Source organism: Pseudomonas sp. HY2-MNA-CIBAN-0224 (assembly GCF_040310285.1).
Taxonomy (GTDB): Bacteria; Pseudomonadota; Gammaproteobacteria; order Pseudomonadales; family Pseudomonadaceae; genus Aquipseudomonas; species Aquipseudomonas helleri.
Genome location: NZ_JBEOPQ010000047.1, coordinates 1 through 46,295, shown reverse-complemented (window position 1 = coordinate 46,295; position 46,295 = coordinate 1). Strand labels below are relative to the sequence as shown.

Annotated in this window: 40 protein-coding genes and 3 pseudogenes; 13 read left to right on the top strand and 30 right to left on the bottom strand. The window is 57.0% G+C overall.

Annotated features, from left to right (window positions below):
* Nucleotides 1-77 precede the first annotated feature (77 nt).
* The 5 genes from AAEZ03_RS18945 to AAEZ03_RS18925 all read left to right on the top strand — a co-directional run bounded on the left by AAEZ03_RS18945 (nucleotide 78) and on the right by AAEZ03_RS18925 (nucleotide 6,501).
* A complete protein-coding gene (locus AAEZ03_RS18945; RefSeq protein WP_350580709.1) occupies nucleotides 78-317 on the top strand; it encodes a DUF3077 domain-containing protein in 240 nt (79 codons plus the stop codon).
* Entirely contained in the window at nucleotides 314-3,106 is a 2,793-nt protein-coding gene (locus AAEZ03_RS18940) for a DUF927 domain-containing protein (RefSeq protein ID WP_350580706.1), read from the top strand. Before AAEZ03_RS18945 ends, AAEZ03_RS18940 begins: the two co-directional genes overlap by 4 nt.
* A gap of 142 nt (nucleotides 3,107-3,248) precedes the next feature.
* Complete coding sequence (locus tag AAEZ03_RS18935) at nucleotides 3,249-3,917, top strand: HK97 family phage prohead protease (RefSeq protein WP_350580703.1); 669 nt, start codon at nucleotides 3,249-3,251, stop codon at nucleotides 3,915-3,917.
* Between the two features lies 1 nt (nucleotide 3,918).
* Nucleotides 3,919-5,181 carry a phage major capsid protein gene (locus tag AAEZ03_RS18930; protein ID WP_350580700.1) on the top strand — a complete coding sequence of 421 codons (1,263 nt, stop codon included), beginning with the start codon at nucleotides 3,919-3,921 and terminating at the stop codon, nucleotides 5,179-5,181.
* Between the two features lie 969 nt (nucleotides 5,182-6,150).
* Nucleotides 6,151-6,501 carry a DUF6124 family protein gene (locus tag AAEZ03_RS18925; RefSeq protein WP_350580698.1) on the top strand — a complete coding sequence of 117 codons (351 nt, stop codon included), beginning with the start codon at nucleotides 6,151-6,153 and terminating at the stop codon, nucleotides 6,499-6,501.
* Nucleotides 6,502-6,548: 47 nt separating this feature from the next.
* Here the strand turns inward: AAEZ03_RS18925 and AAEZ03_RS18920 are convergent, their stop codons facing one another.
* The 10 genes from AAEZ03_RS18920 to AAEZ03_RS18875 form a co-directional block, all read right to left on the bottom strand.
* Nucleotides 6,549-7,115 carry a TetR/AcrR family transcriptional regulator gene (locus AAEZ03_RS18920; protein WP_350580695.1) on the bottom strand — a complete coding sequence of 189 codons (567 nt, stop codon included), beginning with the start codon at nucleotides 7,113-7,115 and terminating at the stop codon, nucleotides 6,549-6,551.
* 111 nt (nucleotides 7,116-7,226) lie between these two features.
* Nucleotides 7,227-8,243, bottom strand: coding sequence for an AraC family transcriptional regulator (locus tag AAEZ03_RS18915; RefSeq protein WP_350580692.1), 1,017 nt, complete (start codon nucleotides 8,241-8,243; stop codon nucleotides 7,227-7,229).
* Nucleotides 8,244-8,247: 4 nt separating this feature from the next.
* A complete protein-coding gene (locus AAEZ03_RS18910) occupies nucleotides 8,248-9,540 on the bottom strand; it encodes a methyl-accepting chemotaxis protein (RefSeq protein ID WP_350580690.1) in 1,293 nt (430 codons plus the stop codon).
* A 12-nt stretch (nucleotides 9,541-9,552) separates the two neighbouring features.
* Nucleotides 9,553-10,806, bottom strand: coding sequence for a GTP-binding protein (locus tag AAEZ03_RS18905; RefSeq protein WP_350580687.1), 1,254 nt, complete (start codon nucleotides 10,804-10,806; stop codon nucleotides 9,553-9,555).
* Entirely contained in the window at nucleotides 10,803-11,465 is a 663-nt protein-coding gene (gene nthB, locus AAEZ03_RS18900) for a nitrile hydratase subunit beta (protein WP_350580684.1), read from the bottom strand. Before nthB ends, AAEZ03_RS18905 begins: the two co-directional genes overlap by 4 nt.
* A gap of 41 nt (nucleotides 11,466-11,506) precedes the next feature.
* Entirely contained in the window at nucleotides 11,507-12,106 is a 600-nt protein-coding gene (gene nthA / locus AAEZ03_RS18895) for a nitrile hydratase subunit alpha (RefSeq protein ID WP_350580681.1), read from the bottom strand.
* A gap of 86 nt (nucleotides 12,107-12,192) precedes the next feature.
* On the bottom strand, nucleotides 12,193-13,707 hold the full coding sequence (locus AAEZ03_RS18890) for an amidase (RefSeq protein WP_350580678.1): 1,515 nt from the start codon (nucleotides 13,705-13,707) through the stop codon (nucleotides 12,193-12,195).
* 173 nt (nucleotides 13,708-13,880) lie between these two features.
* Entirely contained in the window at nucleotides 13,881-14,750 is an 870-nt protein-coding gene (locus tag AAEZ03_RS18885; protein ID WP_350580675.1) for a transporter, read from the bottom strand.
* A 129-nt stretch (nucleotides 14,751-14,879) separates the two neighbouring features.
* Nucleotides 14,880-15,938, bottom strand: a complete 1,059-nt coding sequence (oxdA, locus tag AAEZ03_RS18880) for an aliphatic aldoxime dehydratase (protein ID WP_350580672.1) — start codon at nucleotides 15,936-15,938, stop codon at nucleotides 14,880-14,882.
* 42 nt (nucleotides 15,939-15,980) lie between these two features.
* Nucleotides 15,981-16,124: a hypothetical protein gene (locus AAEZ03_RS18875; protein ID WP_350580669.1), complete on the bottom strand. Its 144-nt coding sequence runs from the start codon at nucleotides 16,122-16,124 to the stop codon at nucleotides 15,981-15,983.
* A gap of 359 nt (nucleotides 16,125-16,483) precedes the next feature.
* Between AAEZ03_RS18875 and AAEZ03_RS18870 the strand changes: the two genes are divergently transcribed.
* The gene (locus AAEZ03_RS18870; protein WP_350580667.1) at nucleotides 16,484-17,425 is read left to right on the top strand and encodes an AraC-like ligand-binding domain-containing protein; all 942 of its coding nucleotides are present in this window, start codon (nucleotides 16,484-16,486) and stop codon (nucleotides 17,423-17,425) included.
* Between the two features lie 118 nt (nucleotides 17,426-17,543).
* Here the strand turns inward: AAEZ03_RS18870 and AAEZ03_RS18865 are convergent, their stop codons facing one another.
* The 5 genes and pseudogenes from AAEZ03_RS18865 to AAEZ03_RS18850 form a co-directional block, all read right to left on the bottom strand.
* Nucleotides 17,544-18,428 carry a Dyp-type peroxidase gene (locus AAEZ03_RS18865; protein WP_350580664.1) on the bottom strand — a complete coding sequence of 295 codons (885 nt, stop codon included), beginning with the start codon at nucleotides 18,426-18,428 and terminating at the stop codon, nucleotides 17,544-17,546.
* Between the two features lie 100 nt (nucleotides 18,429-18,528).
* A pseudogene (locus tag AAEZ03_RS29295) lies at nucleotides 18,529-18,957 on the bottom strand (methyl-accepting chemotaxis protein); the annotation flags it as partial.
* A 111-nt stretch (nucleotides 18,958-19,068) separates the two neighbouring features.
* Nucleotides 19,069-19,746, bottom strand: a pseudogene (locus AAEZ03_RS29290) (PAS domain-containing protein); the annotation flags it as partial.
* A 337-nt stretch (nucleotides 19,747-20,083) separates the two neighbouring features.
* Nucleotides 20,084-20,290: pseudogene (locus AAEZ03_RS18855) on the bottom strand (carbonic anhydrase); the annotation flags it as partial.
* Nucleotides 20,291-20,386: 96 nt separating this feature from the next.
* Entirely contained in the window at nucleotides 20,387-20,554 is a 168-nt protein-coding gene (locus tag AAEZ03_RS18850; RefSeq protein WP_048368434.1) for a metallothionein, read from the bottom strand.
* A 213-nt stretch (nucleotides 20,555-20,767) separates the two neighbouring features.
* On the opposite strand from AAEZ03_RS18850, the gene AAEZ03_RS18845 reads away from it, so the two are divergent.
* On the top strand, nucleotides 20,768-22,186 hold the full coding sequence (locus tag AAEZ03_RS18845; RefSeq protein ID WP_350580659.1) for a short-chain fatty acid transporter: 1,419 nt from the start codon (nucleotides 20,768-20,770) through the stop codon (nucleotides 22,184-22,186).
* Nucleotides 22,187-22,265: 79 nt separating this feature from the next.
* Here the strand turns inward: AAEZ03_RS18845 and can are convergent, their stop codons facing one another.
* Nucleotides 22,266-22,910, bottom strand: a complete 645-nt coding sequence (gene can / locus AAEZ03_RS18840; protein WP_123749575.1) for a carbonate dehydratase — start codon at nucleotides 22,908-22,910, stop codon at nucleotides 22,266-22,268.
* 155 nt (nucleotides 22,911-23,065) lie between these two features.
* Here can and AAEZ03_RS18835 point away from each other — a divergent pair, with 155 nt between their 5' ends.
* Nucleotides 23,066-23,491, top strand: coding sequence for a serine kinase/phosphatase (locus tag AAEZ03_RS18835; protein WP_278938161.1), 426 nt, complete (start codon nucleotides 23,066-23,068; stop codon nucleotides 23,489-23,491).
* Nucleotides 23,492-23,577: 86 nt separating this feature from the next.
* On the opposite strand, the gene rimI is transcribed toward AAEZ03_RS18835, so the two are convergent.
* Complete coding sequence (rimI, locus tag AAEZ03_RS18830) at nucleotides 23,578-24,030, bottom strand: ribosomal protein S18-alanine N-acetyltransferase (RefSeq protein WP_350580655.1); 453 nt, start codon at nucleotides 24,028-24,030, stop codon at nucleotides 23,578-23,580.
* Nucleotides 24,023-24,799 (bottom strand): SPOR domain-containing protein, encoded by a 777-nt coding sequence (locus AAEZ03_RS18825; protein WP_350580652.1) that lies wholly within the window; start codon nucleotides 24,797-24,799, stop codon nucleotides 24,023-24,025. Before AAEZ03_RS18825 ends, rimI begins: the two co-directional genes overlap by 8 nt.
* Nucleotides 24,800-24,942: 143 nt before the next feature.
* Here AAEZ03_RS18825 and mksB point away from each other — a divergent pair, with 143 nt between their 5' ends.
* From mksB to AAEZ03_RS18800, 5 genes are all read left to right on the top strand, one after another.
* Nucleotides 24,943-26,220 (top strand): Mks condensin complex protein MksB, encoded by a 1,278-nt coding sequence (mksB, locus tag AAEZ03_RS18820; protein ID WP_048368440.1) that lies wholly within the window; start codon nucleotides 24,943-24,945, stop codon nucleotides 26,218-26,220.
* The gene (gene mksE, locus AAEZ03_RS18815) at nucleotides 26,210-26,878 is read left to right on the top strand and encodes an Mks condensin complex protein MksE (protein WP_123749572.1); all 669 of its coding nucleotides are present in this window, start codon (nucleotides 26,210-26,212) and stop codon (nucleotides 26,876-26,878) included. Before mksB ends, mksE begins: the two co-directional genes overlap by 11 nt.
* Nucleotides 26,875-29,715 (top strand): Mks condensin complex protein MksF, encoded by a 2,841-nt coding sequence (gene mksF, locus AAEZ03_RS18810; protein WP_350580650.1) that lies wholly within the window; start codon nucleotides 26,875-26,877, stop codon nucleotides 29,713-29,715. The genes mksE and mksF overlap by 4 nt, the downstream gene beginning before the upstream one ends.
* 572 nt (nucleotides 29,716-30,287) lie before the next feature.
* Entirely contained in the window at nucleotides 30,288-30,905 is a 618-nt protein-coding gene (locus AAEZ03_RS18805) for a response regulator (RefSeq protein ID WP_123749570.1), read from the top strand.
* Nucleotides 30,906-30,997: 92 nt separating this feature from the next.
* Nucleotides 30,998-34,513, top strand: coding sequence for a transporter substrate-binding domain-containing protein (locus tag AAEZ03_RS18800; protein WP_350580646.1), 3,516 nt, complete (start codon nucleotides 30,998-31,000; stop codon nucleotides 34,511-34,513).
* 60 nt (nucleotides 34,514-34,573) lie between these two features.
* Here AAEZ03_RS18800 and AAEZ03_RS18795 read toward each other — a convergent pair whose 3' ends face one another.
* The 12 genes from AAEZ03_RS18795 to AAEZ03_RS18740 all read right to left on the bottom strand — a co-directional run bounded on the left by AAEZ03_RS18795 (nucleotide 34,574) and on the right by AAEZ03_RS18740 (nucleotide 46,022).
* The gene (locus tag AAEZ03_RS18795; RefSeq protein WP_350580644.1) at nucleotides 34,574-35,449 is read right to left on the bottom strand and encodes an MrpH family fimbial adhesin; all 876 of its coding nucleotides are present in this window, start codon (nucleotides 35,447-35,449) and stop codon (nucleotides 34,574-34,576) included.
* Nucleotides 35,450-35,501: 52 nt separating this feature from the next.
* Nucleotides 35,502-36,035 (bottom strand): fimbrial protein, encoded by a 534-nt coding sequence (locus AAEZ03_RS18790; RefSeq protein WP_350580642.1) that lies wholly within the window; start codon nucleotides 36,033-36,035, stop codon nucleotides 35,502-35,504.
* Nucleotides 36,036-36,046: 11 nt separating this feature from the next.
* The gene (locus AAEZ03_RS18785; protein ID WP_350580640.1) at nucleotides 36,047-36,526 is read right to left on the bottom strand and encodes a fimbrial protein; all 480 of its coding nucleotides are present in this window, start codon (nucleotides 36,524-36,526) and stop codon (nucleotides 36,047-36,049) included.
* A 14-nt stretch (nucleotides 36,527-36,540) separates the two neighbouring features.
* Nucleotides 36,541-37,032 carry a fimbrial protein gene (locus AAEZ03_RS18780; protein ID WP_350580638.1) on the bottom strand — a complete coding sequence of 164 codons (492 nt, stop codon included), beginning with the start codon at nucleotides 37,030-37,032 and terminating at the stop codon, nucleotides 36,541-36,543.
* Nucleotides 37,033-37,042: 10 nt separating this feature from the next.
* Nucleotides 37,043-37,636, bottom strand: a complete 594-nt coding sequence (locus tag AAEZ03_RS18775; protein ID WP_350580636.1) for a fimbrial protein — start codon at nucleotides 37,634-37,636, stop codon at nucleotides 37,043-37,045.
* Nucleotides 37,629-38,390: a fimbria/pilus periplasmic chaperone gene (locus AAEZ03_RS18770; RefSeq protein ID WP_350580634.1), complete on the bottom strand. Its 762-nt coding sequence runs from the start codon at nucleotides 38,388-38,390 to the stop codon at nucleotides 37,629-37,631. The genes AAEZ03_RS18775 and AAEZ03_RS18770 overlap by 8 nt, the downstream gene beginning before the upstream one ends.
* On the bottom strand, nucleotides 38,387-40,939 hold the full coding sequence (locus tag AAEZ03_RS18765; protein ID WP_502947933.1) for an outer membrane usher protein: 2,553 nt from the start codon (nucleotides 40,937-40,939) through the stop codon (nucleotides 38,387-38,389). The genes AAEZ03_RS18770 and AAEZ03_RS18765 overlap by 4 nt, the downstream gene beginning before the upstream one ends.
* Nucleotide 40,940: 1 nt before the next feature.
* Entirely contained in the window at nucleotides 40,941-41,456 is a 516-nt protein-coding gene (locus AAEZ03_RS18760) for a fimbrial protein (RefSeq protein WP_350580631.1), read from the bottom strand.
* Nucleotides 41,457-41,558: 102 nt separating this feature from the next.
* Nucleotides 41,559-42,089 (bottom strand): fimbrial protein, encoded by a 531-nt coding sequence (locus AAEZ03_RS18755; RefSeq protein ID WP_350580629.1) that lies wholly within the window; start codon nucleotides 42,087-42,089, stop codon nucleotides 41,559-41,561.
* A gap of 367 nt (nucleotides 42,090-42,456) precedes the next feature.
* The gene (locus AAEZ03_RS18750) at nucleotides 42,457-44,760 is read right to left on the bottom strand and encodes a PqiB family protein (protein WP_350580626.1); all 2,304 of its coding nucleotides are present in this window, start codon (nucleotides 44,758-44,760) and stop codon (nucleotides 42,457-42,459) included.
* A complete protein-coding gene (locus tag AAEZ03_RS18745) occupies nucleotides 44,753-45,376 on the bottom strand; it encodes a paraquat-inducible protein A (RefSeq protein WP_123749558.1) in 624 nt (207 codons plus the stop codon). Before AAEZ03_RS18745 ends, AAEZ03_RS18750 begins: the two co-directional genes overlap by 8 nt.
* Nucleotides 45,363-46,022: a paraquat-inducible protein A gene (locus AAEZ03_RS18740; protein WP_153330760.1), complete on the bottom strand. Its 660-nt coding sequence runs from the start codon at nucleotides 46,020-46,022 to the stop codon at nucleotides 45,363-45,365. The genes AAEZ03_RS18745 and AAEZ03_RS18740 overlap by 14 nt, the downstream gene beginning before the upstream one ends.
* Nucleotides 46,023-46,295: the final 273 nt, after the last annotated feature.

The window sequence follows — 46,295 nt, the reverse complement described above, 5'->3', positions numbered from 1 at the left end:
GTTTTTTAGTCATGGAGAGTTCCTCGATAGATGTATTTTCCACCTATCGAGGTGTCCGGGGAAATTAGACCACCACAGTGAACTTCTCGCCTGTGGATGGTATTCACTTATTCAAAGTAAATCCTGACGTACCTGTAATTGATGCCTTGGAGCATGCTTCATGCTTGATGAGCTGCGTCAACTACCTCACCCTGCTTGGCGGCGCAGGAGATGACTCTGGCAGTGTAATTTGGGCAGCTCATTACTTAGGGGAAATGGCGAAAGCTATTATTGATGATGCCGCTAACGGAATTTTTCGCGCGGATGATAAAGCATGACCCGCTCTCAAAGACGGCCCAGCTTCGCTGATGTGAAAGCTGCCTCCCTGAAGGACATTGAACGCGTACTGACTCACTGGCTACCCAACGGAAAACGCGAAGGCGGCGGCAAGGAATACACCGCCCCAAACCCAACCCGCACAGACAAACACGCCGGATCGTTCAAGGTGAACCTGAGCAAAGGCACCTGGTCGGACTTCGCAACCGGAGATAAGGGTGGAGACCTGATTGACCTAGTGCGTTATCTAGATGGCGGTACAGACGTTGAGGCATGCAACAAGCTCGCTGACTTTCTAGGCGTAACCGTCGGCACCTCAAACAATGAAAAATCGCCTCTCAGCAAAACAGCCGCGTGGGTGCCCATACTTCCAATCCCAGACAGCGCCATGCGTAAGATTCCGGCTAAGCATCGCCAGCACGGGGCGCCATCGAGGGTATGGATCTATCGGGACGCCTCCAGCCAGCCACTGATGGCCCTCTACCGCTTTGACCTGGGCCTAGATGACAGAGGTACAACACGCAAGGTGTTCGCGCCGCTGACATGGTGCAAAGATGCCCGCGGATCCAGTCAGTGGCGGTGGCAAGGTCTGAATGCACCTCGGCCACTTTTGCGTCTAGATGAGTTGTCGAAACGTCCTGCTGATCCTGTCGTTTTATGTGAGGGTGAAAAAGCCGCCGATGCTGCCGGAAAGCTGCTGCCTGGCTACGTCTCTACGTGCTGGCTCAACGGCACGAACTCTTGGCAAAAAGCGGATTTCCTTCCCTTGGTAGGCCGTGATGTATTGCTCTGGCCAGACAACGATAGTCCGGGCTTGCATTGCATGGTGGAGATCGAAAAACACCTGCTCAAAATCGGCGCAGGGTCAATACGGAGCGTTCCGATAGCCGCACTAAGCGATCAGCTTTCCGAAGGGGACGATGCGGCGGATTTTGAGTCCTCTGGATGGACCAGCGAGCGACTTGATGCGCTGATTGCAGGCTTGAGCCCCGCCAAAAAAGAGGTTGGCCACGCCAAGCAAAAACCGGATTCGTCCCACTCAACCGGCTTTCGTGTCACCGCGGATGGCGTGTTCTACTCGAGTGAGGATGGCGAGGCGAGGCCAGTATGCTCGCGGCTTGAAATTCTTGCGCGTACACGGGACGAAAAAGGCCACAACTGGGGTTTGCTGGTGGAGTTCGATGACCCTGACGGTGACCGAAAGCGGTGGAACATCCCAGCTCGCAGCATGGCTGGTGACTTTGGCAAAGAAGTGCTGGGGCCGCTTGTCGATATGGGGCTTCGGCTCGCAGGTGCCCGCGCAGCTCGGAATTCACGCAATGACCTCCAGAGCTACCTGCAAGGCTATGACAGTAAAGATCGAGCTCGGTTGGTGACTAGGCTTGGCTGGCAAGGCAATGCTTATTTGCTGCCGGATCAGCAGATAGGGGTAGGCCCGGAGCGGCTGCATTTTTACGATGCAGGGGCTCAACTTCCGCCGATCAGCCGATCCGGCTCACTCGATCAATGGCAACGCAACATCGGTGCGCTGTGCGTCGATAACCACCGCCTGGCCTTTGTCGTATGTGTTGCGTTCGCAGGCCCGCTGCTGCATCTGCTGGGACAGGAGTCGGGGGGATTCCATCTGTACGGTGATAGCTCGGGTGGGAAGACTACGCACCTGCAGGTAGCAGCCTCAGTTTACGGCGGCCAACGATTGGTGCGTTCCTGGCGGTCAACTGATAACGCCTTGGAATCGATAGCGGCGGCGCACTCAGACGGTTTGTTAGTTTTGGATGAGATCGGAATGTGCGACCCCCGCATTATCGGGGAAACGGTCTATATGCTAGGTAATGGGGCCGGGAAAGCGCGCGCTAACGATCGCGGGCTGGTGGGGAGACAGGTTCAAGAGTGGAGGCTGCTATTTCTCTCTACCGGTGAAAAAACACTGGCTCAGCACATGTCTGAGGCTCATAAGGAACTGAAAGCGGGCATGGAAGTTCGTCTACTTGCTGTGCCCGCTGACGCAGGGAAAGGGATGGGTATGTTTGAGGCGCTCCATGGCTTCGCAGATGCTGCGGCGCTCTCTGATGCGTTGAAAGCGCGGGCAGGAAAGTACTACGGCGCCCCACTGTTGGAGTTCCTGAACAACCTCTGCGCGCCCGGTCAAATCGAAGGTTATCGCATCCTTATGCGACGGACTGTGGAACGCTTTGTCACTGAGTCATTGCCGCCCAACGCCAGCGGGCAAGCACAGCGTGCCGCTGGCAGATTTGGCTTAGCGGCAGCAGCCGGTGAGCTTGCAACCGCACTTGGAGTCACTGGGTGGCCGGACGGAACGGCCACTAAAGCAGCGGAGGTCTGCTTGGCAGCCTGGCTCGGCGAGCGTGGTGGAGCTGGAAACATGGAAGGTGACGCCATCATTTCGCGGTTGAGGGGCGTAATCGAGCGGTATGGGGAAAGCCGATTCACTAGATGGGACGCCATTGCGGCCAAAACAGACGATCACGCCCCACGAACTACTGATCGCCTGGGTTTCAGGAGAACGATTGAACATGGCCTGGGTGATGAAACCTATACGTCCGTTACATACTACTTCCTAGCTACAACTTGGCGAGACGACGTGTTCAAAGGAATGAACGTAGTTGCCGTAAATAAAGAGTTGATAAAACGAGGCATCCTTGAACCAGCAGGCGATGGAAAGGCTTCACAGTCAATTTCACTACCGGGAATGCCCAAGACAAGAGCATATATAGTTAATGCTTCGGCGCTACTTGACCTGGATTCAGCCCGACAATCTATCTCGGCTTAAACCCCATAATTGCCGCTTGCATTTTCGGCGCACCGTAAGATAATGACAGTGTAAAGCGTGTGACGCGCTTTACACCCGTTACAGTTGCGCGTGATGCGACCCTGAGCGGCAAATATCATATTTGTCACTTATGGACTTTTATATGCACACATTCCACTCTGCACCACTTCATCTTAAGCTCTTAGACGCCAATCAAACCCGCACCGGTGAGTTCTCAGGATATGCCTCAACTTTTGGTGGCGATCCTGATTCCCAGGGGCATGTTATTGAGCCTGGGGCCTTCAAAAAAAGCCTTTCACGCCACTCTGCTGAAGGGACAAAGCCTGCAATGTTGTGGCAGCATAATAGAAATCAACCTGTAGGCGTCTGGATGTCTATGGTTGAGGATAGCCGAGGACTGCTTGTTTCCGGCAAGCTAACACTTGATGTTGCGCTTGCAAAAGAGAGTTATGCGCTTATGAAAGATGGTGCTCTAGCAATGAGCATTGGTTTTTTCATGCTGGATGCCAAGCCGCTAGGCGCAGGTCTGAGTCTGGTAAAAGAAATAGATCTATTAGAAGTTAGCTTGGTATCCTTACCAGCCAACAAACATGCCATTATTACTGAGGTTAAATCCTTTAACCCAAACAACCCCAGAGAATTCGAAAGGCAAGTGCGCGACGCACTTGGGCTTTCATCCCGCGAAGCCAAAAGGCTTATGTCGGGCGGCTGGTCTGCTCTTGTCCGAGATGAACAGAGTGATAACAGCCAAGAACTTGCATTAATTGCAAGCAGACTTGAAGAAATCACTAAAACATTGAGGACAAATTAAGATGAGCAATGAGATCGTATTAAAAGCTCTTGAAGAACACGCCAACGCTATGGAAGGCTTTCGCGCCGGAATTCAATCGGATATTGCGACTGTAAAAAACCAGGTCAGTGACCTAAGTGCTGAAGTTGATAAAAAATTGGGTATTCGAAAAAACCTGTCTTATGTTGACGTTGTTGGCGGTGGACTTAAGGCCGGTACTTTTCAAGACATGAAAACTGGCGACATTATCGATGCAACTGGCAGCATCATCAAGCGAGGCAGTATGGAACGCAGTGACACAAAAGGACTGATTGGCGAGTTCTCACATAGTGAGCAATTTAAATCCTTGGCTAATGGTGCCACTTCTACTGGCCGGGTACAGATTGAGGGCATTACGCTCAAAGCGCTTACCAACTCCGGGCAAGGTGTCGCAGGCACTACTGGATTCGACGTTCAGCCTCAAAGAGCTGAGGGCATCTACAACGACCCTCGTCGCCCGCTCACGCTGTTGGATGTGATTCCGTCTCTGCCAGTTGACTCAAGCTCTTTCGAATACATGCAGTTGCAAAACTACGTCAACACAGCAGCGTTCCAGACTGAGGAAGGTCAACAAAAATCTGAATCCAGCTTTGAAATGACTCCAGAGACTGCAAACATCGCTACGGTAGCTCACTGGACGAAGGCATCGGTTCAGGTACTCTCCGATGCTCCTGCGCTCGGCCAAAAGCTGATGAATCTCTTGGAGTATGGCGTTCTCGCCAAGCTAGAAAGCGAGATCGTCGCCGGGGCTGGTGGGAAAGGTAAAATCAAAGGGTTGGTAGAGCTGGGTATGGATTTCGTACCGAGCGGTGTAGCCGACCCCGCCACGCTCACTCCCACTGATCGCATTGGCGCTGCGGTGGTCAATCTTCAGGCAAATGGTTGGAAGCCTGGGCTGATCATCATGAACCCTGTTGATTGGCAGATCATTGCGTCTCAGAAGGGCGCAGACGGTCAATACGTATTGGGTAGCCCTCGAGACCCTTCGCCATTGACGTTGTGGAACGTACCGGTGGTGCTGACCCCAAGCCTTGCTCGTAACATCTCCATCGTGATGGACCCGGCTCAAGCTGCCATCCTCGATCGCGAGCAGCCTTCCCTGTTGGCAAGCCGTGAGGACGGGCAGAACTTCACGACCAACATGGTCACCTTGCTCGGTGAACTGCGCGCCGGTCTTGCGGTGTTCGCCCCAGGTGCAGTGTTGATCGTCGATGTGAATGGTGAGCTTGGTGCGACTGTACCCTGACAGGCATAGCTAACCGTGTTGGAGCCCGCTCATGCAGCGGGCTTTTTAATGCCTGTTTAGAACACCGGCATCTGTTAGATAACAGGTGTGTTCTTTATTGCGAGGAACGTGTTCCATCCCTCAAACCCTTGATTTTGTTGGCCTTCAGCGCGAAAGGAACACCGCGAACACGCGGAACACCAAAAAATCGGGGTATCGGAAAGCAGGAGAACTCTCACCGAAAAGGCAGGGGGGAGTCTAAGGTTTTTAGGTGGTCAGCTCTAGACCGCTCGCCCCCCTCTCTGCGCAAAGTCGGGAAAAATGGGAGGGGGGGGGTATGGGCAGTAAAGACCACCCTGTATCCCCATATGTATCCCTAACTGACAACAATGCATACAACCCCTTTAATTACAGCCACTTGGAACACCAGTTCAAATGACTGTGTACCACCAAACACCGGTTTCACCACATCGCAAGATGAAATGAAACCAACGAGAAAGCCCGCCTAGTGCGGGCTTTTTTGTGCCTGTCGATAAATAGCCTGTAGTCGCTGACGAGGAACGAAGGCTGCGATGGGTTGCGCAGCGACCCCGCTTTTGAAGGTCCTGCGGCCCTTATCGCAGCCTGCGGCAGCGGCTACAGAGGGCTGGTTAAGCTTTAAAAATCAGCCATTTCGTACGACGCTTCCCTTTCAATCCGCTGAAACATCCTAGAAACTTCCGTTCGCTTGTGCCTGATCATTTCGGGGAATAGTCTCGGCCCATCGCTGCAAAACAGCGGTCGGGTTTAGTCGCCCGTGTTCCCTAGGCGCAAGGCGCCACCTCCGCGAGGCGCTTTTTCTTGGCCTGCGTTTTATGGTGGCCGTGCGCAGGGCGCCCATGTGGCGCGCCGGGTTCCTAGGTGACCGGTCGACTAACCTGCGCATGGCTGCCACCCATTCGTTTAGTCGCGACAAGTGACAGCTCCTTAAACACCCTAGGAGTTGTAACAATGAAAAAGCTGGTTCCCGATCCACCCGCCCTACCCCTGCAAACTGCTGCTCAGTGCGATGCACTGTCGTTAGACCGCGCGGCCACCGAGCGCGCCCTCAATTACTACCTGCACGACCATAAGCCTCCACGGCACGTGGATCAGGCCACGTATGCCATACCCGACAACGTCAATGTAGAAGCGGCTTTGGCCCAAGCGTCAGACTTGTTGCGCTGCGCGGGTGCTTCGGCGAGTGAGGCGGGGAATGGCTTGAGCGGGCATTCGCGCAGTTTGGTGTTGTCCTGCATGCACCTGGTGGAGCTGGCCAAGGCGTATGTGGACAAATCGCTGGATGGTTTGACGACGCACTAAAGCAGCACGCGCGTGGTACAGGCAAAAAAGCAGGCCCCCTCACCCGCTCAAGGCAGAAACCTTATTGCCCGCACCACCGCATCGGCTATGGTCTTAGTAATAAGCTGACGCTGGGCTTTATCCATCGTGGGGCTCAACCATGTCGGCAGGCTGTTGAGCAGAGGCAAAATGGCCGCAAGTGCCCCTTCGCGTAAGGGGCCGCCAGGTTGTTGGCTTAGCTGGCTGACTAGGCCCACGATCTCTGACTCATAGGCAAACCTCAGACGCTCGATACGTGCCTCTATTGGCGCGCTTAGACAATTGACGTCCATGACCGCCAACTTGAAATGCCCGGCCATGTTTTCATGCAAATGAAGATGGCATTCGATCAATTGGGCCAAGCGTTGCTCAGGTGTCATTCGTCGTTTTTTGATCAGTTGAACCTGAGACAACAGTGCCTGATACAGCTCGCTCAGTAACTCGAACAGCAACGCTTCTTTGCTCTCTACATGGTGGTAAATCGCCCCCGGACTTATTCCGATATAGGCGGCCAACTCACGCATGCTGACTTGGCTAAAACTGCGCTCCCTGAATAACTCCAAGGCTTTGTTCTGAACGTCTGCTCGACTTAGCACAAACAATTCCTCGTAGTGCGCGTGCTCACAAACCCTTGTATCCACGCCGCAGTTCTCTGTCTGGAGCGCTTATTGTTATGCATTTTTTGAGTCAAACAATGGCAAAACAACTCAATTGCGTTGATCGTTTTGGCCACAGCCCACATTAAAACGACGATAGTGCCCCGGGCTTTCTCCCGTCCACTTGCGAAAGGCTTTGTGGAAAGAGCTGACGTCTTCAAAGCCTAAATATTCAGCGATGGCTTCAAGCGTCATGCGCGGGTTGTTCATCGCGGTGATCGCCATTTCTTTGCGTACACCGTCCTTAAGCGTCTGGTAGCTTTGCCCTTCCTCGGCCAAGCGCCGACGCAACGTTGAAACCGATGTGTTAAAACGTCCTGCCACGCCTTCGACCGGCGGCCACTGCGCTGCCGGTGACTCGCGCAAAGCCTGGCGGATACGCCGTCCCAATCCGTCTGGCGCACGGTATCTCACCAAGATATTGGCCGGCGCCCTAGCAAGAAATCTCTGCAATTCTTTGGGGGTCCTGCGAATGGGATAATCCAGGCATTGCGCTGCAAACATCAGGCGCGTCGTGGGGCATTCAAATTGCAGATTACGCGTGAACATCACGTGGTAATCATCAATGAACGCGGGCGGCGAGCAACGTGACTCGACCGCTAAAATCGGAATACAACGACCGACCAACCAGCAGGCCACGCCATGGACGATCATCCAGTAGGTGAAATAGGCAAAGGCGCGCTTGGGCGCCGCGTGTTGCTCACGCAGGGCTATTTCGATGTGAGTGGAGTGGCGAACCAAATGCGCGTCAAACCCTTGGAGCATCAACGAGAGAAATCCCAGCGCCGTTTCCAGCCCTTCGCCAAGCGTGGGTTGAGTAATGCTCGCCTCACATAGAAACGCGAAGCTGCCTCGGCGCAGAGGGCGCGGGTCCATGCCAAAAAACTCATCATCAAGACGAGAAGACGTTGTGCGCCATAGGTTGGCATAGGATTGGGTGGATACCCGAGCCGTGTCATCGCTCAGGCAGGCGGGGTCAATACCAGCCTCTCTAAGCAGCATGTCAGGGTCTAACTGACATTCACGCAGCGCTTCACGAACCAGTTGAATGGCGATGCTGTCTTTCATGTGCCTAGCCGTCCATCATGTCGACAGCTTGCTGGGTGGCCTTGCTGGTACGGGTGGCCAGTTTGCGGACCTCATCTGCAACCACTGCAAACCCCCGCCCAGCCTCGCCCGCTCGCGCTGCCTCAATCGCGGCATTTAAAGCCAAGAGGTTGGTCTGGCTGGCTATCCCCTGAATAGTGGCGACAATCTGGGTTAGCTTGCTGAGTGTTTCCTGCATCACACGGTGCTGGTGTTCCTGAGCGTCGCGCATCACGCTTTCTTCATGGTTGGCATGAATATCGGTGATGGCGCCCACCACGCGTTGCGCAGAGCCGTCCTCGGCACGCCGGGTCTGGCCCCGGCCGCGAAACCAGCGGTAAAGACCATTCTTGTGCTTAAGCCGATACTCAACATCAAACGGGGTTTTGCCGCTTCGGTCGTCGACGTGGGCGACAAAAGCGCCAATTGCCCGTGTGCTGTCCTCGGGATGCAAGCGTGAGGTCCAGCTTTCCAATGTATTGGGGAACTCCTCGGCAGTGGTATACCCCAGCAGCCTGCGCATTTGCGAAGACCACCAGATGGTATTTTTGGGGTTCGCCGGGTCACCGGCAACGACCTCGATGTCCCACAGTCCGTCATGGAGCATTTCTCGAGAAATCTCGAAGCGCATCGCCGCCAGTTCGAGTTCTTCATCGCGCAGGTGCTGTTCATGAATATCCCGCAGGCTTCCGCCCATGGCCACAGGTACGCCGTGGGGGTCTCGGCACGATTCACCGCAGACCCTGTACCACCGGTAGTGACCGTCTGGTGCCAGACTCATTCGCACATCGAGCGCAAAGGGGGTGCGCCCACTACGATCCGCCAAGTGCTGGGCAAGGGCATCTAAATGACGTTGACGATCAGCGGGATGTAGCCGCTCGCCCCAACGGCCGAACCGGTCAATACTTTGGGCTTGAGGTGATTCACGCCCCGACCACACCATCACAGATTCCAGCGCAAGCGGAGGGGGGCCGCTCAGTTCCAACTCCCAAAACAGCTCACTGCAGCCTTGAGTGATAAGCGCCCAACGGGACGCCCACTGTTTCACAACAGCGTCACGCTCTGCGAGACGTCCGCGTAACTCGGCCACTTCCAAGGTCAGCGCCTGTGCTTGCTCTTTCAGCAGTCTGCGCTCGTGTAACACGTGCTCCGCGCCTGTCAGGATGCGTCGCAACAAAGGATTTTTCGACGACAATGGCGCGCCTACACAGTCAGGCTGCTCCAGCGTGTCAGCAAGCGGCATCAGTATCCATCGGGTGGTTCGGTTGAAAAAGTGCATGTAACACCTCGCTCAGATGGGCTCAACCGACAATGACTGCATGGCTCGCGTCGACAACGCAGCACTGTCAAAGGCCGCTGCTCCCGGCAGCGCCAACCAGGCCAGCGGTCCAGCGGCTATTTCATCGGTGCTCAGCAAGCACGCGTCGAGCTCGCGCTGTAACAGGTCGGTATCGAGCCCCTGACCGATAAAGACCAACTCCTGCCGGCAATCGCCGACGGTGCTGTCCCACTGGGCCATGATGCCTTGCAACCGATATTTGTCCTGTGGCCATTGCGACGGGTCGGTGAAGTTCCACCAATGGCCGACATAATCCCACTGAAATCGCTTGCCGCTTTGCGCCAACAGGCCTGTTTCCAAGTGCCGACTGGCGAGCCAAAAGTAGCCTTTGCTGCGCAATAGCCAACCGTTGCACCAAGGCCGCTCGAGAAAATCAAGAAAACGCTGCGGGTGTAAAGGCGCTCGTTCACGGTAAACCCACGACGTCACACCATAGGTGTCCGACTCAGAGACCGGTGTATCGCTAGCCTCCATTTTTCTCATCCAGCCGGGGGATGACGCAAGGCTGGGTAAATCAAACAGATGGGTGCCCAAGATGCTGGATAACTCAACATTACCCTGAGTCATCGGGAGGATTCGTGCGGTCGGGTTAAGGCCCGCGATAATCGCACACAGCGCTTGGTAATCAGCCTCACCAATCAGGTCGCGTTTGTTGACGAGAACAACGTTGGCGTATTCCACCTGTTCAATCAGAAGGTCCGTCAGAGGGCGCTGTACACCCTCATCCTCCTCGCGCGCCACGGTCTCATGCGACCCCAGCAACGCCTGAAAAGAGCTGCCATCGACCACTGTCACCAATGTATCAAGCCGCGCCAACTCGCTGAGGCTGAAGCCATCCGCGTCAAGGAAGGCGAAGGTCTGCGCGACCGGCATTGGCTCGGAGATTCCGGTGGATTCTATGAGCAAGTAATCGAAACGCTGCTGACGTGCAAGCTCACTGATGTGCTCCAGCAAATCAGCGCGAAGCGTGCAGCAGATACAGCCATTACTCATCTCGATCAACTCGTCGCGACCGCGGCGCAACGACACTTCGCGCTGCACTTGCTCGGCATCGATGTTGACCTCACTCATGTCATTGACGATGACCGCTACTTTCAAACCTTCGCGATTGCGCAAGATATGGTTCAGCAGTGTTGTTTTACCGGCGCCGAGGAAGCCAGATAGCACGGTCACCGGCAGTCTGCCCGCCACGGCGCCGTCAATCATGCGCTCACCACTTGCGAGCGGTCAGCCTTGCCCAGGTAACTTTCAAACAGGTCGACCACCACGAACCCGTCATCTGCCGCATCACCCCAAAGGTCTTTAACGCGGAACTCGACGTGGTACGAAGGTTGGTGGGCCGCCGTCAAATCACCATGGCCAATCGCATCAGGGAAAGGCCAGAGGTGCGTGGTGCGGTGTTGAATCACGCCTTCTTTGCCCCGGACATAAGCCGGTACGCGTATGTGGCCCGCCACATACTCATCTCGAACGACAACGCGCTCACCCACTTCAAAAGGCGCTCGACCGGTGATCGCCGTACGGCCCGAAGCATGTGCGGGGTTCGCCAGCTTGAAGTGAGAGCCCAACGCTTCATCAAGCTCTCCTTGGGTAATCACGCCTTTTTCGACCATCAAGGTGGCGGTCGCAATGACGTAGCGCTCGTAATACTCCGTTCCGACATGTTGACGAACGTCCAGACGTTCGACGGCATGACGCACCTCATCCACGCTGAACAACTTCATGTGGTCGGCACCGATGAACATCAAGCTGTAGGCCAGATGCTCCCAGTCCTGCTTGAAGACTTGCTTGTAGCTCAAGCTGTTAATGGTATGAGGTACTTTTCCAAAGCCTTGGAAACCACCGAGATCGTGAAAGCCATCCATAATCAAAACTCCGGGAATTGAACGATGATGAGTTGTTTTTCTCAGCCAACACGCGGCAGGGCTACGCCGATCAGCACGTCTTTAGTCACTAACTTCTGAAGCGCCTCTTCACTCATGTTTTCTGAGCCTTCAGGTCTTACGGGTAGCACTAGGTAACGGCTTTCAGCGCTGGTGTCCCACACCTTAACGACCACGTCACTCGGTAACTCAGTCCCCAGTTCACGCAAAACCGTGCGCCCCTCCCGAACCAGACGCGCACGAAACTCAAAGCCCTTGTACCACTCAGGTGGCAGACCCAGCACAGGCCAGTTGGTGCAGGAGCAAAGGCTACAAACAATGACATTCTTAAGGTCCGGCGTATCTTCTAGAGCGACGACGTATTCACCCTGCGGGCCGGTGTATCCGAACTGAGCGCACGCAGCCGTTGCGTCCTTGAGCAAGAGCGCCCGGAACTGCGGATCAACCCAAGCCTTTGCGACCACTCGAGCGCCGTTTTCCGGGCTCCAGTCGTGCTCCATCAGTTGAGTGATCTGCTCGATATAGCCTTCAGGAATGAGCTCTTTATTCTTAAGGACTGCAAATAACGCCCTCGCCCTCTCACCCGGTGTAGACGATGTCGCAGTGGAAACAGGTGTGCTCATGGGATAACTCCTTATCAGTCAGCGCGGTTATGAAGCTGCAAGTTTTCTTATTGGTCTTCAGGACGTCGGAGTGCCTGTAAAAAGGCTTAAAGCGTGCGCCAATCGACAGAGGCTTCGAACGCCGCTGCCGCTTGGTAAATCGTTCCTTCTGCGTAGTGTTTAGCGACCAGCATCAGCCCAACCGGCAAGCCGTCTATCAGACCGCATGGGATCGACATTGCCGGGTGCCCCGTGATGTCTTGCGGCGCAGTGTTGCCGATCATCTCCAGCGCACGAGCCACGTACTCCGTGATCGAGCACCCTACAGGTGGGTGCGGCTGCGCAAGGATTGGCGTGGTCGGCATGACCAGTAGGTCATAGGTTCGAAACGCTTGGTCATAGCCCTGACGGGCAAAGCGGGCAAGGTTTTGCGCTTTGGCGTAATAACGACCGTTGTACTGTTTGAGGCCGTATTGACCGACGAACATGCACAGTTTCAGCGACGCCGATAATTGCTCGGCCTGATCGCGCCAGCTGGCTTGTTTGTCCAGCAGGCCAACATCGTAAAGCCCCTTCCAGTTAAAGCCTGATCCGTTGCCGTGCATCATTTGCATGGTCAACCCTTCACAACCGATGGGGTGCCATAGCGAGCCTGCAAGGGTGTGTTCGGGAATGGACACCGACTCGACATGAGCCCCCAATGCCTCAAGACGGGCGATGGCGGCATGCACTTTCTCAGCGACGCGAGGGTCCTGATTGGCAAGTTCGAATCCTTCTTGCAGCACGCCGATTCTGAGCCCCTTGACCCCCGCCCCCAAGTAGCGGCAATAGTCATCGACTTGAGGCGCAGCCTGACGCGGGTCGAGTCCGTCCGAGCCAGCCATGGCTTGCAGCATCAGCGCGTTGTCGAGCACGTTAGCGGTAATGGGGCCGACATGATCAATCGTGGCTTCAATGGCCATGATGCCGGTATAAGGCACCAAACCATGGGTGGGTTTCATGCCGTAGGTACCGCAGAACGATGACGGGATTCTGATCGACCCGCCTTGGTCTCCACCCACGGCGATGTCCACCTCACCCGCGGCGACCAGTGCCGCACTGCCCGATGAAGAACCACCTGCGGCATAACCGTGACGATGGGGGTTATGTACGGGCGCTGGATCAGAGGTGTGACTGCCGCCAGACAAGCAGTAATGCTCACAGGTAGCCTTGCCCAGGATTGTCGCTCCTGCGTCCAGCAAACGCGTCACCACGGTCGCGTCGAACCCAGGAATAAAACCTTCCAAAGGCGCTGCGCCATTCATCATCGGCACGCCTGCCAACGATATGTTGTCTTTGAGCGCCACGGTTTTTCCGGCCAGCAAGCCCTCACGGGCCCCCGTCACCTCGGCCTTGTAATACCAGGCGTTCAGCGGGTTTTCTTTGTTCGAGGGCCGATAGCCCGAACTGCGCTCGTAGCGAATGGTCGGAACAAAGTCAGGCAACTCGTCGACCAGATCGTACGCATCGAAACTTGTCTGCATCAGTTCCAGATAAAGCGCTGCCTGTTCCAGCGTCAGCGTTATGTGCAACTGGTTTGCGATGTCCTGAAGCTGATCCAGTGTGGGTCGGATAATGGCCATGTCTTTCCTTGGTTTCATCGATGATCAGAGGGAGGGCTCGGGGGGGTGTTCAACCGCTTTCCGAGCCTTCGGGGTCAAATCAATCTGAGTGTCTCTGGAGAACAAATTAGGTATCTTTTGCCGCGTTTGCTTGGTTGATCAGGACACGCATTTGGCTGAAAAAGACAGCGTTCTCAGAACACTTTTAAGACCCGTAAATTCAGTCGTGCGCCTTCTTTAAAGCCTTGATCAACTTGGATATCCTTGCCGATCTGTGCCTGTATCTGAAGCGTCGGATCGACGAAGTGAGTCACGGTAAAACGCCCATAAGAGGTTGAAACCCCGTCGTGCTGGTCAACGCCATCCACGGTAGTGGCAGCGCCCGTGACGTAGCCGCCACCCACGCCAAATGTGGTGCTTGGCGTCCATTGGTAGCGAACAGCAGCCTGATACTCGTACCGCGTCCCCTCTTCGAGCTTGGCGCTTGTCGCACCGAAGTCTTTATTAGCCGAGACCCAGGAAGCATCGGCGACAGTATCCAGCGCCCACTTTTCTGAAAAATGGTGGATGTAAGCCGCTTGTAACGTCGCACGCCAGCGGTTTTCGCCTAGGTTCAAAGCGTCATTTTTGTTGTAACTACCAATGGGGATGGACAGATAGGGCGCCAGCGCAAAAACGTCTTTATTGGCCGTGGGTAACGTCCACTTCAAGGGGGCCGCGATGATCGGATCTCCAAAGCCGTGTGTATCACCCAGAGCACCGACATCACCTGAAGCATTCATATAGCCAAACGGCAGCAATAGCTGCGGCTCCCACGAGAGGTTCTCCGAGAGGCCTACCGCGTGGATATAACGCAGGATCCCCACGTCTGAGCTGAGTTTGGCGTTATCAGAGACTTTATGACCGTTCTGATAAAGATCGGAGCGTTCAGCATGTTGGTAGTAAAACAATAGAGCATTGGCACCCGCGGGCAGCGGCTCGAAGTCACCCGGTGATACCTCGATGGCTTGGCAGTTGATAAACGGCAGCATGCCTAGAACAAAGACGATTCGATTCAAGTTCATGATCAAATTCCAGACAAAAAAAGGCCCAACCCCATGCGCTAGAGATAGGGGCCAAAAAAGAAGAGGAGTCAGGTGTCGCAGCGCAAGAAAGACCCGTGCTCTGCGGCACGAATGGGTCAGTACTGAGACTCAGGTCTGCGCGGCAACGGCATCACGCAACATGCCGGTCTGCGGATGACAGTTGATGTACTCGAACACTTGGCTCTTGGCGTCCGAGACAGAAACCTCGTGGTACAAGCGCAACCTCACCAGCCCCGCCGCCACACGAAAAAAGGTGACGAAAATACGTAGGTGGGAGGGATGGGATTCCGCCCAACGCTCTAACTTTTCGACCGAACGCCAGTGACCGATGTTGTAGCTCATGTCGAGGAAATTGCCGTCGAGGTCGATGTTGCGCACAAACCGATTGCTGTAGCAGCCTAAGGGCGCGCCGTTGTCGCGCAGGAAATCCATACCGTCCTGCAACGTCGGCAGAATTTCATTCAGGTACAGCGAGCGCTCGTCAGCCTCGGCGTCAGCCCAATCTTGGCCGGAGCGAATCAGCGCGATGTTGTCATGGCCCAGGATCACCACACGCCCCCCTTTAGCCGGTTCTCCGGCCACTACCTTCAGTTCCCCCGTGGCGCTCATCCAGTCTGTCTGCGACACAGGAAAGCGATCTCGCATCGACCCCCAATAGCCGTGCTCCTCGATCTCGCCACTGGTCTTATCCATGATCGCGCCAACACCCGGTAACTGGTCCTGGAACGCGTATAACGTTTCGAATTGTTCGGCACGCGGGGCGGTGATCTCTCGAAAATAACCCAGGCCGTCGTTCAGCCGCTCCGGCGACGTCCACCACTCATTCACGTCGGGTGATCGCAACCAGCGGCAATAGGCCGCCGCGTCTTTCCAGTAGCCAACGATCATCAGGTTGTCGTAACCACTGCTGTCTGTGTGGTGCGTCAAATCATGCGCCTGCGGCCCGTCCGGCACGCTGAAACGGCTGACAATGTCCCGCATAGCTTGCAGGGCATGTTCACGTTGTGCTTCGCTACGAAACTGCACGCCCAGGTAAGCCATCACCACTTGTTTCAATTGTTCGTCGGCGCGACCGACCCACATCGGGAAAGGTGGCTGGTAGTCTTCTGGCACACGGCGCGACAGCGTCCGTGGGCATTTAAGGTGTGTGTCTATCGCAGATTCCATGAATGGCTCCTCATTATTTTTATGTTTATGCGTACGCTCACGTCAACGTGCATCACCAGCCTTTCGGGCCCGCAGCGCCTGAGCGCACCACTCGATCAGCCAATAAACAAACTCTTCAGGTGCCAAGTCGCGCGTTCGCAGCAACCAGCACGCGTCAGACAACTGCTGCTGTTCTTGAAGGTGCATGAGATGCCTCATCAGCGCCGAAGACTATAAATGTCGTGAGGTGAAAGTTAGGCAGGCGCTGACAACAGCGCTTGGTTGGCAAGGACAACCGTTTGGCTGGAAAAGACAGCACCCAACGCCCGATTTGCTGATGAGCCGCGTTGGTGCGTCATAGAGGCATGCGCAGTGTTTGCGCCCTGAAACGGGCACTTCGCGGACTGAATTTGGCATCAACAAGACGTGCGGCCCACCCGCAGACTCGACCACATCAAGGGACCGTCGTGATCAACATCACACGCTTTCAGTGGCATGTTAATTGCATGATTTACGCAACGTAACAGTGCCCCGCTGTCTCATGTTGTTGAATTCAGGTGAGTGCCATGGCGCAACCCAATCAATATTCCACCCTGACTGTTTCGCAACCTCGTCGCTTTGATTACTGGAAAGAAGTGGTGTGTCGTCATTGCTTGAAGGCAGACAGCAAACCCTCGTCGCAGAGCAGTTTCGAGGGCACGCTTGAGGTCAAAGGCATTGGGCCGCTGGAGGTCTCGACACTGTCGTCGCCGCTGCACCATTGGGTGCGTACCGAACGACATTTGCGCAACGATGGTTCAGAAGATATGTGGCTGGGCTTTACTCGAAATGGGTACGGCGAACTTGAGCAACGGGAACGCAAGGCAACCCTGGGCGCCGGCAGTTTGTTTCTTTATGACGCAACCCAGTCGTTTCGCTTCAGCTTGGGTGGTACCGAAAACCACTTGATCCGTATTCCTCGACAGTTGATCACTCAGCGGTTACCACGCATTTCGGAATTCACTGCGATGGTGCTGGATAATCGCCGCCCAGGCGTAGTTCCGCTGCGCGAAATGTTGCGCCAGGTGGCGAGCACACCCACCCTGTTTCAAAATGATGACATCTCCTGCCGTTACTCCAGCACGATACTCGACATGCTGGTGATCAGCCTGGAGCTTCAAGACCTCAAGACCACCCATCAAGAGTTGGATCTTTATGGTCGGATCATGAATTACATCCAACAGCACTTGGCCGAGCCGGAACTGTCGATCGAATTGATCGCCCAAGCCCACCACGTATCCACACGAACAGTGACCCGCGCATTCGCCCGGCATCAGAAATCCCCGGTCGCAGAGATCTGGAAAGAACGCCTGAACGCCAGCCGGGCCGCGTTAGAGTGCGGCCAGGTACGCAACGTTTCGCAAGCAGCGCTTGATTTCGGTTTTTCCGATTTCTCACACTTCAGCCATGCCTTTCGCAAGGCTTTTGGCATTGCACCGCACACCCTCTTGCCCCGCAATTCGACGTGACATCCCGGGGTTATTCGCAACAATTCGCCCTCAATCGGTTCAGACAACTCCTGAAACCCCAACGTTACAGTCACTGACGAGTGGCGCAAGACTGCGGCCCTCGCCAGCGATCACGGGCTTAGGAAGGCAGAAGTGCACTCAGGTCCAGGCGGCCGTCTTTAAGCGGCGGGCACCAGTAGTAACCACCGTTCAACGGGCGGCTGAAGCTGTAGAGGGCGTCGACGATGCCGTCTTCCATGCCGCTCATACGTCGCAGCTGAACTTCAAAGGCGTTCAAGGTGCGGCTGAACGAGACGAACATCAGCCCCGATTTGCCGTTTTCAATCCAGGGCATGGAGCGGCGCACGGTGAAGGCCTCAGGCGAGAAGCTTTCTTGTGCGGTGCGTTTGACGTGGGCCGATTCCGGCGCGTCGTCCAGTTCTTCGTTGTCGCTTTTGCGGCGGCCAATCATGTTGTCCTGTTCGGCCTGCGGGCGGGCGGCAAAGCCATTGAGGTCGTGTTGCCACTGTTGCACGGCAACAAACACGCCGCCGTCCAGCCCCGGACCTGCATTGGTGACGATGGCCGCGTCTACGGCTGCTTCGTCCACCGGGTTCTCGGTGCCGTCTTCATAGCCGGTGAGGTCGCGGTCGGTGTTGTAGAGGAAGCCTTCGGTCACTTGCAGCAGGTTGAGCGCAGGCGCCAGCGCCGTTTCAATGGCCTGGCTGCGGTGCAACAACTCGCCACGATCATCCCCCCACAACCACAGCCACAGGGCGTGTTGGGTCGACGGGTTTTCCACCACGGCATTGAGTGCGGGGAAGACGCGCAGCCCCGGCACTTTTGCGCCCAAGGCCAGTACCAGCGGTGAACCCAAGCCTGCTACCACGCTTTTGCCGTCTACCCACTGCGACAAGGTGTCGAGTGCAGCCGGCAGTGCTTCTACAGACTTGAGGGCGAAAAACATATAGCGCGCCTGCGGCGGCACGGGTTTGGCGAGGATGCCGGGCTGGTAAAGACTCATAGAAACTCCTTCAGGAAAGCCTGGAGTTTACGCCTCACCAGCGACTTTTCGGACACCAAAGGGTTATTTTTGTTGGCCCACGCCCTACGTAGATCAAGTCTTAGGCTGATAGCTGATTAGCAAATCGCCCTACGACATCTACTACCTTTTTCGCGCCATCCTGAATTTCGACAATCACCGTGCCGGCTTCCGCGGCCAGAGACAGGCCCTCTTCGGCTTGCCGTTTGCCGTCGGCAATCAACGCCACGGCATGGCTTGCCATGTCTTGGTTCTTACGCACCACAGAGATGATTTCTTCGGTGGCCTTGCTGGTGCGCGAAGCCAGTTGGCGCACTTCATCGGCCACCACGGCAAAGCCGCGCCCTTGCTCACCCGCGCGGGCGGCTTCAATCGCGGCGTTAAGCGCCAGCAAGTTGGTTTGCTCGGCAATCGCGCTGATGGTTTTGACGATGCTGCCAATGACCTGCGACTGATCGTTCAGTGCTTCGATGCCATCGCCTGCTTGCTGCATGTGCTTGGCCAGCTCACGCATCACATCGACCGCTTGTGTCACGACGATGGTCCCGCGTTGAGCGCTGTTGTCGGTGTGCAACGAGGTGCTGTAGGCAATCCCCGCCGCCTCGGACACGGCTTGCTCCTGCTGCACTTGGTCGGTGATGACGGTGGCGAATTTCACCACTTTATAAAGGTTGTCATTGGCGTCGCGCACCGGGTTGTAGGAAGCCTCAAGCCAGACTTCACGCCCCTGGCTATCAATACGCTTAAAACGATCGGCAACAAACTCCCCCGCGTTCAAGCGCTTCCAGAAGACTTCATATTCAGCGCTGCTCTGCTCTTGGGAGGTACAGAACATACGATGATGCCGACCCTGAATCTGCGCCAGCGAGTAACCCATGCCCCGCAGGAAACGGTCGTTGGCCGTGAGCACTTCACCCTTGAGATTGAACTCGATAACGGCGGTTGAACGCATCAGCGCGTCCATCAGGTTTTCGTGGTCACGCGAGGCTTCTATGGTGCGAGTCAGGTCGCTGGAAAAAATCGAGATGCGCATAATCTGACCGCTGGAGTTGCGCACCGGCTGCATGATTGAGCGCAGCCAGGCTTCCTGCCCATTGCCCCGGAGCAAACGCACGGTACCGCTGTAATGCTCACCACGGTTCATGGCATTTTTAAAACGCAGATGATGCTCGTCATGCTTTAAATGAGCCGGCACCAACTCATCAATATGCCGCCCCAGGAGCTGGCTGCCCGAGTAGTTCATGTCGTGAGTGAAGTTGCCATTGACCGACTCGACCCGCCCATCAGGGTCCAGGCTCATGCAGAGCATTTCGCTCTCCAGGCTGTCTTTGATTTGCTGAATTGAGGACAGTTCTTCGCGAAGAGCTGACAGCTCCTGTTTCAAGCGTTTGTTAAACATGGGGGATACCAAGAGATAGGAAGCGCGTGATAGAGGCATCGGCTTTCGCCTGCGTTTCTAAAGGCTTCCTGACGAGCGGTCATGTGCTGAAAAAGCTGAACAAACCGGCTGCTTGCCATGGGTACTGTAACGCGATTGTGGGAGCTGGTTTACCAGCGATTCAGGCGACTCGATCGCTCAGAAAAACCGAGTTGATACTATCGCTGGCAAGCCGGCTCCCACTTGCATGTGTAACGGTTTAAACAGGTTTTACCGGGAGCAGGCGGTATTGCGGTGGCAGTTGGTCCAGACCACTGATGGTGGTATCGAGGCTTTTCCAGCGGGCGTCTTTAATGCCGTAGATGCAACCGTGAACCGAGAGCTTTTGCCCGCGATGCCAGGCGTTTTGCACAATGTTGGTGTGCCCGACGTTGGCCACTTGCTGGATGACGTTCAGCTCGCACAGCGAGCACTTTTCTTACGCACACTTACACCGCCAAAGAAAGGCAAGTGTCTTTCATGAGAGCGCGCAGCGCGTGGCTGCGCGCGCAGGCTTTACACGTTACTTGGCTTTATCGCCGCAGTGGCAGCCGCTGGAGGTGCTGCACGCCTGGCCTTTGGGGTGATGGTCGGCACACGCCTGGCAGCAGTAGTGCTTGCCATCGCGCTCGATGCCGTGGCTACCGACTTTGCAGTTACAACTCGGACAATCACACGTGTGCTCTTTCATTTTCAACTCCATGTTGTCAGGTCGTTATCAAGCGACAGGCGTGCCGCTTACAAGCAATGACTGTAGACGCTGAGGCAGAGTTCAAAGGTCAGACTATCGGAAAGCCGCCGAAATTCATTTACTGTACCCACCAGCCCAGCTGTAAACCGCGAGCCTGAGGGCTCGCAGTGAGATTGGGCATCCAATAATCATAAGAAAGACGAGGTATCCCCCATGGCCGCTGAGATGACCGACAGTCGCTCTGCCCGCTTTGCCCTGCGCTGCTCAAACTTTGCCGAACGCTGGTTCCCCGATTCCTGGGTGTTTGCCGCCGTTGCGGTGATTGTCGTGGCGCTCGCCACTCTGATGATGGGCGCCAAACCCACCGATGCCGCGATGGCGTTTGGTGACGGGTTCTGGAGCCTGATCCCCTTCACCATGCAAATGGCATTCGTGGTGATTGGTGGTTACGTGGTCGCCAGTTCGCCACCCGCAGTGAAGTTGATCGACAAACTCGCCAAGGTGCCGAAAAACGGTCGCCAGGCCGTGTGCTGGGTGGCGTTGATTTCAATGGTTGCTTCGTTGCTCAACTGGGGCTTGTCGCTGGTGTTTGGCGGGCTGCTGGTGCGCGCCCTGGCCAGGCGCACCAACTTGCGCATGGACTATCGCGCAGCCGGGGCTGCTGCCTACCTGGGGCTGGGCGCGGTGTGGGCGCTGGGCTTGTCGTCGTCGGCGGCGCAGTTGCAGGCCAACCCGGCCAGCTTGCCGCCGTCGATTCTGGCGATCACCGGGGTGATCCCGTTCACGGAGACCATCTTTTTGTGGCAGTCCGGCGTGTTGCTGGCAGCGCTGGTGGTGGTGTCGTTGATCGTCGCGTACGCCACGGCGCCGGGCCCGGATTCGGCCCGCGATGCCGCTGCGTGTGGGGTTGACCCGAGTTTCAACACGCCAAAATTGCCACCGCGTACGCGGCCCGGCGAATGGCTGGAATACAGCCCGCTGCTGACGATCTTGCTGGTGCTGTTGGCCGCCGGCTGGTTGTATCACGAGTTTTCGACCAAACCTGCGATCAGCGCCATTTCGGGCCTGAACACCTACAACTTTTTGTTCCTGATGCTCGGCGCCCTGCTGCACTGGCGCCCGCGCAGCTTTCTGAATGCCGTGGCCAGCGCCGTGCCGACCACCACCGGGGTGATGATCCAGTTCCCGCTGTACGGCTCGATTGCAGCGCTGATGACCGTGGTCAAAGGCGTGGACGGGCAAACCCTGGCGCATCACATCTCGACCTTCTTCGTACAAATCGCCTCCCATGACACCTACGCGGTGCTGATGGGCGTGTACTCGGCGATCTTGGGCTTCTTTATTCCGTCGGGCGGCGGCAAATGGATTATTGAGGCGCCGTACGTGATGCAAGTCGCCAATGACCTGCAATACCACCTAGGCTGGGCGGTACAGATCTACAACGCGGCCGAAGCCTTGCCGAACCTGATCAACCCGTTCTACATGCTGCCGCTACTGGGCGTGCTGGGACTGAAGGCGCGTGACTTGATCGGCTTTTCATTTGTGCAGTTACTGGTGCATACACCGCTGGTACTGGTGCTGCTGTGGGCGTTGGGTACGACGTTGGTGTACGTCGCGCCCGTGATGCCTTAGCGGTAGACGCGAGCTTGTCTTGCGGTCTTTTGGAAGGTCAAAAGATCGCGAGCAAGCTCGCTCCTACAGGGGAGCGGTGTTATATCGGGGTTAGCGGGCGCAGGCGGTATTGCGGTGGCAGTTGGTCCAGACCACTGATGGTGGTGTCGAGGCTTTTCCAGCGGCCGTCTTTAATGCCGTAGATGCAGCCGTGGACCGAGAGCTTTTGCCCGCGATGCCAGGCGTTTTGCACAATGTTGGTGTGCCCGACGTTGGCCACTTGCTGGATGACGTTCAACTCACACAGACGGTCAACACGCTCTTCTTCAGTGGGCAGTTTTGCCAACACTTCGCGGTTTTCGTAGTACAGGTCGCGAATCGAGCGCAACCAGCCGTCAATCAGCCCATATTGCTGGTTCTGCATCGATGCACGCACCCCGCCACAGCCGTAGTGGCCGGTGACCAGAATATGTTTGACCTTCAATACATCCACTGCGTACTGGATCACTGACAAGCAATTGAGGTCGGTGTGCAGCACGACGTTGGCCACGTTACGGTGCACAAACAGGTCACCGGGCAGCATGCCGACGATCTCATTGGCCGGTACGCGGGCATCCGAACAACCAATCCACAGGTATTCCGGCGTTTGCTGGCGGGCCAACTTGGCGAAGAAATCAGGATCCTCCTGCTTGATCGCATCGGCCCAGCGCTCGTTGTTATCAATCAGATCTTGTAGTTCGTTCATGCGGGAAACCCTCGAGAGTTGATGCGCAAACTATGACTGCGGACCGCTGGTCGGGGTCACGTTAATCTGCGCTTTAATCCGCCGGTCCGTTGGGTGGAATCTTAAACCGTGGCTACAGTCCATCGTAGTAAGCAGCCACAGTATGAGGAAAGACCATGTCTGATTCACGTCGCCCGTATGGAGCAGAACAACCTGCAGAAATTGATGACCTCGAAGACCGTTCGGGCTCGGTTGAGCCGTTGAACTTTGAGGATGATGATGAGGATCACGAGAGCATCAGCGATCTGTTTACCGACGAAGAGCGCGCCCTGCACGTGGCCGGTAAGCCTGCGCGCAAGGCCGGGCTGAGCGGCGGCGCATTGCCCGATGAAGATCTGGACGGCGGTTTTGACGACGATGATCTGGAGCAGGAGATGCTCATCCGTGAAGACGGCGCCCGCGATGCCAAAGAAGCAGCAGAAGGTAAGGATGACGCGGCGGATTGGGAACTGAGCGTGGTCGATGAAGACGACATCGGCGCTGGCAAAGGGCTGGATGAAGCGGAGCTGGCGGATATTGATCCGGTGGGGCGTAAGCGCTAAGTCCTCAGTAGGAGATGCCGCAGGCTGCGATCTTTTGGTCTTTAACATCAAAGAATCGCAGCCTGCGACAGCTCCTACGGGTTTAATCAGTCAACCAACGTACAGGCCATGACCACCGCGTCTTCACGCCCGCCCACGGCTGGGTAGTAGTCGCGGCGGCGGCCGATTTCGTTGAAGCCGTAGCGCTCGTACAGCTTGAAGGCCGCGATGTTGCTGTCACGCAGTTCGAGGAAGCATTCACGGGCTTCATGCTGGTAGGCAATAGACATCAGGTGCTCAAGCAATTTGAGCCCCAGGCCACGGCCCTGGTTTTCTGGCTTGACGGTGATGTTGAGCAGGTGCGCTTCATCCAGAATGATTTGCACCACGCCGTGCCCCACTTGTTGCTCGCCTTCGAACATCAACCAGATGTGGTATTTGCCCAAACCGTCGAGAAAGATCCCACGGGTCCACGGGTGGGTGAACGCCGCGTATTCAACTTTTAAAACCGCATCAAGGTCCGCTTCGGTCATCGGGCGGAAGGTTACTGCGTCACTCATCGTTTTGTTTCCAGCGCGACATCAGCCTGCGCATGGCTTGCCACACATCCGCTTTGCGGTGCGGCTCTTCCATTAAGAGTTCCAGGCCCGGCAGCGCCCATGCGCTACCCAGCCCTTCGATTTCAAGTTCGGTATTAAAGGCTTCAGCGTTCGCTTCGCTGGCAAAACGCACAGCCGGCAGGCCGATCAGCCACAAGCAGGCGCATTCGGCGTCTTCAAGGCGGGCCATGACAAAACCCTGCACAAACTGACGCGCGGCCTCTGGGCCCTGGTCGACATTGCCGCGCCTGAGCAGCGGCCACCGTACTGGCTCGCCAACGATTTGCGGGCTGTCGGGCAAACCGGCAGCTCGCAACATATCTTTTAACAATAAATAAGCCGGGTCGCGGCTCTGGAATGCGCCGCCTGTGGGTAACTCCACCAGCACCAGGCAACGCCCCGCCCGCAGCAACTGCAAGGCAAAACGCGGCGGTGCCACCGCGGCGGCTTTTACCGGCGCCGGGGCCGATTCGGCTTCCACCACCGGTTTGCTGGCAGGTCGCGGGGTGACCGATGGCCGTGGCACTTCGATTTTAGGCCGTTCAGCGGGCTTGCTCGGCGCAGCCGCAGGCTTGACCACAGGCCGGATGACTTCAGGTGCGGCAGGCGGTTCGGGGAGCACCAGCAGTTCGGGCCGCGAAGGGGCGGCAAACGGCAGCTCTGTGCGCGGTACCCAACTGACCACTTGCATGGCAGTCAAATAAGCGCGGCGGCGGGACTCGTTCAACAAGGGTCGGCCATCTGTGGATAACTAAAGAGTAGCGATTCTACCGCCCTTCTGCCCTTCTCGCCCGCCTCTGATCGCCAAGTAATGACTCAAACCCGTGTTGCAGTACAATCGCGACCTTTCATTGGCAATCGACCGGCCCTCCCATGATCGAACCCAAGCGCGTTTTACGTGCCCTCGCCGAACACTGGGCACTCCTTGAGCCTTTGTGTGAACACTTCGACCAAGGCACTTTGAGCCTGAGCGAGTTGCGCCTGCAACTGGCTGCCCAGCAACTGGACAGCACACCGCAAGACATCACCAACGTGCTCGACAGCTGGATCCGCCTGGACATTCTGGTGCCGGTGGCCAAGAGCCCGAATCGCTTTGAGCTGAACGCCCAAATCCACGACTTTCTTGCGTATCTGCGCCGCGAACACCGCCTCGGGCTGTGCCTGGAAATCGAAGCCTACCTGCGCCATCTGGAGCGCCTGGCCGGTTACATTCAGGACGCGTTCGATATTCGTGATGGCAACGATCTGGCGCGCCAGCTGCGTTTGCTCGACATGCGTGTGCGCGATGTCTTGAAGAAGCTCGCCAATGACGAACAGGCCCTGGTGGCCGTGGCCGAGCGGGCCAAGACCAGCGACCGGCAGATCCCGCTGCGCCAGCGTTACGCCGAGGTGCTGGCGACGTGGGACGAATACGTCGAACCGATGATCCAACTGGTGAACGCTGACGGCGCCTTCGAACAAGGCGTACGTAAAGTCGAGAATGTACTGCTGCGCATGCTCAGCGAGCAGCAACGCCTTGGCCACCTGGTGGACGACGACATGCTGCTGCGCACCCATGCGCGGATCCTTGAGATGCAAACCAGCGCCCAGCTCACCTTGCGCCATGCCCGCGAGCTGCTGTTGCCACTGCGAGAAGAGGCACGACGCCACAACGCAGTTACCCGTGGCGCCGCGCTGGCGCTGGCGGCCATACGCCGCAAAGGGCTGGACGCGGTGCCGCAAGCGGCGATGCCAATGTTCACCCGCCCGCAAAGCACCTTTTTGGGCAGCGCCAGCCAGGTGGAAGCCTATGTGTACGCGCTGGCCCGTTTCGAGCCCAAGCCGGCACGTTTTCCTAAAGCCCACAAAGCCCATCGCGGTGAAACGCCCAAGGCTCCGCGCACGGTCAAGGAAATGCTCGACCGCTGCAGCGACGCGCTGCCGATGCCCGATTTAATGAGCTGGCTACTGGCCCAAGAGCCCAACGGCGACACCGACGAATTGCTGTACTGGTTCTCGCGCCTGTCGCGCGAAAAACGTTTCGTGCGCGAACGCCTTGAGCGCCGCGATTACCACACCCACGAACATCTGGTCAGCCTGCGCTCCTTCGCCCTGCTTTCACGCAGCGATGACGCGAGCGAGACTTCTGCGAGCCCTCTCCATGCATCTTGATCTGTCTGAACTGTCCCATCTGGCGCCGATCTTTCGTGAGCTGTTCAAGGGTTATCACGTGAGCCGTCGCGACCCGGAGCTGTACGCGCAACTATCGAATTTTCAGGACCAGTACCGCGCCCTGTTCAAGGCCCTTGGCTTTGAACTGGTGTGTGACACCCGTGGTTTTTATTATTTCGTGCCCGACACCGCCATTGCCTCGGCGCAGGTCAACAAGACCGCGCAACGCCTGGCGTTGTTCACGTTTATCCTCGTCGAGCATTTGGCCGATCAGGGCCGCGATCCGATTGCCGTGCTCGATGGCGGCAGCCTGGGCCGTGATGAACTGCCCGCGCTGCTGGAAAAATACCGCGACCTGTTTGTGCAGGCCGAAGTCACCACCCAGGACGAGCTGGAAGAGAAGATCATGCGCCGCATGACCCAGCTCGGCTTTGCCAGCGAAGACAACGGCGTTTACCGTTTTCTGCCGCCGATGCATCGCTTTCTTGATGTGTGTTTGTCAGTGCAGCAAGACCGCGATCTGGCCGCCAGCCTGCACAGCATCTTGCCGCTGCCGACACCGGTGCTGGTTGACGATGAAACCGAGGTTGAGGAAGAAGACGAAGACGCGGCACTGGCCCGCGCCATTGCCGATGAGCAACAGGAGTTGGACGCATGAGCCAGGAACGCTACGGAATACGCCGCTTCGCCCTGCTGAATACTGCCGGTTACAGCCTGGGATTGTTCCCGCTGGAGCATCCGCTGTCGGTGTACGGGGCCAACAACCTCGGTAAATCAGCCTCGATCAACGCCTTGCAGTTCCCGATTCTGGCGCGCATGTCAGACATGAGCTTCGGCAAGTACAGCCTCGAACAATCGCGGCGCTTTTACTTCGCTTCCGACACCAGCTACATCCTCGTCGAAGTGTCGTTGCCCCACGGCCCCCATGTGATTGGCGTGGTCGGACGCGGCCCCGGTGGCGGTTTCGGTCACCAGTTTTTCGCCTATGCCGGCAAGCTCGACCTGGCCCATTACCAGAAAGAAGACACCTGCCTACGGCAAAAAGAGCTATTCAGCAACCTTGAGCGCAACGGCCTGAAAGCCTACGAACTCAAACCTGATGAGCTGCGCCGTTTGTTGGTCGGCGGGCACACGTCGATCCCGCTGGACCTAACACTGATCCCGCTGCGCTCCACCAGTGAGCAAAGCCTGAAAACCTTCCGCGCGCTGTTTATCAACCTGCTGCACATGCGCGAAATTACGGCCGCCAAACTCAAGCAATTGTTTCTCGATGCGTTCGAACACAGCCTGCGCTCCGGCAGCGTGGACTACATCGCCGCGTGCGAAGAAGCCTTCCGCGATGTGCGACGCATGGAGCAGGATTACAACGCGCTGGTCGGTGCCGGGCCATTGGTCGAATCGTTGGCCGCCGGTGTCCGCCAGCGCGATCTGCTGCGCGGCAAGCTGCATCGCCTGTCGCCGCTGCTCGACTCGCTGCTCGGCACCTGGCAAGACTACGCCGGGGCGCGCAAGGAAGAGTTACTGATTCAGTCCGAGCACTACCGCAACGAACAAGATGCTCTGCAAAACGACCAGCGCAGCAGCACTCAGGAGCTGATGCGTCTGGAGCGTGAGATCACCGGTATTCAGCGCTGGTTGGGCGAGTTGTCGGTGCTCAAGCACCGTTTTGCGCTGGTGGACGACGTGAAGGTGCTGGAGCAGCAACTGCTGGCCGCCAAAGACGCCCACGACGAGTTGGCCGGTGCCTTGGCGCAGTCACGCCAGTTCAGTGCCGAAGACCTGGACGAACGTCTGCGCGATCTGGAAAAACGCCTCAAGTCGGTCAAGCAGCAGCTCGACCACGCCGACAACAACAGCTACGCCCGCCTGCGCGAAGAATTCTCGCAACATGATGTTGAGCGCCTGATGCGCCTGTTCAACAGCGCCCTGTTCAGCCTGCCGCTGGGCGAGCAAGGGATTGCGCTGGATGACGGCGACGCCTGGGTCAAATCCCTGGAGGCGATCCTCGATGGCTTTAAAGGTGAACGCTTTGAAGCGCCGGGTTTGTCCATCGACCTCAGCCATATCGAGCCACCCGCCCTGCAAGCGCTGGCGGATCGCGCCGCCTTGCGCGACCAGAAAGAGCGTCTGGAAAAAGAACTCAAGCAACTGAAAACCCAGCAGGCGGTTACCTCGGACCGGGCGGCGAGCAAGTCCGAAGCCGAGTCGCTGTACCAGCAAGTGCTGGACGCGCAGAAGGCGCTGGAAGACTTCCGTCGTGCGCAAACCCTGGGCGCCGAAGAAGGCGAAAAACTGGAGCAGTTAGCCCAGGCCGAAGCCGCGCAAGATGAATTGAAGCGCTCCAGCGATGCCTTCACCGAGCGCGTGCAGCACCTGTCGGCCAAGCTGCAATTGGTCGGTCGGCAAATCGGCGACATGGAAGCCAAGCAGCGCACCCTCGATGACAGCTTGCGTCGGCGCCAGTTGTTGCCGACCGACTTGCCGTTCGGTACACCGTTCATGGACCCGGTCGACGACTCCATGGACAACCTGCTGCCGTTGCTCAATGACTACCAGGACACGTGGCAAGGCCTGCTGCGCTGCGACGGGCAGATCGAAGCGCTGTACGCGCAGGTACGCTTGAAAGGCGTGGCCAAGTTCGACAGCGAAGACGACATGGAGCGCCGCCTGCAACTGTTGATCAACGCCTATGCGCACCGCAGCGAAGAAGCCCTGACCTTGGGCAAGGCGCGCCGGGCTGCCGTGACGGACATCGCCCGGACCCTGCGCAACATTCGCAGTGACTACGACAGCCTTGAGCACCAACTGGCGCTGTTCAATCGCGAGATCAACAAGCGTCAGGTCTCGAACCTGCAGAGCTTCCGGATTGTGCTGGCACCGAACAAAGAGGCGCTCAAGCACATCGACCAGATTATCCACAGCGCCGGGCAATACGAAGAAGGCGAAACCTTGTCGGTGTTTGACCTCAGCCAAAGCGCCGAGCAAGACAACAAGAACGAAGAAGCCAAGGAATACCTGGCGCGTCTGGTGGCGGCCAACCATAACCAGTTGGGCCTCAAGGATCTGTTTGAGCTGGCATTCGAGATCACCAAGGTCAACGGCCAGCCGGTGATTCACACCGACATCGACGGCGCCGCGTCCAACGGTACGACCATGACCATCAAAGCGCTGACCAACATGTATTTGTTGCTGCACTTGATGGATCGCGACCTGGCCGGGCGCATCCGCTTGCCGTATTACCTCGACGAAGCGGCAGACATCGATGAGAGAAACCAGACCGCGCTGCTGGAAACCAGTTTGCAGTTGGGCTTTGTGCCGATTCTGGCGAGTGTGAAGCCGCAGGTCTGTGCCCATGTGGCTATCGACCTGGAAGGCGGCAGCGGGCCTAACGGGATCTATATCGACGAGGATGACTGGAAGTACATCCGCCGCCATGACGACGTGGCCAGCCCTGCGGCTGCCGAGCCGCAACTGGAGGACGTCACGGCAATCTGATGCAGGAGGTACAGGCTCGCGAGGCTCGCTTGACGTGCTTCGCGAGCCCTCTCGTTACTGCCCACTTCGCACACGCCTGCCGAAAAGAAATTTCAACTTTTCAGAAAATTCCTACCTTCATTTTGCATCGTGAGAAGCACACTCCCTTGTACCCCTGTCAGACCCCAAACAGGAAGACTACGCAGAGGAGCACACGATGAACTCAGTCGCACGTGAGCATGACCGTGCAAAGACGCCCGACGACCGGTCACTCATTGACGTGAATCTTTTACCCACCCTGCCGATAACTTTTTTGCCACTGAAAAAGAGGCAATAAGCCATTAGTCACGGCATCGGCCATCCTTTCTAAAAAATGCTAAACCACTACTTCTTAGGATATTTCGCACATCGCTTCTGACAGTCAACCCCTTGGATAACTGACGGTTTGACACGATTGAAAATAGAGTTGTTCATGGGTGTTTATGACCCGCATTTAATTCAACTCGAACATTGAGCGCTTGACTCCGAAGTTGTGACGACTGCCCCTACCGCCGCGACGACAAAAGCGCCCTCTTAACGTTGTAGGAATTATCATGCGTAAGGCTTTGATAGTAGACGATCATCCTTTTATTCGAAGGATCGTCAGGCTGGTACTGGAAAACGCCAACTTCCAGATTGCGGCTGAAACCGATAACGGTGCCACAGCACTGGATCTGGCACGCGAGCACTTGCCCCATCTGATCGTACTGGACCTGTCGATGCCTAAACTTGACGGGCTGGAAGTGCTTAAAAGGCTGCACATACTGGGACTTCCGATCAAAGTGTTAGTGCTGACGTCCAAAGGCTCAGCTTTTTTCGCAGACCGTTGTATCAGGGCCGGCGCTATTGGTTTTATTGAAAAGACTGAAGATGTAGACGCCTTGACCAAGGCGATTAATGTGGTGATGAGCGGCCGGGTTTATTTAAATGATTGTGATGTCGAGCTGTCGCCCGAATACACAGACCAACAATTAATCAAAACACTCTCAGATCGCGAATTACGCACCCTTCAATATTTAGTGTGCGGCTTTTCCAATAAAAAGATTTCACAAGTCATGCTACTGAGTGAGAAAACAGTCAGTACTTACAAGACGCGCGTCTTACAAAAACTCAATATCAAATCAGTGGTGTATCTGGCTGAATTTGCCAAGCGCAATAACTTAATCGAATGAAACAGGCCGTCTGGTTATTGACGTTATGCCTGACAACGGTGAGTCATGCCTCACCAAGCCCCCTGCACTTGCTTGCGCGATCACAGGCAGACATGCCTGCGCTCAAGCTCAGCGAGGGCGATATCCAATGGCTGCGAGCCAAGCAGTCGCTGATTTTGGGCACGTCGGCGCCGGACAATGCCCCGTTTGATATTTCTACAGGCAGTGATTACTTCGAAGGGCTGACCGCCGACTATGCCGGGCTGCTCGCTCAGGCACTTAACCTTGAGATCAAGGTCAGGCGCTATGACTCCAGGGCGCAGGTGATCGAAGCGTTGAAAAATGATCAGATCGATCTGCTCGGCACCGCCAATGCCTTTGAAAGTGCCGATGATCAATTGGCACTCTCGTCCGCCTATGCTCTTGATACCCCCGTGCTGGTCTCGCGTACCGGCGACAGCAAAAGCAGCATCCCGCTGCCAGCGGGTCTACGCCTGGCCATGTTTTATCACTATCAGCCCGTCACAGCGGTGAAGGCCCAGTATCCAGACGTGCAGTTACAGCTGCACGCCTCCCCCCTCGCGGCCCTCGGCGCCGTAGCGTTTGGCCAGGCCGACCTTTATTTGGGGGACGCTATCAGCACCCATTACCTGATTAGCAAAAACTATCCGAATAACGTGTACATCCGGGACTTGGCCCTCCTTGAAGAGCAGTCGTTTTCGTTTGCCGTGCATCACCCCAACCCGCGCCTGCTGCGTCTGATCAATTCGGCGCTGGCGGCCATTCCTCCCGCCCAAAACAATGCCATCCAGCATCGCTGGGGCGTCGGCACAATGAGCCTCGAGCGGCGTGGACCGTTGCAGCTCACCCCGTCTGAACAACGCTGGATCGAGGCCCATCCGCGCCTGAAAGTAGCGGTTTCCGAAGACTTCCTGCCGTTTACCTTTTTTAACGACCAAGGGGTTTTCAGTGGCCTGGCGGCCGACCTGCTGGCCAAGATCAGCCTGCGCACGGGGATTAAATTTGAATGGGTACGCAGCCAGTCCGTGCCGGACCTGATCGAGGATGTAAAGCTGGGGCGTGTCGACCTGATGCCAGCATTCACCGCCAGCGCCAGCCGCGAACATGTTTTACGTTTTACCAAACCCTATATTTCAACGCCCTTTGTGCTGGTGACCCGTCTGTTCACGGGCAGCCCGCAGACACTCGATAAACTGGACGGCAAACGCGTTGCGCTGGTGATCGACAATAACGTCAGCACCTACCTCACGCAGCACTATCCGGGCGTGCAATTGATTGCCGCGCGCAACTCGGCGCTCGCGCTGGAAATGGCCAGCAGAGGCGACGTTCAAGGGGCCGTGATCAATCTGATCAGTGCGCGTTACCTGATCCAGCAGCACTACGCCACGCAGTTAAAAATCAGCAGCACGGTGGGCATTGTGCCCGCCCAGTTTTCATTGGCGGTGAATGCGCAGGCAACCACGCTGCACGCGATTCTGAGCAAGGCGCTGGCCAGTATTTCGCCCGAAGAAATGGACACCCTGACCGCCCGCTGGCACAGCGCCGTGATGCTCGATAACCGCTTTTGGGCACGTCACCGTTCGGCGATCATGCGCATCTCCGCGGTGGTGATCGGGGTGTTGCTGGTCGCCATCGTGTGGATCTCTTACCTGCGCCGGGTGCTGCGCAAACGTGATCAGGCCGAGCGGGCCCTGAGCGATCAATTGGCGTTCATGCGTACGCTGATTGACGGCACGCCCCACCCCATCTACGTGCGCGACCGTCAGGGGCGGCTGCTGATTTGCAACGAAGGTTATCTGGATACCTTTGGTGCCGAACGCGAATCCATTGTGGGCAAAACCCTGCTGGAGCATTCACTGACGTCGATGCAGCAACACAGGGCCTATCACAGTGACTATATGCGCGTGATGCAGGAGGGACGCCCCTTGGTTCGCGACCACCAACTGGAGCTGCCCAACACTCAGGTCCTGACTATTTACCATTGGATCCTGCCTTATCGCGGCAGTGACAATGAGGTGGTCGGCATCATTGGCGGCTGGATTGATATCAGTGAGCGCCAGCAGTTGGTCGAGCAGTTGCAGGAAGCCAAACAGCTGGCCGAGCAGGCCAATGTGGCCAAGAGTGATTTTCTGACCACCATGAGCCATGAGATCCGTACGCCCATGAACGCGGTGATCGGCATGCTCGAACTGGCCATGAAAAAGGCCGAACAGGGGCTTGCCGACAGCGACAGCCTTGAAGTCGCTTCGCAAGCCGCCCAAGGCTTGCTGGAGCTGATTGGTGGCATTCTGGATATCACCCAGATCGAATCGGGGCGCATGTCGCTCAATCAGCAGCGCACTCACCTGATGAAGCTGGTGGAGTCCACTGCCCGAGTGTTTGAAGCTGTGGCGGAAAAAAAGGGTTTGCTGATCAGCTTTGAACTCGACCCCAGGATCAACACAGAGGTGCTGATTGACCCTCTGCGCTTTCGTCAGGTGCTGTCGAACCTGCTGAGTAATGCGATCAAGTTCACTGACAGCGGCCATGTCGGCCTGAGCGTACGCGCCAAGGGCTCGCGGGACAGCGAACGGTTGAATGTATGCATTCAGATCGAAGACACCGGGATCGGTATTTCAGAGCAAGACCAGCAGCGCCTGTTCAGCCCTTTCTCCCAGGCCAGCTCGAAAAACAAGCTGCCGGGCGGCTCGGGTCTGGGGCTGATGATCAGCCGCCAGTTGTGCGAAATGATGGGCGGTACGCTGCAGTTGTGCAGCACGCTGGGCAAAGGCACGCGCATTACTCTGGCGTTCGACATGGTGACCCTGCTTGCGGTCTCGCCTGTGGTGGTGCCACACGAACCACCCGCCCCCCCGCAACGCGCCTTGAAAGTACTGGTGGTCGATGATTACCCGCCCAATCGAAGGTTGCTGACGCAACAACTCGGCTATTTGGGGCACATGGCGCAAGAAGCCAACGAAGGCGCACAAGCCTTGAAGGCCTGGAGAACCCAGCGTTTTGACCTGATCATGACCGACTGCGCCATGCCGGTGATGGACGGCTATGAACTGGCCCGTACCATCCGCGCTGAAGAGGCCGCCAACGGCATGCCAGCGGTATTGATCGTCGGGTTTACCGCCAATGCCCAGACGGGCGAAATAGAACGCTGCATGACCGCCGGAATGAATGATTGCCTGTTCAAACCCATCAGCTTGCAACACCTTGAAGCACGCTTGGCGTCAGCCGATCTGGAACCACTCAACCTGCAAAACACGCCCGAACCTGCGCAGTCGGAGCGTGAGATTGATCTCGACGCACTGGAGCGTTTGACCCAAGGGGATGCCAACGCTCTCAAGCACTTGATCGAACCGCTGATCAGCAGCATGGAAGAGGACATGGCGGCACTGCTGCAGGCCTTCACCAAGCATGACTTGCCGGGCATGAGTGCGGTGGCGCACAAGGTCAAAAGCGGTGCCAGGATGATCAAGGCCCGGCACTTGTTGCAGTGCTGTGAGGACCTGGAAAAAGCCTGCCTGCTCGCCAACTGGTCGCAGGTGGCTGAGCGGGTCGATGATCAGTACGAAGCCATGGCCCAGATTCTGGAACTGATTGAGGTGTATCGGGTGTGAGCCCCGCCGCTCTTGCGAAGCAGCAGGGACTTGGTCATGCCCGTTCGCCAGACAAGGCGCTTAGAGGAGGTTCTGGATCAATACAATCGTTTTGGAAAAAGGCCCGGCGACCGCGCCTTGGTCGCTCAGGGTTGAGGCAATTGTAAGGGTGGAGGTGCCGCCCGGCAGCCTGAGGACCTGACCTGCATTGAAGCCGTTGACCGTGATGATGCTCAAGATGCCATTGCCCAGGTTCACCGGGTTGCCGCTTGCGACGGTATAGGTGACCGAGGCGTCACGGGTGCATGTCACCTGACGGCTGACCTCCACTTTGTTTCCGGTAATTTCGCCGACCTTCAAGGTGCCGTGATCAAGCGTAACCACTCCCCCGCTGACGTTGCACTGGTTGGGCGGAATCGGTGGCGGGCCGCAGGAGTCTGCGCCGGGGAGCAGGTAGGCTACATATGAAATTGTAAATGTCGCCCAAGAAGTGCACATACGGTTAGTGATATCTCTCGGATAGGTGTAGGCGTTATAGCGGCTCACCGAGTTACCGTGACGTGCTCGCCAGGCGCTGATGGCCTGGTCCCAGGTCATGCTGACCGTGACACTGACCGAAGTGTCGGTGCCATATCCACAGTTGGAGGGCGGGCTCTGAACACAGTTCATGGGAGTGTTCCAGCGATAACCGTTGTACAAAATCGGGCTCGCCACCGGACCAAAGTTGCAAGTAGACGCCCCCGAACAAGACACTTTGCCGGGGTACTGATTGGGAATGCCGTTGTCCGTGGCCGTAGCCGTCCCGGAAACCACCAGCAGCCCTGTGGGGGATGTGATGGGTGAAGGGCGTGGGTCATTGTTGGCGTGACTGCTCAACAAGTACGCACTGGCCGCAGGCATTACCGCCCATAGCGCCAGCGCCAGTATCGGTCGAAACAAAGAGATGCACAGGGTCATGATGGTCTCTGGTGCGCCTGTTGGCGCGTTGCATGAAGTGGGTTCATCGGCATCACGGGTACGCCAGCGTGAACGTCGAGCTCGCCACGAAGCGGCCTTTTCGGATGGCCCCATTGGCAATGGCCTTGGGCTCTCCCCGCACGTAGGCCTTGAGCGAAATAACGTTGTCACCCTCGTTCAAGGCCTGTTCGGGGCTGGGTGCGTTAAGGGGTAATAACTGGTCGGTGGCCGTTTCAAGGCCAATGGCAATGCCTCGCGCGACACTGCCGGTGGCCAGCGCCAGCAAGCCCGGCAATTCGGCATTTTCAGCGCCGCTGAAGGTGACCGTCACCGAGTCAGCGATCTGGGTGTCGCAGTCTTGCAAGTGAATCGAAAAAGGCTCTCCGGGCGTTCGGGTGTTTTGGTAAAGACTGAACGTGGAGATATCACTGAACTTCACCGGGATCAGTTCGTCACCCGGGCGAATGGTGCAGGCCTGTGCAACCAGCACGCCCTTGAAGCTCAGGTTGTCTGCTGCCTGCACTTGGCAGGCCAGCAGGCACGCCGCAATCGTTGAGAACACGAGGGTTTCAATGACTGATCCCATGGTGCGGCTCCTCATTGGTAGTTCGCCAATAACGTGGCGGTGGCGGTGAAACCACCGGGGGCCAATGTCGAACCCGGGCGTTTGACCGGCACGGCCTCAAGCACAGGCGGTGAGCTGGGAGTAATCACAAACGGCGTGTTGAGCTCCATGGGCTTGCCGTTTTGCAGCAGCTGGATGCCGAGGTCGACCACACTCGATTGCACGGCTGACGGCTCGAAAGGGGTGGCCGAGCCCCGGACAGTGAGGATCATTTCCCAGGGCAAGGTGTCGGTTGAACAGGTGATGGTGTAATTCACCGGCTGGCGGTAATGCTCGCCATCCACTTTGCTGATACCCACTTCCTTGAAGTCCACTTCAATGGTGCTGCCGCCATTGATGGTGCACGGTGGCGGTTCGATCAGCGTCCCATTGAACGCCACGTTAGCCGTGGCAGTGCTGCACAGACCCAAGCAGAGCACGGTCAGCACCACGGGCGATGGCCAGAATGTCATCAGGCGTTCCTTCTTCATTGCAGTACCACTACCAAGGTTGCAGCGGCGGTGAATCCGCCGCCGGTCAGGGTGCTGCCAGGACGTTTGACGGGCACCGCCTGCACGCCGGGCAAGGTCGGGTAGGTGAATTTCACGGCCGTATTGAGCGGCCAGTCGACGCCGTCGACGAACAGTTTGACGCCCAGATCTGTCTTGCTGGTGGCCAGCGATTTAGCGTCGAACGCGGCCCCTGTCCCTTTGAGTTCCAGGGTCATGGCAGTGGAAGACGGGTTAGTGCACGACACTTCATAGTCCACCACGCGCTGATAATTGATGCCGTCGATGCGGGTGGTTTGCAGTGCATCGCCAAACGGGACGTTAAGCGTTGTTCCGCGGTTGATCTCACACGGTGGCGGTGCTTGCACGACACCGCTGATGGAGGCGTAGACGTCTGCCTGTGCGCCCTGACTGAGCGCCCACAACAGGCAGCCGCCAATCAGGACGGTGGGTAAGCCGGGGCTGGGCATCGTGGGTTCCTCAGTCATAGTTGAGCCTGAAATCCACAACGGCACGGAAGGCACCGTTGGTCAGGGGGGCGGGCGTGCGAGTGGCCTGGACGTACCAGGTCATGGTGTCGCGCCCATGCACCAGAAACAGGGGCTGGCCCCAAGACCCCAAGCGCACATCACGGCCGTGGGTATCGGTGAGGCGCAGCCCCATCCCGGTAACGCCCTGCACTTTCACCAGACGCGGGTCATCGGGGTCGGCCGGGGCCACAAAGGCCACCGACACAATGGGCTCATAAGGGCTCCAGACCAGACGGCCAGTGCGCTCGTTAGGCAGCCCGCCGGCGATGCGCCGACAGTCCAGAAACCGCAACTGAAAAGCCACGGGCTCGGCCATGTCGCCGGGTTTGAGCAAGTCTGCGCGCGAGACGTTGTTGAGCTCGACGGTCTGGTAGGCCGAGGACATTTCCAGCATGCACGGTGCATGGTTGAGGGAGCCGCTGATGTCCAGCAAGCCATCAGTACCGATGATGGGCTCGTCTTCGGCCCGGCACAGGTTGGCTGACAACGCCAGTATCAGACCGGTCATCGCCAGCCCCCGGGCCAGGGGCATGACGCTATTCATGGCGCGAAGAAGCCTTCAGGTCGACGCTGCATTCATTGCCCGCGCAGGTGAAGGCCAAGGTTGGGCGGCCGCCATAGTCATTGATGTAGGTCAGGTACGGCGTGCTCCCCAGAGCGGCCGCACTCGGCCCCAACTGCAGAGCGCTTTTGGGCGCAACCATCAGCGGCTCGAATCCGATCGCCGTTTTACCGTCCTTGCCATTGCGCGCATCCACCAACGTCACGTAGTACGGGGTCGGGTTATTGACCTGGTAATGATCGCCCTGACGGGTCAGGGTCAGTTTCTCCTGCCAAGGATTGGACTGTTGCTGCTGGGTCGGGATGATCGACGCTGGCCGGTAGAACAATTTGATGCGTGTTTGCAACGCAATTTGCAGGGTGTTGGTCTTGTCGCTGCGCGGCGGTATTTCTCGCAAGTTGAAGTAATAGACACTTTCGCGGTCTTGAGGCAATGACTTGGCCGCTGGCAGGGCCTGAACCTTGACCTGGCTGTTCTTGCCCGGCTCAAGGCGTTGCACGGGGGGTAATACGGTCAGCGGGGTGCTGATTTTTTTTCCGGACTCGTCTTCGATCCAGCCCTGGGCCAGGTATGGCAGTTCGGCGTTGTTATTGGTGATGTTCATGCTGACGGCGTCTTTGCTGCCGTCAAAAATCACCCGGGTACGGTCCAGGCCGATGGCGGCCTTGCTGTTGTTGATCAGGCACATCGCCAACAGGGCCAGTGCAAAAGGGGCAAAACGGGGGTTGAGGCTCATGAGGCTTTTTTCTCCAAAACATCAGGCAGGACTGCCGAGGCGGGTGTGCTGTCAGCCTTGATGGGCTGGCACAGCAGGTTCAGGGTCGAGGTCAGCCCGTCGGCCGGGAGCACCTCGGGTAAGGTCAGGTCGCAGCGCTCGGAGCCCGCCCAACTGACGATCATGTGTGAGCTGGGCTGAATGCCGCTCAGGTACACGCTGCCCTCGTCATTGACGATGCCGGTGTCCTGCTGTTTGTCGTTTTTGACCTGGGCGCCAAATGGCGGGACGCTGCCATCGGGCAGGCGCAACATGGCCATGGCTTTCTCGCCGGAAATCACCGCCAGGGTGCGATAGCCGATGGCACCTTCAGTGAGGGTCAGCTCGGTGACCGACTGGGTGGCCTCGATGTTGCTCGGCAGGCTTTCCAGGTCAACGCTGGCGGAGGTACGGTAGAAGCTGCTGATGTCCGAGATCACTGCTTTGCCGAAGCCGTTACTGCGGGTCGGCGCGCCGTAACCGCGTATCGGCACATCCGCCACGCCACTGGTGTCGACCATCAGGCGGGTCCCGCCCATGCTGGAACTGCGGTGCAATGCAGCACCGTCTTTGGTCAGCGTGCCGCCGCCACGGGCAGACAGGCTGAGGCTTGAGCGGCTGTCCTTCTCGAGGCCTGCGCTCAGATCAATGTCAGCCTGGTCACCGGCATGGCTCAAGAAACCGCTGACAGAGGTGTCGCTGGCGGCCAGTTGATAGTTGCTGCGTTCATTGATGCGGTCGCTGTAGCGCATCGAGTAGCTGTTGATGTTCTGGGTTCTATTGAGGCTGCTGGACAATGAGCCGGAGCGGCCCAGGGGCATGCTGAACGTGAGAAACATGCCGTTGCTGGTCGGCTCTTGGCGCTGCTGGGTCTGGAACAGGTTAAGGGACATGCTCAGGTTTTTAACCGGGCCCACATCGAAGTAGCGCGACACGGACAGGTTCCAGCGCTCGCTGTCGGGCCGGTCCCAGTAGGATTGATTGCTGTAATCGAGGTAGACCGATACACCGGCATCCCGAAACTGCTTGTTGAAGGTGGCGGTGTATAGCGATTTGTTCCCCCCGACTTCGCCGCCGTAGTGACGTACATCGAGGTATTCGCTCATGCTCAGGTAGTTTTTTTGTGAAAAACGATAACCCGCGAAAGAAACCTGGCTGTCGTACTCCTCAAAACGTTTGGAGTAACTCAAGCGGTACGAGGCGCCTGAGTAGGTGCCATCGCGCAACGTGGTACTGGCTCGGGTGGTGTCCAGCGACACCGCACCGAAGGCCATCAAGTCGCGGCCAACCCCCATTGAGAGCGCGCGGTAGTTGTTGTCCGTGATAGCGCCGCCAAACAGTGACCAGCCGTTGGCCACCCCCCAGGAGAACTCACCGGTACTGAAGACGCTACCGGCACCACCCTCTTGCAGGTTGGACGGCCTGCCCGCCGCCACTTTGAAACGTACACTGCCAGGTCGTGTGAGGTAAGGAATGCTGGCGGACTCGACTTTGAAGGTCTGTACAGAACCGTCCTGCTCTTCGACCCGTACGTCCATCGAGCCACTGACGGCATCGTTGAGGTCTTGAATACGAAATGGTCCGGCGGCCACCAGCGCTTCGTAGAGCACACGCCCTTGTTGGCTGATGACGACTTTGGCGTTCGTGCGGGCGACACCCACGACTTCCGGGGCGTAGCCGCGCAAGTTGGGTGGCAATTGGTTGTCATCGGAGTTGAGCGATACACCGGTAAAGCGGAAGCTGTCGAACAGGTCGGAATACAAGTAGTTTTCGCCCACCGACAAGCGTGCCTGCAGGGATGGCAACGCGCGGTAGGCATAGAATCGGTTCCATTCCATGCGCTGGGTGCGGCTGGTATCTTCGGCATCAACACGCCCTTGCCAGTCTGCACGCACTCGCCAGGCCCCGACGTTGGCGCCGAGGGTGCCATTGCCACTGAGGTTATTCTTAACGCCGTCGTTTCTCTCACGAATGGATTGGGCGGTGAGGTTGTAATCAAACAACAGGCCCGGCACACCCTCATCCCACCGCGACGGTGGATCCCAGTTTTGCGCGGTGTAGTGCAGATAGGCTTGCGGCAACGAGATACGCAGGGTCGAGGTGCTTAGATCGCCCGTGACCTCCATGCCGGGCAAGCTGCGAATGTTCAGGCACTCATTGTTTTTCCACCAGGTGAGTTCGGCGTCCTTGCCCTCTTTGAGCCCCAGTTGCGCAACCAGCTCGGGCGTCAGGCAGGCTTCGCTGCCTTTGGGATCATCCTCAGGAGGGATGAATGCGATGCGCTGTTCGCCCAGGCTCTGGGCGTTGATGTGCACGTTCATCGGGTAGACACCGGGCAGGATGAAACCGCTGCGCGAGAATTGCGACAGATCGATATTGGAACGGTCGTTAAGGTCAAGAATGTCAGTGTTGAACTGAATATCGCCGGCTGCGATTGCGCTGCCGGCAACGGCCATCAGCCCGCTCATGACACACGGTGGCCATGCGGCTTTAATCGTTGATGTTTTGAGCATGGAATACAGGCCAACCATGTCAGTAATACTCCAGCCTGAAGCGCACCGCAGCGCGGTGACTGCCGACAGAAAGAGGCTGGTCATTGCCGACCAATTTGAGGGTGTAATGCAGTACCTGATCTCGGGCACTCGAGAGCGGAATCATGACCATGGGCACGCCCGGAAGGCTTTCATGGCCTTGGGCATCGATGATATGGAAGGCCACACCCTGTGAAGACCCATTGGCCGCGAAGGAGCGGCCCTGGCGGTCTGGCATGCCGTCAAATGTCACGCGTACGTGTTGCCAATCGGGCAACTTCTCGCCGGGACGGTCCGGGTTATTACGAGTGATTGAGCAATTAGTTAAACGCAAGGTAAACGAATGCGGGTCGCCTTCACCGAGCCGAATAAGTCGGCCAACGGGCATGGGGTCCATTTCAATCACTTGATAAGCGCTGCTGGTGTCCATGGCGCAGGCCGAATCAAGAATTTCGCCGCCGAGTGTGACAACGCCATGTTGTTGTCCCGCCGCCACGACGTTATTGAAGGGCATCATTAATAGTGCGAGAGAAGAAGTAATAGTTAACTGCGTTATTACATTCACGAGAAAGTTCTCATTTCAAGTTACCCTGCCACCTCGCGGTGGCAGGGCAATGACTTATTGATAAGCCAATGAGAAGTTGGTGATGGCGGTGAATTCACCTGGTACGACAGTATCTGCGGCGGTAGCGCCTTTCAGGAATGCGCCAAACAGCAGAGTATTTTTGTCATTCACAATGGGTTGATATGCTGTTGGAGTACCCAGCACGATGTCTGCACCCGTCGCATCGCGCATGACGATGCCTGCACCAGAAGCCGTACCTACGATACCCAATGCCCCTGGAACGTCTTTCGATACACCACCGGTAAAGGTGGTGCTGACGCTTTTAAGGGTTGTGGTATCGCAACCCACCAGCTCGATTTTGAACGGCTCAGGCTGACTCGAACCACCCAAATCCAATTGCGACTTGGCGATTTGGCCAAGCCCTACAGTTTGGTCAACACTTTCAGGCGCGATAGAGCAGGCTGCTTCAATAATTGCACCTTCGAAAGTAACAGTTCCTTGACCGGCACCTGCTGCTTGAACCATCGAAGCAGAACCCGCCAACATGAACATCGAGACCAAAGCAGCTTTAGTTACACACTTCATTTTTTTAATTTCCTTTAGATGATTAAGTTTCGGAGCCACCCTTTAAATTAAACTTGTTTACAGGCACGGCATTGCACACCTTTAAATCAAGAAGTTCATCCGTGAGTTATTCAAACAGTGATACCCCAGCGTTTTGCCGCATTAATATTGACCACGCCCCTATTATTTCACCCCTTAAATAGTGGACGCGGCCCAAACGACGAAACTGGGAAGAAGTTAACTTGCTGCAAGCAAATCCAACGTAGGAATTCTCTGAAGTTTTTGAAATAGTCGGCGTGGCGCTGAGCGTGGTTGTGGCTGGAGGAGAATACGGAGACGAAAAAAAACCGCGATCAGTGATCGCGGTTTTTAATGGGCGTGTAGCGGGTTATTTAGCCAACGGGATCTTCGGTGCCCATTGCAGCCATTCCTCTTCGAACTTGTCGAAGAGCGGGAAGGTTTGTTGTGGCCGGGCCGGGTTGCCCATTTTTTCGCCGTCTGGTGTGGCGAAGGCTATGCCGCCTTGAACCAGGGTTTCAAGGGACTCGGTACGAATCGTCGCGCCTTTGAACAAACCAAAATCGACACCGAAGCCGCTGGTGTTCCAGAAACGGCTGCCGCTGCGTACCAATGGCGCATAACGCGGCTCGATCAAGATATGCACCAAGACTCGGTCGGCGGTGTTGCCCAACTCGTACCCGGTAACTTTGCCCACGGTGACTTCACGGTAGGTGACGGGCACCCCCTCTTTAAGCGAACCCCGGCGAGCAGCACTCAAGACCAGGTGCAGCCCTGCTTCAGGGACTACGGCGTCGGGCGCTTGCTCCAGAGCAACGAAGTCACTTTGTGGCCCGCGGCCTTTGGGTGCCGGTTGTACTTCGAGGTACTGGCCTGTGACTAAGGTTTGGAGGTTGGCGGTTTTCATCAGGCCCAGTTCGGGTTTGACCACCCAAAATTGGCTGCCTGCCCGCGCAATGCGTTCCGGCACTTCGGTGATGCGCGCTTGCAGTAGGACAGATTGCAGGTCGTCGCTGAGGTCGACGCTTTCGATCTTGCCGACTGTCAAACCTTTGAAACGGATGGGTGACCCGCTGCTCAAGCCGTCGGCACTCGCCACTTTGATGGTGATCGGCACGCCTTGTTCCATCGCCGCTTCACGATCGCTGAAGAGGCGGAAACGCGGAATACGTTTTTGCAAAGGCGCCGTGGCTTTCGGGGTTTCGAAGGCAATGCCGCCAGCCATCAAGCTTTGCAGGGACTCACTTTTCACCTGGATACCGCTGGTCAGGCCGCCGGTGAGAGTCACGCCGCTGGCGTTCCAGAAGCGGGTTGACGCGTTGACCAGGCCTTCGTATTCCTTCTCGATGTGCACGCCAATGATCAATTGCTTTTTAGTGCGGGAGAACTGGTAGCTCTGGACCGAACCGACTTTGACCTGTTTGTAGAGCACCGGGCTGCCGACATCCAGTGAGCCCAGGTTGTCGGTGAAGAGCACCATGTGCAGGCCGGGTGAGCGCAGGTCCAGAGGCGGCGCTTTGGGGCGGGCCACAAACTCGCGCTCGGGCTTGCCGCCTTTGTCACCCGGGCGAATAGCGATGTAGTTGCCTTTCACCAGCGCTTCGAGCCCGGTAATACCGGCCAGTGAGATGGACGGTTTGACCACCCAGAATTGGGTGCCTTCTACCAGATAGTCTTCGGCCAAGGGATCTAGGGCCAATTCGGCGCTAGCGCTGCTCAGATCTGGGTCGACTTTCAAGGCTTTGAGGCTACCGACCTGAATGCCTTTGTACATGACAGGTGTGCGCCCTGCTTGCAGGCCTTCGAAGTCGCTGAGTTTAACTTTGACCTTGATGCCCGCTTGGGCAGCATCGAAGTCTTCATATAAGCGGAACGGCAGGTTGGGATCGGTTGGCGGGCTGTCTTTGCGATTCTCGGGGGTAGCAAAAGCGATACCGCCGGCGACGATACTGGCCAGCGATTCGCTGCGCACTTTTACACCTGACAGGTTAGCGTCGATGCTGATGCCGCTGGCGTTCCAGAAGCGCGTGTGTTTGCGCACCAGACTCGCGTAGGTCGGCTCAATAAAGACTTTGATCTCGACGGTGTTGTGGTCTTCGGACAATACATAGCTTTTAACCTGGCCAACCTGAATCTGCTTGTAGAACACCGGGCTGCCACGATTCAGTGACCCCAGTCGTTCAGCCTTGAGTGTCAGGTGCAAGCCTGGCTTGGCGTCAGACAACGGCGGTTCTTGCGACAGCGCTTTGAACTTGCGTGTGGACTCGCCATCGCCCGGGCTGACCGCAATGTAGTTGCCGGAGACCAGGGTTTCGAGGCCGGTAATACCCGCCAAAGAAACGCTGGGTTTGACCAGCCAGAAGCGGGTGTTGGTTTTGAGGTATTGCTCAACGTCCTTGTCCATCTCGATGGTGGCGATGACCCCTTTGCTCGGGCCACTCTCATCCAGTGCCAAGGTTTTGACCTTGCCTACGGGCATGCCTTTGTAGACCACTTCGGTCTTGTTGGCGACAATGCCTTCACCACTTTCAAAGCGCACCTGAATATCGATGCCCGTCTCGCTGTAGGCTTTCCAGCCCAGCCAGCCACCGATGATCAAGGCAATGAGCGGGAGAATCCAGATGGCCGACCAATTGGATGCCGGACGGGTTTTAGCGGTAGGTAAATCACTCATGGTCGTCATCCGACTCCGTGTTATCCCAAATAAGTCGGGGATCAAAAGTTACAGCGGCAAGCATGGTGAGGATCACGACGCTGGCGAAGGCGACAGCGCCGAGATTAGCTTCAATGCTGGCAATACGCCCAAAGTTCACCACCGCCACCAGAATGGCAATGACAAAAATATCGAGCATCGACCAGCGGCCTATGAACTCGATAAATCGGTACATGATGATACGTTGCCGGGCAGACAAAGGCTGATGGCGTTGTACCGAAAACAGCAGTAAGGCAATGCCGACCAGCTTGAAGGTGGGCACCAGAATACTGGCTACGAACACGACCGCGGCAATGGGTATCATCCCGTGCTGCACCAACTCGATCACCCCGGACATGATCGTGCTGGGGCTGCCTTGGCCCAGCGCATTGATGGTCATGATCGGCAACAAATTCGCCGGAATGTACAGAATGGCGGAGGTCAGCAACAGGGCCCAGGTGCGCAGCAAGCTGTTGGGGCGACGAGCGTGCACCAAAGCGCCACAGCGGGTGCAGGTTTGCTCATCGACTTCTTTGTCTTGCCGATTTAATTCGTGGCACTCGGTGCAAATCAGGATGCCGGCATCAATCGCACGCATGCGTGTCCTCCCCTGAAAGCGCCTGCCAAATCTGGTGAGGTGACATGACGACCTCCAGCCAGACCTGAACCAGCAGCAGACTGACGAAGCAAGTGAGGCCTAGCCCCAGACTCAGCTCGGCCAGGTCGACCAACTTCACAATGGCCACCAGCACCCCCATCAGGTACACCTCAAGCATCCCCCAGTCTTTCAAGTGGTGATAAATCCTGTAGATGAGCAAGCCGTAAGAGCGGCCAATGTTCCAGCGGATGCTCAGTAGCACTGCCAGCTGGCACAGCAATTTGAGTAACGGAATCCCCATGCTGCACAAGAACACCACGACGGCGATGCCTTGCATGCCTGTATCAAAGAGGCCGACAACGCCACTCCAAACGGTATCTTGAGAAGCCTGGCCCAACAGGTTGAGTTCCATGATGGGCAAAAAGTTCGCGGGGACATACAGCAGCAAGGCGGCAATGACGAGAGCGAGACTGCGCTCGACCACATTGTGACGATGGGCATAGAGCTCATAACCGCAACGCGGGCATTGGGCTTTCTCACCAAGCGCGAGATGCGGTTTACGCATCAGCAGATCGCACTCATGGCAGGCCACTAACTCGTCCAGCGGTAAATCTGACACCCTGCTGGCGTCAGCTGGATCTGGCATATAAGGCGTCTCTGTCTTAGAAATGACTGCGCCTATTCTAATGTGCGAAGTCCTAAAGAAGTTTGCCTATTTGTAGGACTTTAGATGCAAGGGGGCTGCAAGCTGCAAGAGCGTGGGAGCCTGGGTGAGGGGTGTCCAGTTCTAGTTGGGTTTGGCTGGGTTTATCGATTGTTTGTTGCGGGGCGATGTTCAGTGTTTTTTCGAGCACAAAAACAAAATCCCTGTCTGCGTGAGCAGACAGGGATTTTGGAATTTAATCTTGACGATGACCTA

What these genes read in the sequence shown, in the direction of transcription:
- AAEZ03_RS18940 (WP_350580706.1), top strand. Translation starts at nt 314, where the DNA reads ATGACCCGCTCTCAAAGACGGCCCAGCTTCGCTGATGTGAAAGCTGCC.
- AAEZ03_RS18935 (WP_350580703.1), top strand. Translation starts at nt 3,249, where the DNA reads ATGCACACATTCCACTCTGCACCACTTCATCTTAAGCTCTTAGACGCC.
- AAEZ03_RS18930 (WP_350580700.1), top strand. Translation starts at nt 3,919, where the DNA reads ATGAGCAATGAGATCGTATTAAAAGCTCTTGAAGAACACGCCAACGCT.
- AAEZ03_RS18925 (WP_350580698.1), top strand. Translation starts at nt 6,151, where the DNA reads ATGAAAAAGCTGGTTCCCGATCCACCCGCCCTACCCCTGCAAACTGCT.
- AAEZ03_RS18915 (WP_350580692.1), bottom strand. Translation starts at nt 8,243, where the DNA reads ATGAAAGACAGCATCGCCATTCAACTGGTTCGTGAAGCGCTGCGTGAA.
- AAEZ03_RS18910 (WP_350580690.1), bottom strand. Translation starts at nt 9,540, where the DNA reads ATGCACTTTTTCAACCGAACCACCCGATGGATACTGATGCCGCTTGCT.
- AAEZ03_RS18905 (WP_350580687.1), bottom strand. Translation starts at nt 10,806, where the DNA reads ATGATTGACGGCGCCGTGGCGGGCAGACTGCCGGTGACCGTGCTATCT.
- nthB (WP_350580684.1), bottom strand. Translation starts at nt 11,465, where the DNA reads ATGGATGGCTTTCACGATCTCGGTGGTTTCCAAGGCTTTGGAAAAGTA.
- nthA (WP_350580681.1), bottom strand. Translation starts at nt 12,106, where the DNA reads ATGAGCACACCTGTTTCCACTGCGACATCGTCTACACCGGGTGAGAGG.
- AAEZ03_RS18890 (WP_350580678.1), bottom strand. Translation starts at nt 13,707, where the DNA reads ATGGCCATTATCCGACCCACACTGGATCAGCTTCAGGACATCGCAAAC.
- AAEZ03_RS18885 (WP_350580675.1), bottom strand. Translation starts at nt 14,750, where the DNA reads ATGAACTTGAATCGAATCGTCTTTGTTCTAGGCATGCTGCCGTTTATC.
- oxdA (WP_350580672.1), bottom strand. Translation starts at nt 15,938, where the DNA reads ATGGAATCTGCGATAGACACACACCTTAAATGCCCACGGACGCTGTCG.
- AAEZ03_RS18875 (WP_350580669.1), bottom strand. Translation starts at nt 16,124, where the DNA reads ATGCACCTTCAAGAACAGCAGCAGTTGTCTGACGCGTGCTGGTTGCTG.
- AAEZ03_RS18870 (WP_350580667.1), top strand. Translation starts at nt 16,484, where the DNA reads ATGGCGCAACCCAATCAATATTCCACCCTGACTGTTTCGCAACCTCGT.
- AAEZ03_RS18865 (WP_350580664.1), bottom strand. Translation starts at nt 18,428, where the DNA reads ATGAGTCTTTACCAGCCCGGCATCCTCGCCAAACCCGTGCCGCCGCAG.
- AAEZ03_RS18850 (WP_048368434.1), bottom strand. Translation starts at nt 20,554, where the DNA reads ATGAAAGAGCACACGTGTGATTGTCCGAGTTGTAACTGCAAAGTCGGT.
- AAEZ03_RS18845 (WP_350580659.1), top strand. Translation starts at nt 20,768, where the DNA reads ATGGCCGCTGAGATGACCGACAGTCGCTCTGCCCGCTTTGCCCTGCGC.
- can (WP_123749575.1), bottom strand. Translation starts at nt 22,910, where the DNA reads ATGAACGAACTACAAGATCTGATTGATAACAACGAGCGCTGGGCCGAT.
- AAEZ03_RS18835 (WP_278938161.1), top strand. Translation starts at nt 23,066, where the DNA reads ATGTCTGATTCACGTCGCCCGTATGGAGCAGAACAACCTGCAGAAATT.
- rimI (WP_350580655.1), bottom strand. Translation starts at nt 24,030, where the DNA reads ATGAGTGACGCAGTAACCTTCCGCCCGATGACCGAAGCGGACCTTGAT.
- mksB (WP_048368440.1), top strand. Translation starts at nt 24,943, where the DNA reads ATGATCGAACCCAAGCGCGTTTTACGTGCCCTCGCCGAACACTGGGCA.
- mksE (WP_123749572.1), top strand. Translation starts at nt 26,210, where the DNA reads ATGCATCTTGATCTGTCTGAACTGTCCCATCTGGCGCCGATCTTTCGT.
- mksF (WP_350580650.1), top strand. Translation starts at nt 26,875, where the DNA reads ATGAGCCAGGAACGCTACGGAATACGCCGCTTCGCCCTGCTGAATACT.
- AAEZ03_RS18805 (WP_123749570.1), top strand. Translation starts at nt 30,288, where the DNA reads ATGCGTAAGGCTTTGATAGTAGACGATCATCCTTTTATTCGAAGGATC.
- AAEZ03_RS18800 (WP_350580646.1), top strand. Translation starts at nt 30,998, where the DNA reads ATGCCTGCGCTCAAGCTCAGCGAGGGCGATATCCAATGGCTGCGAGCC.
- AAEZ03_RS18795 (WP_350580644.1), bottom strand. Translation starts at nt 35,449, where the DNA reads ATGACCCTGTGCATCTCTTTGTTTCGACCGATACTGGCGCTGGCGCTA.
- AAEZ03_RS18790 (WP_350580642.1), bottom strand. Translation starts at nt 36,035, where the DNA reads ATGGGATCAGTCATTGAAACCCTCGTGTTCTCAACGATTGCGGCGTGC.
- AAEZ03_RS18785 (WP_350580640.1), bottom strand. Translation starts at nt 36,526, where the DNA reads ATGACATTCTGGCCATCGCCCGTGGTGCTGACCGTGCTCTGCTTGGGT.
- AAEZ03_RS18780 (WP_350580638.1), bottom strand. Translation starts at nt 37,032, where the DNA reads ATGCCCAGCCCCGGCTTACCCACCGTCCTGATTGGCGGCTGCCTGTTG.
- AAEZ03_RS18775 (WP_350580636.1), bottom strand. Translation starts at nt 37,636, where the DNA reads ATGAATAGCGTCATGCCCCTGGCCCGGGGGCTGGCGATGACCGGTCTG.
- AAEZ03_RS18770 (WP_350580634.1), bottom strand. Translation starts at nt 38,390, where the DNA reads ATGAGCCTCAACCCCCGTTTTGCCCCTTTTGCACTGGCCCTGTTGGCG.
- AAEZ03_RS18765 (WP_502947933.1), bottom strand. Translation starts at nt 40,939, where the DNA reads ATGGTTGGCCTGTATTCCATGCTCAAAACATCAACGATTAAAGCCGCA.
- AAEZ03_RS18760 (WP_350580631.1), bottom strand. Translation starts at nt 41,456, where the DNA reads ATGATGCCCTTCAATAACGTCGTGGCGGCGGGACAACAACATGGCGTT.
- AAEZ03_RS18755 (WP_350580629.1), bottom strand. Translation starts at nt 42,089, where the DNA reads ATGAAGTGTGTAACTAAAGCTGCTTTGGTCTCGATGTTCATGTTGGCG.
- AAEZ03_RS18750 (WP_350580626.1), bottom strand. Translation starts at nt 44,760, where the DNA reads ATGAGTGATTTACCTACCGCTAAAACCCGTCCGGCATCCAATTGGTCG.
- AAEZ03_RS18745 (WP_123749558.1), bottom strand. Translation starts at nt 45,376, where the DNA reads ATGCGTGCGATTGATGCCGGCATCCTGATTTGCACCGAGTGCCACGAA.
- AAEZ03_RS18740 (WP_153330760.1), bottom strand. Translation starts at nt 46,022, where the DNA reads ATGCCAGATCCAGCTGACGCCAGCAGGGTGTCAGATTTACCGCTGGAC.